The sequence below is a fragment of the Dietzia cinnamea NBRC 102147 genome, assembly GCF_001571065.1.
GTDB classification, from domain to species: Bacteria; Actinomycetota; Actinomycetes; order Mycobacteriales; family Mycobacteriaceae; genus Dietzia; species Dietzia cinnamea.
The window spans coordinates 1-54017 of sequence record NZ_BCSW01000001.1 but is presented as its reverse complement, the minus strand read 5'-3'; the positions used below and the strand labels follow the sequence as shown (position 1 = coordinate 54017).

At 69.9% G+C, this 54017-nt stretch carries 57 protein-coding genes and 1 pseudogene (1 of these 58 running past the window's edge); 21 read left to right on the top strand and 37 right to left on the bottom strand.

The annotated features are described in order from the left end of the window. On the bottom strand, positions 1–356 hold the beginning of the coding sequence (kstD, locus tag DCI01S_RS00290; protein ID WP_061227558.1) for a 3-oxosteroid 1-dehydrogenase. 1351 nt of this gene lie to the left of the window's left edge; the window shows 356 of its 1707 coding nt (coding positions 1–356); the start codon lies at positions 354–356; its stop codon lies off the left edge, out of view. Positions 357–416: 60 nt separating this feature from the next. On the opposite strand from kstD, the gene DCI01S_RS00285 reads away from it, so the two are divergent. Further along, positions 417–1202, top strand: a complete 786-nt coding sequence (locus tag DCI01S_RS00285) for a 2-keto-4-pentenoate hydratase (RefSeq protein ID WP_174521494.1) — start codon at positions 417–419, stop codon at positions 1200–1202. Here the strand turns inward: DCI01S_RS00285 and DCI01S_RS00280 are convergent. Further along, positions 1199–1960: an IclR family transcriptional regulator gene (locus DCI01S_RS00280; protein ID WP_061227429.1), complete on the bottom strand. Its 762-nt coding sequence runs from the start codon at positions 1958–1960 to the stop codon at positions 1199–1201. The genes DCI01S_RS00285 and DCI01S_RS00280 overlap by 4 nt on opposite strands. Before the next feature lie 123 nt (positions 1961–2083). On the opposite strand from DCI01S_RS00280, the gene DCI01S_RS00275 reads away from it, so the two are divergent. The 3 genes from DCI01S_RS00275 to dmpG all read left to right on the top strand — a co-directional run bounded on the left by DCI01S_RS00275 (position 2084) and on the right by dmpG (position 5675). Next, positions 2084–3604: an HNH endonuclease signature motif containing protein gene (locus DCI01S_RS00275; protein WP_061227557.1), complete on the top strand. Its 1521-nt coding sequence runs from the start codon at positions 2084–2086 to the stop codon at positions 3602–3604. An 83-nt stretch (positions 3605–3687) separates the two neighbouring features. Further along, positions 3688–4605, top strand: a complete 918-nt coding sequence (locus DCI01S_RS00270; RefSeq protein WP_061227428.1) for an acetaldehyde dehydrogenase (acetylating) — start codon at positions 3688–3690, stop codon at positions 4603–4605. Between the two features lie 5 nt (positions 4606–4610). Further along, on the top strand, positions 4611–5675 hold the full coding sequence (gene dmpG / locus DCI01S_RS00265) for a 4-hydroxy-2-oxovalerate aldolase (protein ID WP_061227427.1): 1065 nt from the start codon (positions 4611–4613) through the stop codon (positions 5673–5675). Between the two features lie 56 nt (positions 5676–5731). On the opposite strand, the gene DCI01S_RS00260 is transcribed toward dmpG, so the two are convergent. The 4 genes from DCI01S_RS00260 to DCI01S_RS00245 form a co-directional block, all read right to left on the bottom strand. Then, a complete protein-coding gene (locus tag DCI01S_RS00260; protein WP_061227426.1) occupies positions 5732–6151 on the bottom strand; it encodes an NADPH-dependent FMN reductase family protein in 420 nt (139 codons plus the stop codon). 24 nt (positions 6152–6175) lie between these two features. Continuing rightward, entirely contained in the window at positions 6176–7237 is a 1062-nt protein-coding gene (locus tag DCI01S_RS00255) for a ferredoxin--NADP reductase (RefSeq protein ID WP_061227425.1), read from the bottom strand. Positions 7238–7355: 118 nt separating this feature from the next. Further along, the gene (locus tag DCI01S_RS00250; RefSeq protein WP_061227424.1) at positions 7356–7751 is read right to left on the bottom strand and encodes a hypothetical protein; all 396 of its coding nucleotides are present in this window, start codon (positions 7749–7751) and stop codon (positions 7356–7358) included. Continuing rightward, a complete protein-coding gene (locus DCI01S_RS00245; protein WP_061227423.1) occupies positions 7751–8974 on the bottom strand; it encodes a 3-ketosteroid-9-alpha-monooxygenase, oxygenase component in 1224 nt (407 codons plus the stop codon). Before DCI01S_RS00245 ends, DCI01S_RS00250 begins: the two co-directional genes overlap by 1 nt. Before the next feature lie 190 nt (positions 8975–9164). Between DCI01S_RS00245 and hsaA the strand changes: the two genes are divergently transcribed. The 5 genes from hsaA (at position 9165) to DCI01S_RS00220 (ending at position 14325) form a co-directional block, all read left to right on the top strand. Then, complete coding sequence (hsaA, locus tag DCI01S_RS00240) at positions 9165–10340, top strand: 3-hydroxy-9,10-secoandrosta-1,3,5(10)-triene-9,17-dione monooxygenase oxygenase subunit (RefSeq protein ID WP_061227422.1); 1176 nt, start codon at positions 9165–9167, stop codon at positions 10338–10340. 33 nt (positions 10341–10373) lie between these two features. Then, positions 10374–11276: an iron-dependent extradiol dioxygenase HsaC gene (gene hsaC / locus DCI01S_RS00235; protein WP_061227421.1), complete on the top strand. Its 903-nt coding sequence runs from the start codon at positions 10374–10376 to the stop codon at positions 11274–11276. Between the two features lie 88 nt (positions 11277–11364). Then, positions 11365–11949 carry a 3-hydroxy-9,10-secoandrosta-1,3,5(10)-triene-9,17-dione monooxygenase reductase subunit gene (gene hsaB, locus DCI01S_RS00230; protein WP_061227420.1) on the top strand — a complete coding sequence of 195 codons (585 nt, stop codon included), beginning with the start codon at positions 11365–11367 and terminating at the stop codon, positions 11947–11949. Next, complete coding sequence (locus DCI01S_RS00225; RefSeq protein WP_061227419.1) at positions 11946–13130, top strand: hypothetical protein; 1185 nt, start codon at positions 11946–11948, stop codon at positions 13128–13130. The genes hsaB and DCI01S_RS00225 overlap by 4 nt, the downstream gene beginning before the upstream one ends. Before the next feature lie 13 nt (positions 13131–13143). Then, positions 13144–14325 carry a sulfotransferase family protein gene (locus DCI01S_RS00220; RefSeq protein WP_061227418.1) on the top strand — a complete coding sequence of 394 codons (1182 nt, stop codon included), beginning with the start codon at positions 13144–13146 and terminating at the stop codon, positions 14323–14325. A gap of 3 nt (positions 14326–14328) precedes the next feature. Here the strand turns inward: DCI01S_RS00220 and DCI01S_RS00215 are convergent, their stop codons facing one another. The 8 genes from DCI01S_RS00215 to DCI01S_RS00180 all read right to left on the bottom strand — a co-directional run bounded on the left by DCI01S_RS00215 (position 14329) and on the right by DCI01S_RS00180 (position 22396). After that, a complete protein-coding gene (locus tag DCI01S_RS00215; protein WP_061227417.1) occupies positions 14329–15150 on the bottom strand; it encodes an inositol monophosphatase family protein in 822 nt (273 codons plus the stop codon). 23 nt (positions 15151–15173) lie between these two features. Next, a complete protein-coding gene (locus tag DCI01S_RS00210; RefSeq protein ID WP_061227416.1) occupies positions 15174–16340 on the bottom strand; it encodes an acyl-CoA dehydrogenase family protein in 1167 nt (388 codons plus the stop codon). Beyond that, positions 16337–17362, bottom strand: a complete 1026-nt coding sequence (locus tag DCI01S_RS00205) for an acyl-CoA dehydrogenase family protein (protein ID WP_061227415.1) — start codon at positions 17360–17362, stop codon at positions 16337–16339. Before DCI01S_RS00205 ends, DCI01S_RS00210 begins: the two co-directional genes overlap by 4 nt. Before the next feature lie 19 nt (positions 17363–17381). After that, on the bottom strand, positions 17382–18551 hold the full coding sequence (locus tag DCI01S_RS00200) for an acyl-CoA dehydrogenase family protein (protein ID WP_061227414.1): 1170 nt from the start codon (positions 18549–18551) through the stop codon (positions 17382–17384). A gap of 4 nt (positions 18552–18555) precedes the next feature. Continuing rightward, entirely contained in the window at positions 18556–19506 is a 951-nt protein-coding gene (locus tag DCI01S_RS00195; protein ID WP_061227413.1) for an enoyl-CoA hydratase, read from the bottom strand. An 83-nt stretch (positions 19507–19589) separates the two neighbouring features. Beyond that, positions 19590–19862 carry a hypothetical protein gene (locus tag DCI01S_RS17775; protein ID WP_061227412.1) on the bottom strand — a complete coding sequence of 91 codons (273 nt, stop codon included), beginning with the start codon at positions 19860–19862 and terminating at the stop codon, positions 19590–19592. Further along, the gene (locus DCI01S_RS00185) at positions 19859–21502 is read right to left on the bottom strand and encodes an AMP-binding protein (protein WP_061227411.1); all 1644 of its coding nucleotides are present in this window, start codon (positions 21500–21502) and stop codon (positions 19859–19861) included. The genes DCI01S_RS17775 and DCI01S_RS00185 overlap by 4 nt, the downstream gene beginning before the upstream one ends. Positions 21503–21541: 39 nt before the next feature. Next, on the bottom strand, positions 21542–22396 hold the full coding sequence (locus tag DCI01S_RS00180) for a mycofactocin-coupled SDR family oxidoreductase (protein ID WP_061227410.1): 855 nt from the start codon (positions 22394–22396) through the stop codon (positions 21542–21544). A 78-nt stretch (positions 22397–22474) separates the two neighbouring features. Here DCI01S_RS00180 and DCI01S_RS00175 point away from each other — a divergent pair, with 78 nt between their 5' ends. The 4 genes from DCI01S_RS00175 (at position 22475) to DCI01S_RS00160 (ending at position 26451) form a co-directional block, all read left to right on the top strand. Beyond that, positions 22475–23722, top strand: a complete 1248-nt coding sequence (locus DCI01S_RS00175; protein WP_061227409.1) for an acyl-CoA dehydrogenase family protein — start codon at positions 22475–22477, stop codon at positions 23720–23722. Further along, entirely contained in the window at positions 23719–24525 is an 807-nt protein-coding gene (locus tag DCI01S_RS00170; RefSeq protein WP_061227408.1) for an SDR family oxidoreductase, read from the top strand. Before DCI01S_RS00175 ends, DCI01S_RS00170 begins: the two co-directional genes overlap by 4 nt. A gap of 147 nt (positions 24526–24672) precedes the next feature. Continuing rightward, a complete protein-coding gene (locus DCI01S_RS00165; RefSeq protein ID WP_061227407.1) occupies positions 24673–25254 on the top strand; it encodes a TetR/AcrR family transcriptional regulator in 582 nt (193 codons plus the stop codon). A gap of 27 nt (positions 25255–25281) precedes the next feature. Continuing rightward, positions 25282–26451: an acetyl-CoA C-acetyltransferase gene (locus DCI01S_RS00160; RefSeq protein ID WP_061227406.1), complete on the top strand. Its 1170-nt coding sequence runs from the start codon at positions 25282–25284 to the stop codon at positions 26449–26451. Positions 26452–26536: 85 nt separating this feature from the next. Here the strand turns inward: DCI01S_RS00160 and DCI01S_RS00155 are convergent, their stop codons facing one another. The 6 genes from DCI01S_RS00155 to DCI01S_RS00130 all read right to left on the bottom strand — a co-directional run bounded on the left by DCI01S_RS00155 (position 26537) and on the right by DCI01S_RS00130 (position 31613). Beyond that, entirely contained in the window at positions 26537–27094 is a 558-nt protein-coding gene (locus DCI01S_RS00155; protein WP_061227405.1) for a hypothetical protein, read from the bottom strand. 166 nt (positions 27095–27260) lie between these two features. Continuing rightward, complete coding sequence (locus DCI01S_RS00150) at positions 27261–27854, bottom strand: hypothetical protein (protein WP_061227404.1); 594 nt, start codon at positions 27852–27854, stop codon at positions 27261–27263. Between the two features lie 161 nt (positions 27855–28015). Next, on the bottom strand, positions 28016–29098 hold the full coding sequence (locus DCI01S_RS00145; protein WP_061227403.1) for an NAD(P)H-dependent flavin oxidoreductase: 1083 nt from the start codon (positions 29096–29098) through the stop codon (positions 28016–28018). Continuing rightward, positions 29095–29865, bottom strand: a complete 771-nt coding sequence (locus DCI01S_RS00140; RefSeq protein ID WP_061227402.1) for a CoA-transferase subunit beta — start codon at positions 29863–29865, stop codon at positions 29095–29097. The genes DCI01S_RS00145 and DCI01S_RS00140 overlap by 4 nt, the downstream gene beginning before the upstream one ends. Continuing rightward, positions 29865–30722 carry a CoA transferase subunit A gene (locus DCI01S_RS00135; protein WP_243699675.1) on the bottom strand — a complete coding sequence of 286 codons (858 nt, stop codon included), beginning with the start codon at positions 30720–30722 and terminating at the stop codon, positions 29865–29867. The genes DCI01S_RS00140 and DCI01S_RS00135 overlap by 1 nt, the downstream gene beginning before the upstream one ends. A 114-nt stretch (positions 30723–30836) precedes the next feature. Beyond that, on the bottom strand, positions 30837–31613 hold the full coding sequence (locus DCI01S_RS00130; protein ID WP_061227400.1) for an enoyl-CoA hydratase family protein: 777 nt from the start codon (positions 31611–31613) through the stop codon (positions 30837–30839). A 78-nt stretch (positions 31614–31691) separates the two neighbouring features. Here DCI01S_RS00130 and DCI01S_RS00125 point away from each other — a divergent pair, with 78 nt between their 5' ends. Both DCI01S_RS00125 and DCI01S_RS00120 read left to right on the top strand, forming a co-directional pair. Beyond that, on the top strand, positions 31692–32483 hold the full coding sequence (locus tag DCI01S_RS00125) for an SDR family oxidoreductase (RefSeq protein WP_061227399.1): 792 nt from the start codon (positions 31692–31694) through the stop codon (positions 32481–32483). A 42-nt stretch (positions 32484–32525) separates the two neighbouring features. Then, complete coding sequence (locus tag DCI01S_RS00120; RefSeq protein WP_061227398.1) at positions 32526–33443, top strand: SDR family oxidoreductase; 918 nt, start codon at positions 32526–32528, stop codon at positions 33441–33443. A 253-nt stretch (positions 33444–33696) separates the two neighbouring features. Here the strand turns inward: DCI01S_RS00120 and DCI01S_RS00115 are convergent, their stop codons facing one another. The 4 genes from DCI01S_RS00115 to DCI01S_RS00100 form a co-directional block, all read right to left on the bottom strand. After that, complete coding sequence (locus DCI01S_RS00115; RefSeq protein WP_061227397.1) at positions 33697–34587, bottom strand: hypothetical protein; 891 nt, start codon at positions 34585–34587, stop codon at positions 33697–33699. A 130-nt stretch (positions 34588–34717) separates the two neighbouring features. Further along, the gene (locus DCI01S_RS00110) at positions 34718–35239 is read right to left on the bottom strand and encodes a nitroreductase family deazaflavin-dependent oxidoreductase (protein WP_061227396.1); all 522 of its coding nucleotides are present in this window, start codon (positions 35237–35239) and stop codon (positions 34718–34720) included. Then, entirely contained in the window at positions 35236–35823 is a 588-nt protein-coding gene (locus tag DCI01S_RS00105) for a GNAT family N-acetyltransferase (RefSeq protein ID WP_061227395.1), read from the bottom strand. Before DCI01S_RS00105 ends, DCI01S_RS00110 begins: the two co-directional genes overlap by 4 nt. A 1-nt stretch (position 35824) precedes the next feature. Further along, positions 35825–36991 carry a steroid 3-ketoacyl-CoA thiolase gene (locus tag DCI01S_RS00100; RefSeq protein WP_061227394.1) on the bottom strand — a complete coding sequence of 389 codons (1167 nt, stop codon included), beginning with the start codon at positions 36989–36991 and terminating at the stop codon, positions 35825–35827. Between the two features lie 166 nt (positions 36992–37157). Here DCI01S_RS00100 and DCI01S_RS00095 point away from each other — a divergent pair, with 166 nt between their 5' ends. Next, the gene (locus tag DCI01S_RS00095) at positions 37158–38402 is read left to right on the top strand and encodes a cytochrome P450 (protein WP_061227393.1); all 1245 of its coding nucleotides are present in this window, start codon (positions 37158–37160) and stop codon (positions 38400–38402) included. A gap of 248 nt (positions 38403–38650) precedes the next feature. Here DCI01S_RS00095 and DCI01S_RS00090 read toward each other — a convergent pair whose 3' ends face one another. The 5 genes from DCI01S_RS00090 to DCI01S_RS00070 are packed head-to-tail and all read right to left on the bottom strand — an operon-like array spanning position 38651 to position 43369. Continuing rightward, complete coding sequence (locus tag DCI01S_RS00090; protein ID WP_061227392.1) at positions 38651–39556, bottom strand: TIGR03619 family F420-dependent LLM class oxidoreductase; 906 nt, start codon at positions 39554–39556, stop codon at positions 38651–38653. A 1-nt stretch (position 39557) separates the two neighbouring features. Continuing rightward, on the bottom strand, positions 39558–40076 hold the full coding sequence (locus DCI01S_RS00085) for a nuclear transport factor 2 family protein (RefSeq protein WP_061227391.1): 519 nt from the start codon (positions 40074–40076) through the stop codon (positions 39558–39560). Next, complete coding sequence (locus DCI01S_RS00080) at positions 40073–41257, bottom strand: thiolase family protein (protein WP_061227390.1); 1185 nt, start codon at positions 41255–41257, stop codon at positions 40073–40075. The genes DCI01S_RS00085 and DCI01S_RS00080 overlap by 4 nt, the downstream gene beginning before the upstream one ends. Beyond that, on the bottom strand, positions 41254–42321 hold the full coding sequence (locus DCI01S_RS00075; protein ID WP_061227389.1) for a thiolase family protein: 1068 nt from the start codon (positions 42319–42321) through the stop codon (positions 41254–41256). Before DCI01S_RS00075 ends, DCI01S_RS00080 begins: the two co-directional genes overlap by 4 nt. Before the next feature lie 10 nt (positions 42322–42331). Then, entirely contained in the window at positions 42332–43369 is a 1038-nt protein-coding gene (locus DCI01S_RS00070; protein WP_082767556.1) for a Zn-ribbon domain-containing OB-fold protein, read from the bottom strand. A 66-nt stretch (positions 43370–43435) separates the two neighbouring features. On the opposite strand from DCI01S_RS00070, the gene DCI01S_RS00065 reads away from it, so the two are divergent. From DCI01S_RS00065 to DCI01S_RS00055, 3 genes are all read left to right on the top strand, one after another. After that, positions 43436–44470 carry an LLM class F420-dependent oxidoreductase gene (locus tag DCI01S_RS00065; RefSeq protein ID WP_061227388.1) on the top strand — a complete coding sequence of 345 codons (1035 nt, stop codon included), beginning with the start codon at positions 43436–43438 and terminating at the stop codon, positions 44468–44470. Positions 44471–44592: 122 nt separating this feature from the next. After that, positions 44593–44853: a ribbon-helix-helix protein, CopG family gene (locus DCI01S_RS00060; RefSeq protein ID WP_061227387.1), complete on the top strand. Its 261-nt coding sequence runs from the start codon at positions 44593–44595 to the stop codon at positions 44851–44853. Next, positions 44835–45089: a BrnT family toxin gene (locus tag DCI01S_RS00055; RefSeq protein WP_061227386.1), complete on the top strand. Its 255-nt coding sequence runs from the start codon at positions 44835–44837 to the stop codon at positions 45087–45089. Before DCI01S_RS00060 ends, DCI01S_RS00055 begins: the two co-directional genes overlap by 19 nt. Before the next feature lie 9 nt (positions 45090–45098). Here DCI01S_RS00055 and DCI01S_RS00050 read toward each other — a convergent pair whose 3' ends face one another. The 3 genes from DCI01S_RS00050 to DCI01S_RS00040 all read right to left on the bottom strand — a co-directional run bounded on the left by DCI01S_RS00050 (position 45099) and on the right by DCI01S_RS00040 (position 46985). Then, a complete protein-coding gene (locus tag DCI01S_RS00050) occupies positions 45099–45383 on the bottom strand; it encodes a hypothetical protein (protein WP_156482519.1) in 285 nt (94 codons plus the stop codon). Beyond that, entirely contained in the window at positions 45380–46036 is a 657-nt protein-coding gene (locus DCI01S_RS00045; RefSeq protein WP_061227384.1) for a DUF1707 SHOCT-like domain-containing protein, read from the bottom strand. Before DCI01S_RS00045 ends, DCI01S_RS00050 begins: the two co-directional genes overlap by 4 nt. 70 nt (positions 46037–46106) lie before the next feature. Beyond that, complete coding sequence (locus DCI01S_RS00040) at positions 46107–46985, bottom strand: DUF1707 SHOCT-like domain-containing protein (protein ID WP_061227383.1); 879 nt, start codon at positions 46983–46985, stop codon at positions 46107–46109. Positions 46986–47091: 106 nt separating this feature from the next. Here DCI01S_RS00040 and DCI01S_RS00035 point away from each other — a divergent pair, with 106 nt between their 5' ends. After that, positions 47092–48687, top strand: coding sequence for an acyl-CoA synthetase (locus tag DCI01S_RS00035; RefSeq protein ID WP_174521493.1), 1596 nt, complete (start codon positions 47092–47094; stop codon positions 48685–48687). Positions 48688–48789: 102 nt separating this feature from the next. On the opposite strand, the gene DCI01S_RS00030 is transcribed toward DCI01S_RS00035, so the two are convergent. Then, positions 48790–49623 (bottom strand): hypothetical protein, encoded by an 834-nt coding sequence (locus DCI01S_RS00030; RefSeq protein WP_061227382.1) that lies wholly within the window; start codon positions 49621–49623, stop codon positions 48790–48792. Positions 49624–49797: 174 nt separating this feature from the next. On the opposite strand from DCI01S_RS00030, the gene DCI01S_RS00025 reads away from it, so the two are divergent. Then, positions 49798–51258 (top strand): aldehyde dehydrogenase family protein, encoded by a 1461-nt coding sequence (locus DCI01S_RS00025; RefSeq protein ID WP_061227381.1) that lies wholly within the window; start codon positions 49798–49800, stop codon positions 51256–51258. A gap of 6 nt (positions 51259–51264) precedes the next feature. Here DCI01S_RS00025 and DCI01S_RS00020 read toward each other — a convergent pair whose 3' ends face one another. The 4 genes and pseudogenes from DCI01S_RS00020 to DCI01S_RS18095 form a co-directional block, all read right to left on the bottom strand. Continuing rightward, positions 51265–51834: a sensor histidine kinase gene (locus tag DCI01S_RS00020; protein WP_167349524.1), complete on the bottom strand. Its 570-nt coding sequence runs from the start codon at positions 51832–51834 to the stop codon at positions 51265–51267. Further along, positions 51783–52808 carry a histidine kinase dimerization/phospho-acceptor domain-containing protein gene (locus DCI01S_RS00015; RefSeq protein ID WP_061227379.1) on the bottom strand — a complete coding sequence of 342 codons (1026 nt, stop codon included), beginning with the start codon at positions 52806–52808 and terminating at the stop codon, positions 51783–51785. Before DCI01S_RS00015 ends, DCI01S_RS00020 begins: the two co-directional genes overlap by 52 nt. Then, on the bottom strand, positions 52805–53491 hold the full coding sequence (locus DCI01S_RS17700; protein ID WP_368664629.1) for a glycosyltransferase family 2 protein: 687 nt from the start codon (positions 53489–53491) through the stop codon (positions 52805–52807). The genes DCI01S_RS00015 and DCI01S_RS17700 overlap by 4 nt, the downstream gene beginning before the upstream one ends. A 197-nt stretch (positions 53492–53688) precedes the next feature. Further along, positions 53689–53868, bottom strand: a pseudogene (locus DCI01S_RS18095) (glycosyltransferase family 2 protein); the annotation flags it as partial. Positions 53869–54017 lie beyond the last annotated feature (149 nt).

Here is a 54017-nt window from a genome sequence, read left to right as displayed (position 1 = left end):
TAGTCGGAGTAGTCCTTGACCCACTCCAACCGGAGCGGGGAGTTGGCGAGGACGAAGTCGAGGACCTCGGGCCCGCGGTCGACGTAGGTGTCGATCCGCTCGGCCGGGACGACGTCGCCGACGATCGAACGGAGGTAGGTCCGCGCGGCCTCGGGGGTGTCGAGGACACCGTCGCGCTGGAGCACCGAGTTGTTGGGGATCCACACGCCGCCGCCGGAGCGGGCGGTGGAGCCTCCGTAGTGCGGGGCCTTCTCCACGAGGACCACGCTGAGGCCCTTCTTTGCTGCCGCGAGGGCGGCCGTCATGCCTGCTCCACCGCTGCCGACGACGACGACGTCGAATTCCTGGTCTGCCATGTAGAACACGTTATAGAACTGATCGTCGTCACGCCAGACGCCCCAGGTAGCATGCCCGTCATGCTCACCGAGGAGACCCGCGCCACTCTGGCCCAGCGACTGTGGGACGCCGAGACCGACGTCTCGCCGATCGCCCCGCTGACCGACGACCATCCGGACATGAATGCTGACGACGCGTTCGAGATCCAACTCGTCAACATTCGCCGCAAGCTCGACGCCGGTGCAGTCGTCATCGGCCACAAGGTGGGTCTGGCGTCCAAGGCGATGCAGGAGATGATGGGCGTCGACGAGCCCGACTACGGTCACCTGCTCGACTCCATGGAGTATCCGGAGGGCGCGCCGATCGAGGCGGCGCGCTTCTGTTTCCCGCGCGTCGAGGTGGAGGTGGGCTTCATCTTGGGTGCTGACATCCCGCCGGAGGGGTGCTCGCAGGAGGAGGCCGCGGCGGCGATCGAGTGGGTCGTCCCGTCGATCGAGCTCATCGACTCCCGGATCCGCGACTGGAAGATCAAGCTGCCGGACACGATCGCGGACAACGCCTCGTCGTGCGGTTACGTCATCGGCCGGCAGCGCGTGCGTCTGGCGGACATCGACGTGGCCGCAATCGATGCGACGCTCTACAAGAACGGCGAGTTCCTCGCCTCGGGCCGCTCCGACGCGGTGTTGGGCAACCCGCTGAACTCGGTGGGATGGTTGGCCTCGACGGTCGCGAAATTCGGCGTCCGACTGCGCAAGGGCGACATCATCCTCCCGGGCACCGCCATTCGCGCGATGGACGCGACGCCGGGCGACACCTTCCGTGCGGAGTTCGCGGGCCTGGGCGACGTGACGATGGCGTTCCGCTAACGGTCCGAGCTCAGGGCGCGCCCGGCTGCCGCGGCCGCGCGGGTGACCAGCGGTTCGAGCCGGGCCAGGGCGTTCTCGTCCGCCGCGCTCGCGGACAGGGCAGCTACTGCCCGTGTGCCGCCGGCGCCCTCCTCGTCGTCGTCGAACACCGGCGCCGCCACGCAGTACAGCCCGGGGGTGAGCTCGGCGCGGTCCACCGCGCGCTTCTTCCGGCGGATCTCGCCGAGCTCCACCTCCAGCGCGTCGGGCGAGGTCAGTGTGGTCTCGGTCCACGCGATCATCGGCCACCGCGCGACGCGGCCGGCGGCATCCTCGTCGAACGCCAGCATCGCCTTTCCCACCCCCGTGCAGTACGCGGGTAGCCCGCCCCCGATCCGTGACGGTGACGGGATCGGGCGTGGGCCGTGCAGTTTGTTGAGATAGACCACCTCGTCCCCGTGCAGGGTGGCCAGGTGGACGGTCGCGCGCGTGGCCTCGAAGAGGTGCGCGAGGAACGGCGTGAGTGCCCGCCGAATCCGCTCATATTCAGGCGAGACGGGGATCGGGTCCAGTTCCTGGACCAGCGGCCCGAGCCGGTAGCGCTGGCCGATCCGCGTCACCGCGTCGTTGCGCTCGAGGGCGGTGAGCAATCGCAGCGCCGTGGACTTGGCCAGCCCCGTCTCCCGCGCTATCTCGCTCAGGGTCATCCCGGTGCCCGCCGCCGTCACACGCAGCACCTCGAAGGCGCGATCGACGGGGGAGGTGGGCGGCTCGGTCATGCGGTGAGTGTAGCGCGCGGGTCGGACACGCCGGGGTCGTTGAATCGAACTCTTGCGCTATTCCTGCGCGCCGATTAGGGTCGTATATACGTTCTACTGAGGCGGCGTGGGGGGGGGGTGAAGATGTCGGAAGCGAAGCCGTTGTTCGCCGTCTCCGATCCACTCGGCGCTGCCGACATGAAGGCGGTCAGTGACGCGGCGCGGGCGGCGACGCTGGCACAGAACCGGGCCGGTGCCACGCGGTTGGAGGCCGCGCACATGCTCGTCCAGCAGTTCTCCCGCGCGGCGGAGGCGGAGGCAGCCGACGCGGAGCGCCGCGAGGCGTCGCCGCGGCCGGCCTATGCGCGGCTCGCTCCGGAGTCGCGGGCCCGGGACCATCTGGCGGCGGCGTGTCAGCTCACGTGCTGGCACGCCGAGCGACTGGTCACGGCCGGAGTGCAGATCCACTCCCGGCTGTTGCGCCTGAGGTCCTCGGTCGACCGGGGGTTGGTGCCCGAGCAACTAGCCATCGATATCGCCTGCAAGTTGGCTGCAGTGCCCGACTCGATCCTCTCCGACGTGGAAGACGAGTTGATAGCCGGGCTCACCGGAGACCTGGGGGGCGGGGACCGGCCGAGCCGCACCGAGGTGGACTCGCGGATCGACGAGCTCGTCGGCCGGTTCGACCCCGCAGGGGCGGAGGAGGCGGAGGCCGAGGCTCTCGCTACCCGCATGGTGCGGTTTCGGACCGGCCGCAACGGTATGGCCGACCTCGTGGCGAAACTGCCCCCGGCGGAGGCTGAGTTGCTGCGCGGGCGCATCGAGGCCGAGGCCCGCGCCGCGTCGGCGGACGGCGTTCCCGGGACGCTGGACCAGCTTCGCGCAGACGCCCTCGCGTCGCTGGCTGTGTACCCGAACAACGGCGATTCGAGCTGCGCGAGTGGCGGTGACGCGGTCAGCGGTGAAGCCGCGGGCGAAGAAGCGATCGAGCTAGGCGATGTCCGAGCGGGCGCGGACCTGCCGCGGCCGTCGCTCGGTAACGCCGCGAACGCCGGGCAGGCGATCCGGATCAGCGTGATCGCCTCGGCCGCGCAGGGGCTCCCCAACCGGGTCGAGTTCGTCCACGGCGCGTACAGCAGCTACAACTGGCTCTGCCAGCAGCTCCTGGAGGGCGACGACGCCAGCGTGCGCTTCGAGCTGATCGACCCCGCGCCCGGCGCCGTCGACTCGCCGGACCACGCACTGCGATACCTGATCAGCCCGGCCATGGCGGAGCGGATCCGCCTCCGGGACGGTACGTGCCGGCACCCGGGGTGTTCGGTGCCGGCGAAGGACTGCGACGTGGATCATGTGATCGCGTTCAACAAGCGCGATCCGGAACTCGGTGGCCCGACCCTCGAATGGAACCTCGTGTGCCTCTGCCGCAAGCACCACCGCGAGAAGACGTTCGGTACCAACGCCTACCGTCCCGGCCCGCTCGGTGAGCTGATCATCCTCACAGAGACCGGTCACCGGCACCGCACCAGACCACGGGGCCCGTTGGCCCGCGCCCGCGACGGTATTCGGGAACGGGCGTGGGAGGACTACGCCGACCGGCTGATCTCCGCGGACGGGTACATCACCAACCCGCCGGGGACGGAGCGGTCCCGCGGGCGACCCGCCTAGCGAGCGCCACCGGACCAGGTCGTTGTGCCGTTGAGTGGCACAGCTGTTTGTGGCGTGCGTTCCCCGCGCGCGACACTGCTCTCATGACAGAGAAGGCCAAGCTCACAGCAGCGATCGTGGGGTCCGGCAACATCGGCACCGACCTGATGTACAAGCTCGAGCGCAGTGAGTACATCGAGCCCAAATGGATGATCGGCATCGACGCCGAATCCGAGGGTATGAAGCGCGCCGTCGAACACGGCCTCGTCTGCATGGCCGGCGGCGCTGACGAACTGCTCGCCTCCATCGAGGCCGGCGGCGAGAAGCCCGACCTCCTCTTCGAGGCCACCAGCGCATACGTGCACAAGGAGTACGCGCCCAAGTACGAGGCCGCCGGCATCGTCGCCATCGACCTGACGCCCGCGGCCGTCGGTCCCATGGTGATCCCACCCGCCAACCTCCGCGAGCACCTCGGCGCGCCCAACACCAACATGGTCACGTGCGGCGGCCAGGCCACCATCCCGATGGTCCACGCCGTCTCCTCGGTCGTCCCCGTCGACTACGCGGAGATCGTCGCCTCGGTGTCCAGTGCGTCCGCTGGCCCCGGCACCCGCGCCAACATCGACGAGTTCACGCAGACCACCAAGCTGGCCATCGAGAAGGTCGGCGGCGCCAAGCAGGGCAAGGCGATCATCATCCTCAACCCGGCCGAGCCGCCCATGATCATGCGCGACACGATCTTCTGCTCGATCCCTGAGGACGCCGACCACGACCTCATCACCACCGCCATCCGCAAGCGCGAGAAGGAGATCCAGGAATACGTGCCGGGCTACCGGCTGCTCCAGGAGCCGCAGTTCGACCCGCCCACCGAGATCACCGGCGGCATGGCCCGCGTGGCGATCTTCGCCGAGGTCGAAGGCGCGGGGGATTTCCTGCCGCCCTACGCCGGCAACCTCGACATCATGACCGCCGCCGCCGCGAAGGTCGGCGAAGAGATCGCCAAGAGCAAGCTCGGAGTGTGACAGACATGGACAAGACCAACCCCCACAACGCCGACGCACGGGCGTACAGCTCCGAGCTCGACATCCGCATCACCGACTCGTCGCTGCGGGACGGCTCCCACCACAAGCGGCACCAGTTCTCGGTCGAGGACGTCCGCAACGTCGTCGGCGCCCTCGACGGCGCGGGAGTCCCCGTCATCGAGGTCACCCACGGTGACGGGCTCGGCGGCGCGTCGTTCAACTACGGCTTCGCCAAGTCCTACGACCAGGATCTCATCAAGGCCGCGGCAGAGACCGCCAAGCAGGCCAAGATCGCGTTCCTCACGCTGCCCGGCCTGGGTATCAAGGACGACATTCTCGCCGCGCGCGACAACGGCGGCTCCATCTGCCGCGTCGCCACCCACTGCACCGAGGCCGACGTCTCGATCCAGCACTTCGGCTACGCACGCGAGCTCGGTCTGGAGACCGTCGGCTTCCTCATGATGAGCCACACCCAGCCGCCGGAGGCGCTCGCCAAGCAGGCGCGCATCATGACCGACGCCGGCTGCCAGTGCGTCTACATCGTCGACTCGGCCGGCGCGCTGGTAATGGACCAGGTCTCCGACCGTGTCTCCGCGCTCGTCGCGGAGCTCGGTGACGACGCCCAGGTGGGCTTCCACGGCCACGAGAATCTCGACATCGGCGTGGGCAACTCGATCATGGCCATCCGCGCGGGTGCGCAACAGATCGACGGTTCAACCCGCCGCTTCGGCGCGGGCGCGGGCAACACGCCTGTCGAGGCGCTCGTCGGGTGCTGCGACAAGCTCGACATCCGCACCGGCATCGACTTCTTCAAGATCGCCGACGCGGCCGAGGACGTCGTCCGTCCGCTCATGCCCACCGAGTGCGTCGTCGACCGCCAGGCCATGATGCTCGGCTACGCGGGCTGCTACTCGTCGTTCCTCAAGCACGCCGAGGGGCACGCGCAGCGCTACAACGTGCCCGCGTCGGAGATCCTGCTCCGCGCCGGCGAGCGTCGTCTGGTCGGCGGCCAGGAGGACCAGCTCATCGACATCGCGTTGGAGATCCAGAAGGAACTGGCGAACGCCTGATCCTCACCCCGCCCGCCGCAGTCGCGCACCCGGGGCGGGGCGGGGCGTCGTGGCTGTCACGGGTCGACCCTGACCCCGCCGAGTGCCCAGGTCACGACCGGCTCGAGGGTCGCCGCGTCGACCAGTTGGAGGCGGCGGGAGTGCAGTAGCAGCTGCGCGGCGGGAGCCTCGGGCGTCCTGCGGAGTTCGCGGCGCAGGGCGGCCAGGTCACCGCGCCCGGGGTCGTCGGCGGGGGAGAGTCCGACGACGACGAGGGCTGCGCGCCCGGGAGCGGAGCGGATCGCCCGGATGATCCGACGTCGCCCGAGGATGCGGGTCGCGTTGACAGGTGCGAGCACGATCAAGGGGTCGGCGTCGTGGGCGGTGGTCAGCGTCGACAGTTCGACGGCGGGCGTGCTGAGCTGCTCCGCTAGGGCGACGGCGTAGCGGCGCGTGGAACCGTACTTCGAGGTGAAGGCGACGAGCGGGGAGTTCACGCTCCCCAGTCTGTCACCGTGGACTTACTCGGAGTAGGAAACCTCGACGCGGTCGGTCTTGGGCAGGAGCTGACAGCTCAGGACGTAACCCTCCTCGACCTCCTCGGGGTCGAGGATCCCGTTGTGGATCATCTCGACCTCTCCGGACTTGAGGATGCAGGCGCACGCGGAGCACTCGCCCTTGCGGCAGGAGAACGGCGCCTTGATGCCCTTGGAGAGCAGGACGTCGAGGAGGGGGGTCTGACGTGGCCAGGGCACCTCGTGCACCTCGTCGTCGAGCTCGACGATCGCGGTGGCCGGGCCGGCCCCGTCCTCGCCGGGGGAGTCGTCGATGACGATCTCCGCGAACGGGTCTCCCTCGATGGAGGAGAACACCTCGGTGTGGATGAGGTGCATGTCGGCGCCGGAGCGGCGCAGGCCGTTCTTGACGGTCTCCATGAACGGCGCGGGGCCACAGATGTAGGAGTGGCGCTTGGCGGCGACCGGCTGGAGGAGGTTGCCGATCATCTCGGCGGTGGGGATGCCGGAGACGGACTCGAGCCAGTGGACGACCGTGAGGCGGTCGGGGTTCTTGCGCTGCAGGTCCTGCAGCTCGTCCTTGAAGATGACCGAATTCTCGTCGCGGTTGGCGTACACCATGACGATGTGGCCGGTGCCCTGCGCGAGCGCGGACTTGAGGATCGACATCACCGGGGTGATGCCGGATCCGGCGGCCAGGAGGATGAAGTCCTGGTCGAGGTTCTTGGGGGTGAAGATGCCGGACGGTGCGAGCACGTGCATGCTCATGCCGGCCGCGGCGTTGTCGCACAGCCAGTTGGAGCCGTAGCCGTCGATCGTGCGCTTGACGGTCACCTTGAGACGGGCGTCCTCGGTGGGGGAGCTCGACAGGGAGTAGCAGCGCGCGACGGAACCCGTCCGGTCGCTCGGGATCCGCAGGGTGAGGAACTGCCCCGGGGTGTACCTGAAGTCGTCTTCGCCGCCTGCGGGGATGTCGAAGACGATCGACTTGGCGTCGGCGGTCTCCTCGATCACGTCTGCGATCGTGAGTGCGCGGACGAAGGAGCCGAGCTGTGGGGTGTCGGTCATGGATGCGGAGCCTATCGCTTTGATACGCGGGGGACGGGGGTCGCAGGGCACTGTCGCAGACGGCGGCGACCTCCACCGAGCGCTTCCCACTCAGTGGAAGTCCTGTGCCGTTGCGGTGTCACTCGGGGACGAACAGCGGGTTGACCATGTGTTCGTCGTCGGCCGGGTCCACGCCCTCGGAGATGGTCAGCAGACCCTCCGCGTAGGCGTAGCGGATGCTCGCCAGCATCCGGGGGCAGGTGTCCTCACCCTCCGGCCGTTCGCCGCCCGCGCGCCAGTCGGTGAGTACGGGGCACGTGCGGTCGCTGCCCTCGGTCCACTGGATGGACGTGTGCTTCTCGCTGTTCTTGCGAACCGAGACGCACGCCCCGCAGCTACGGCACTCGACGGGTTGGAAGCCCGCTCGTGTGTAGGTCTCGCGGTCGAGGTCGGTGTACGAGTGGAGTCGCGCGGCGCGCGCCGGGTCGGTGTCGTCCCAGGTCGGCGCGCGCCGCGCGTCGTTCTTCTTGAACATCAGTTCTGCGACCGGGTGGCGCCCGCCTCGCCGGCGACCTCTGCCATGCCGGTGTACTGGGTCTGCTCGTCGGAGATCTCGGCCTCACCGGCCTCCTGCCTGCGCATGTTCTCGGCGACCTCCTTCTCCCAGTACTGGTTGGCGGCGGTGGTGTCGACCTCGAACTCGAAGCGCTCGGTCATCTCCGGCGTCACCTTGTCGCGGTCCACGTAGAACTGCTCGTACCAGCGGCGGAGCTGGTAGACGGGGCCGTCCTCCTCGCAGAGGAGCGGGTTGGCGATCTGGGACTTGCGCTGCCAGATGCGGACGTCCTGGAGGAAGCCCTCGCCGAAGAAGGTCGCGATCTTGGCGGCCATCTTCTCGGAGGTGGCGTCGTCGAAGCCCCGGGGCTTCTTGACCGACAGCCCGTACATCAGCACGAACGAGTTCTGGTCGATCGGGTAGTGGCAGTTGATGAGGATGGCCTCAGTTTCGAAGCCGCCGTACATCTGCTTGAGCGGGTTGATCATGTACGCCGGGCCGAAGTAGGAGGCCTCGGATTCGAGCAGCGTGTCCCCGTACTTTCCGCCGGACGGGTCGTGGTCGGGACGCCCCTTGGTGTTGAGGTACTGGGTCGCCTTCTGGCCCTCGAAGACGTTCTTGAAGTAGGTCGGGAAGGCGTAGTGGATGTAGTAGAAGTGCGCCATGTCGACCACGTTGTCGACGATCTCCATGCAGTTGGACCCCTCGATCACGAGGCGGTTCCACTGCCAGTCGGTCCACTCGCCGGTCTCGTACTCGGGGATCGCGGGGATGGCGTCCTCGGGCTGCGGCGGTTTGCCCTCGTGGTCGTGCCACACGAAGACCTGGCCGGACTGGACGTTGGTGATCCAGGAGCGGGTCTTGGCGCGCAGGGGCACGCGCTTGGCGTACGGGATGCCCTTGCACTTGCCGTCGCCGCCCCAGCGCCAGTCGTGGAAAGGGCAGGCGATGTTGCCGTCCTTGATGGAGCCGTCGGACAGGTCCCCACCCAGGTGGCGGCAGTAGGCGTCGAGGACGTTGATCTCGCCCTCGTCGTTCGCCCACACCACGAGCTTGGTGCCGAAGGCCTGGATGGAGTGGGGCTCGCCGTCGGTGAACTCCTTGGCGGTGCCGATGCAGTGCCATCCGCGCGCGTACCGATCCCGGACCTCGCCGGTATCGATTTCGCGGACGGCTCCGGGGGCCGAACCGGGTGCGGTCATGATGATCCTCCTGAGTGGCGCGAGCCGTATGAGAACAGGTTATAGAATGAGGTGGCGGGCCACAACCAGGGAGCGTTCGTGCTGGCACGGGGTGCCAGGGTGTTCCGCCTGCTAGGGGTTGCCTGGTGCAAAACTGTAACGTGTTCTAGCCTAGACCGCATCACTCCCACGCACTGCCAGAGAGGTACACATGAGCGAGTACGCCTCCCACGAGGTCATCGACCGCATCAAGGCCCTGCTGCCCGGTTTCGCCGAGCGCGCCCAGGAGACCGAGGACCTGCGCAAGGTCCACCCGCAGAACATCGCGGAGCTCGATGAGGCCGGCTTCTTCAGGCTCTGTCAGCCGGCCCAGTGGGGCGGCTACGAGGCGGACATGGAAACCTTCTACACCGCCGCCATGACGATCGCGACCGCGTGCCCGTCCACCGGTTGGTGCGCGAGCATCCTCGGCATTCACAACTGGCACCTGGCGCTGTTCCCGCAGCAGGCACAGGAGGACGTCTGGGGCGAGGACCCGACCGTGCGGATTTCGTCGTCGTACGCCCCGATGGGCGCGGCCAAGAAGACCGACGACGGGCTGGTGCTCAACGGCAAGTGGTCGTGGTCCTCGGGAAGTGACCACGCCGACTGGGTCTTCGTCGGCGGTCCGGTCCTCGACGAGAACGACAAGATCGTGGACTTCTGCACCTTCCTGGTCGAGAAGTCCCAGTACGAGATCGTCGACGTGTGGCACGTCGTCGGCCTCAAGGGCACCGGGTCCAACGACATCGTCGTCTCCGACGCGCTGATCCCCGAGCACCGTGTCCTGTCCTTCGGTCTCATGGCCGCCACCAAGGCGCCGGGGCTCGAGGTCAACACCAACCCGATCTACAAGATGCCGTGGGGCACCATCCATCCCACCACCATCTCCACGCCGATCGTCGGCATGGCGTTCGGTTGCTACGACGTCCACCGCTCACACCAGCAGGAACGGGTCCGCGCCGCGTTCGGGACCAAGGTCAAGGACGACCCGTTCGCGAAGGTCCGTCTGGCCGAGGCCGCCGGCGACATCGACGCCGCGTGGCTGCAGCTCATGCGCAACGTGCGTGAGGAGCAGGACCTCATAAGTGCCGGGGATTTCCCGGGCATGGACATCCGCACGCGCGCTCGCCGCGACCAGGTCCGCGCCACGCAACGCGCGATCGACGCGATCGGGCTGCTGTTCCAGAACTCCGGTGCCCGCGCGCTCGAGGTGAGCTCGCCGATCCAGCGGTTCTGGCGCGACGCCAACGCGGGTAGGGTCCACGCCGCCAACGAGGCGACGAAGGCGTACATCATGTATGGGCAGAACGAGTTCGGCGAGAAGGTCACCGACTCGATGGTCTGATCCGTCGTCGGCGGATCGAGAGGACTGGCATTTATGGCGATCAGCAGTTTCGGGTACGTCCGGGTCTTCGCCACGGACATGGACGCCTGGCGCGAGTACGGCACCAAGGTTCTGGGCTTCGTCGTGGGCTCGGGCGAGGACCCCGACGCCCTCTACTTCCGGATGGATGACCATCCGCACCGGTGGATCATCGTCCCCGGCGGGGAGGACGAGCTCTCCGCGGTCGGCTGGGAGTGCGCCAATGAGGGCGAGTTCGAGGACGTCAAGCGGCGCCTCGACGCGGCCGGGGTGCCGTGGGAGGATGCGCCGGCCGAGGTCAAGCGTGACCGCGAGGTGCGCGGGCTGATCACCTGCCAGGACCCGGCCGGGTTCACGCTGGAGATCTACCACACCATCGCGCTGCAGCACCGGCGCATCCCGACGCCGTACGGCCACGAGTTCGTGACCGGCGACCAGGGCGCGGGCCACATCGTGCTGTCCACGCCGGACGAGGCCGCCGCGCTCGAGTTCTACAGGGACGTGCTGGGCTTCTCCCTGCGCGACTCGATGAGCCTGCCGCCGGAGATCGTCGGCCGCCCGGCCGACGGCGAGCCGGCGTGGCTCCGGTTCCTCGGGTGCAACCCGCGCCACCACTCGCTCGCGTTCACGCCGTTTCCCAACCCGACCGGGATCATCCACCTCATGGTGGAGGTCGGTACGGCGGACGACGTCGGGCTGGCGCTCGACCGGGCCATGCGCAAGAAGATCCGGTTGTCGGCCTCGCTCGGGCGGCACGTCAACGACAAGATGCTGAGTTTCTACATGAAGACGCCCGGCGGCTTCGACTGCGAGTACGGCTGCGAGGGCCAGCAGGTGGAGGACGACGAGAAGTGGGTCGCCCGCGAGTCCACGGCCGTGAGCCTGTGGGGTCACGACTTCTCCGTCGGCCACAAGTAGTTGCCTAGGCTGGGCCCCGTACCCCCGCGGGGCCCGGCCGTCGACGCGCCCACCCCGACGATCTTCAGTCCAGGAAGGACCGACCCCCATGAGCAGCACCGACGAACGCCCGAAGGGGCAGTCCTTCAGCAGCCGTGAACTGCGTGACGCGCTGGGCCAGTTCTGTACGGGCATCACCGTCATCACCGCGGTCGAGGACGACAAGCCGGTGGGCTTCGCGTGCCAGTCGTTCTCGGCGTTGTCGCTGGAGCCGCCGCTCGTGCTGTTCTGCCCGATGAAGACGTCGGGGTCGTGGAAGGGCATCGAGAAGGCGGGCCGGTTCGCGGTGAACATTCTCTCCGAGGACCAGGAGGACGTCTCCTCGACGTTCGGCCGCCGCGGGGACGACAAGTTCGCCGAGATCGACTGGGGACCGAGCCCACTCGGTTCGCCGGTGATCAAGGGCGTCATGGCGTGGTTGGACTGCGAGATCGACCAGGTCCTCGACGGCGGGGACCACTGGATCGTGCTTGGTCGGGTCGACAACCTCGGCCCGACCAAGCGGGACATCCGCCCGCTGCTGTTCTACCGCGGCGCCTACCTCAGCATCGAGGAAGACGTCGTGGATCCGACGCCCGAGCAGGAGGAGTTGGCCAACTTCATCACCTCTGCCGACAGTTACACCTGGCTGTGAGCGGGGTGACCGGGCCGCTGGCGAAGGCGCTGGCGGATGCGGAGGAGGTCATCCGGTCGGCGCCGCACGTGCGCACCGACGAGGACGTGGCCGAGGGACTCGAGTACCTGCTCGGGACGATCCGCGGGGCGATAGAAACGGGCCAGCACCGCGGACGCACGCACCCGCAGTTGTTCGAGGCGACGGGCCCGTACACCAAGATGGGACTGGATAACCCGGACACGCTGTACTACTACGCCAACCTCGCCGACGGCGCGGAGTACGCCATCGAAGGCCGCCGCGGCACCACGGCGGACCTGTCGTTCCAGGTCATGGCGGGGACGTACTCGGCCGACGAGCGCGCCGCGTCGCACGCGGCGTTCGACGACCGTCGTCTTGAGATCGACGAGCGGGGACGGTATGGCTTCCGCCTGGGACCGGCGAGGTACGAAGACGACGAGGGCGACCCCGGCTACGTGGTGCTGCACCCTGGGTCGTCGATGATCGCCGTCCGCGAGGTGTTCTCCGACTGGAGCCGGGAGGAGGCCGGGTCGGCGATCATCCGCAGACTCGATACGGTCGGCACCGCGCCGGAACCCGTCTCGCTCGCGGGGCAGGAGAAGTTCTATGCCAAGCTCGCCGAGGCGCTCGTCGGGCGGCTGCAGACGTGGCTGGCCTTCCCCGGTTGGTTCTTCGGCGAGCAGCCGCGCAATACTCTCAACGTGCCCCGGCAGACCCCGGGAGGGCTCACCACCCAGTTCTCGTCCGCCGGGATCTTCGAGCTCGGCCCGGACGAGGCGATCGTCATCTCGGTGCCCGATGCCGGCGTGCCTTACCAGGGCTTCCAGCTGGGCAGTATGTGGTACGCCTCGCTGGAATACGTGCACCACCAGACGAGTCTCACCGCTGCCCAGGCGCAGGTCACCACCGACGGGCTCATCCACCTGGTGGTGTCCGAGCGCGATCCCGGGCTGGCGAACTGGGTCGAGACGCTTGGCCGCCGCGAGGGCATCATGCAGTTCCGGTGGCAGCGGACCGACGGTCCCATCGGCCCGGAGTTCGGCCCCACGATGAAGGTCATACCGTTCGAGCGGGTGCCCGACGAGGTCCCGTGCCACGACGAGTTGAGCGTGACCGGGGAGCAGTGGCGTGAGCGGATCGCCGCGCGTCAGCAGGCGTTCGCCCGGCGCGGATTGTCGTGAGAGGGGGACTGTCGTGAGCGATGAAGACCGGGTCCACGTCGGGACCGTCGACGATCTCCACGCCAGCGCCTCGCACACCGTGGGGCTCGAGGACTTCGGCGACGGCGAGGATCGCCACCGCGAGGCACTGGGCGTCCTGCTCGACTCCCTGCACTCGGACGCTGGGCTGACCCCTGCCGGGAGCAAGTATTGGCGCTCCGTGCTCAAGGGCGCGCTGACCGCGAGGCTCCTGTCGACGTCGGCCCTCGCGTCCGACCCCGCGGGAGCGGAGGTGACGATCGAGCGGCCCGTCGTCGTCACCGGGTTGCCCCGCACCGGTACCACGGCGTTGCACCGGCTCCTTGGCGCCGATCCGGCCAACCAGGGGCTCGAGCTCTGGTTGACCGAGGTCCCTCAGCCGCGGCCGCCGCGCGAGAAGTGGGAGGACGACCCCGCCTACGTCGGCCTGCGGGACCTGTACTCCGGATTCATGGCCGAGAACCCTGACTACGGCGGTGTGCACTACCTCTCCGCGGACGACCTCGAGGAGTGCTGGCAGCTGCTGCGGCAGTCGCTGACCTCGGTGTCGTACGAATGCCTGGCGCGGCTCGACGGCTACTCGCAGTGGCTGACCGGCGTCGACTGGGTGCCCGCGTACCACCGGCACAAGCGCAACCTGCAGCTCATCGGCGCCAACGACCCCGACCGGCGCTGGGTGCTCAAGAACCCGAGCCACCTGTTCGCGCTCGACGCGCTACTCGAGGTGTACCCCGACGCGGTGGTGGTGCAGACGCACCGCGACCCGCGTAAGTCGATGGCGTCGATGTGCTCGCTCGCGCACCGCACGGCCGCCGACTGGTCCACGCGGTTCACCCCGGAGTACATCGGCTCTTCGCAGCTGGACCTGTGGGCGCGTGGCGTCGAGACGTTCGCCGCCGCACGCGCCCGTCACGAGGCGGCCCCGGCGTCGGGGGCTACGTTCGTCGACGTCGACCACCACGAGTTGCTGGACGACCCCGCCGGCGTGGTCGAGCGCGTATACGCCGCGGCGGGCACGGAGCTGTCGGAGGACGTGCGCGCGGCCGTGGTCGCGGAGAACGAGCGCAGCCTCTCCGGGGACCGGGCACCCGCTCACCGCTACACCCTCGCCGACTACGGCTTGAGCGAGGAGCGGATCGCCGAGCGCTTCGCAGGATACCGTGGCCTCGACTCCTGACGCTCAGAGGTACTCGGCGACCGCCTCGATGACGCGGTCGGCGACCTCGCGGGTGCAGACGAGCAGATCGGGGTACTCGATCTGCTCGACGTTGTAGACCAGTTCGCTGCCGTCCAGGGCGCTGGCGTGAAGGCCGCGCTGCTGCACCACTCCGACGGTCGCGGCGGAGTCCCACTGGTGGTGACCGCTGGTGTGGATGTACGCGTCGCACTCGCCCTCGAGCACGGTGGCGGTCTTGCCGCCGCCGGACCCGAGGTGTACAAGGGACGCGTCGAGTTTGGCGGCGAGGTCCTCGGCGAACACGGGCGGCTCGGCCTCGGAGACGGCGATGCGCAGACGGGTGTCATCGCGGGGCGGCACGAGAGGCCCGGGCCGGGGGCCGCGGATGATCGACATCGGCTGGTACGTGGTGGCGCCGCGTCCGGTGAGGACCCTGCCGTAGGCGGGCATGGCGATCGCGCAGGCGGTGATCCCGCCGACGCCCTCGGGGCCGGACTCCCACAGCGCGACGTGCACGGCCCAGTCGGGGCGCCCCTCGGTCACGTAGGAGCGCATCCCGTCGAGGGGGTCGACGAACCACACCCGGTCGGCCTCCAGCCGGGCGCGGGAGTCGGGGTCCCACTCGCCATACACGAGGTCATCGGGCCGCGCGACCGCGAGGCGGTCGAGGATGACGGACCGGGCCTCGCCCTCGGCGAACTCGCCCAGATCTTCGGGCGCCACCCTGGAGACCCGGAGGTCGGTGAGCAGGCGTCCGGCCTGGGCCGCGAGGTCCTCGGCCGACCGCTGGTCATTGGTCCGTCCATGCGCGGGGAAGGGGGTCATGCGGCCGATTCTAGAGGCCCCGCCTACATGCCCGCCGCCACCTCGAGCGCGGAGAGGAGCTCGTGGGGCTGCCCGAGCAGCTGCGCCGTGCCGTGCGCCCGCTTGAAGTACAGGTGCGCGTCGTACTCCCAGGTGATGCCGACGCCACCGTGGAGCTGGATCGACTCCCCGGAGATCCACTGCAGTGCCTCCGAGCAGTAGACCTTGGCGGCGGCCGCCTCGATCTCCGCGGCGAAGGCGGCCTCGTCGGCGTCGGGTCCGTCGCCGAGGGCCTGGAACTGCGCCACCAGCGCGGCGGCGGAGTAGGACAGCGAGCGGGCGGTCTCGACTTTGACGTACATGTCGGCCATGCGGTGCTTGAGCGCCTGGAACGAGCCGATGACCCGGCCGAACTGCTTGCGCTCCTGCGTGTACTGCACGGTCGAGTCCAGCACGGCGCGCGCGGCGCCGACCTGCTCGGCGGAGATCGCCGCCCACGCCGCCGCGCGCAGGCGCGACAGGAAGCTCGGCCGGGTCGCGATCGCGGTCGCGCTGGCGCCGTCGAACTCCACGCGTGACAGGGTGCGGGTGGGGTCCATGACCGGTACGCGGGTGATGGTGACCCCGTCGGCGTCGGCGGGCAGCTCGAACAGCCCCACGGTGTCGCCCGCGACGGCCACGACCAGCAGCGTCGCGGCGGTGTCGGCGCCGAGCACGTGGTGGGCGGTGCCGGACAGCGTCGCGCTCGCCGCCTCGGGTCCCCCGTCCGCGCGGACGCCCGGTGTGGCCCAGCCGTCGCGGCCGGCCCAGCACAGCGCGGCCACCTCGCCGGCGGCGATGCCGGGCAGCAGGCGCGCGCACGCGGCCTCGTCGCCGGAGGCGAGCACGGCCTGGGCGGCGAGGACGGCGGAGCCGAGCATCGGCGACGGAGTGAGGCGGCGGCCCAGCTCCTCGCACACCAGGTGCGTCTCGACCCAGGTCGCCCCGGCGCCGTCGTAGTCCTCGGGCACGGACAGGGCGGCGGCACCGATCTGGTCGACCAGCGTCGACCACAGGGCGGGGTCGTACCCGTCGGCAGAGGCGAACGCCGCGCGGACCGCCGCGGAATCGGACTTCTTCTCCAGCAGCGCGGCCACCGACTGGCGCAGGGCGGCCTGCTCCTCGGTGTCCACGCCGGGGGAGGCGGTCGCCGGGGCGGCAGGGGCGCTCATCGGGCCGCCCCCGCGGCGTCGGCGGGGGCCGCGGAGCCCGCGCGCAGCGAGTCCAGGACCCGGCCGCGGTGGTAGCTCTGCGTGCCCCACGCGGTCTGCAGGGCGCGGGTCTTGGTCAGCCACAGGCCGAGGTCGTGCTCGAGCGTGTAGCCGATCGCGCCGTGGACCTGCAGGGCGGTGCGGGCGGACAGGTAGGCGGCGTCGGCCACGGCCACGCGGGCGGCGGAGACGTCGCGGACCGCGGCGCCGGGGTCGCCGGGGTTCTCGGCGATCGCCAGGGCTCCGGCCCACAGCAGCGGGCGGGCCATCTCCAGCGCGATCGCGACCTCGGCGAGCTGGTGCTTGAGCGCCTGGTACTCGCCGATGAGCTTGCCGTACTGCTTGCGCTGCTTGGCGTAGTCGACGCTCGTCGTGAGCATGGCCTGGCCGAGCCCCTGGAGCTGGGCCGCGGTGCCGAGGGCCCCGTGGTTGACGAGGTCCGTGGTGCTCACCGCCGCCGCGCGGGCCCCGGCGGTCGGCGTGGCCACCGTGCGGGCCCGGTCGACCGAGCGACGGGTCTCTCCGGCCTCGGCCGTGAACACCTCGTCGTCGGACACCGCCCACAGGTACTGCGCGACGTGGGGGTCCGGCGCGAACGGCGACACCCCGGGCGCGGCGACGGACGCGAGCGCGCCGCCGGCGATCTCGCCGGCCACGTCCCCGGCGTCGGAGTCGCCACCGAGCGCGGCGGCGATGCGCGGCGCGACCATGACGGTCTCCACGACGGGGCCCGGCACCGCGTGGCGGCCCAGGACCTCGAGCGCGACCACGGCCTCCACCGCGGTGGCCCCGGCACCGCCGGCGGCCTCGTCGACGAGCAGGGCGGCGGCGCCCGTCTCGGCGACGCGTCCCCACACGGCGGTGCCGGGGGCGGTGTCGCCGTCAGCCCAGGCGCGGATCACCGCGGGCATGTCGGACTTGGCCAGCAGGGAGTCGATGCTGCCGGCGAAGTCGATGATCTCGGGATCGAGTGCGAACTGCATGATGTGTGAAACCGCCTTCTCAGCCGCGCGGGAGGCCGAGGAGTCGCTCGGCGATGATGTTCTTCTGGACCTCGTTGGTGCCCGCGTAGATGGGGCCGGCGAGGGCGAACAGGTAGCCGTCCATCCACTGCTCGCCGGCGAGCTCGCCGGCGGTGCCGAGGACGTCCAGGGCGGTCTCGTGGGTCGCGATGTCCCAGTCCGACCAGAAGACCTTGTTGATCGAGGACTCGAAGCCCAGGTTGGCGCCGCCCGTGAGCTTGGTGACGGTGTTCCACGTGCTCAGCTCGTAGGCGCGGGAGCCGATCCACGCGTCGACCACGCGGTCGGCCAGGGCGCCGCGGGTCCGGTCGTCGAGGTCGCCCTCGCGGGAGTCCCACAGCTCGAGCAGGCGGTCGGTGGTGGCGAGGAAGCGTCCCGGGGAGCGCAGGGACAGGCCGCGCTCGTTGTTCGCGGTGGACATGGCAACCTTCCAGCCCTGGTTGACCTCGCCGATCACGCCGGAGGAGGCGGGGTCCGCCGGGTCGTCGGGCACGAAGACGTCCTCGAGGAACAGCTCGGCGAAGCCGGGCAGCCCGTCGAGCTGATCGATCGGGCGCACGGTGACACCCTCGGCCCGCAGGTCGAACATGAAGTAGGTCAGGCCCTTGTGGCGCGGCTCGTCCGGATCGGTGCGGAACAGCCCGAAGCCCTTGTCCGCGAACGAGGCGCGGGTCGACCACACCTTCTGCCCGTTGAGGACCCAGCCGCCGTCGACCTTCTTCGCGGTCGAGCGCAGCGAGGCCAGGTCGGACCCGGCCTCGGGCTCGGACCACGCCTGCGCCCAGATGTCGTCGGCCCGGGCCATGCGCGGCATGATGTGCGCGAGCTGCTCGGGGGAGGCGTGGTCGAACAGGGTCGGGGCCAGCAGGAAGATGCCGTTCTGGCTCACCCGCAGCGGCGCGCCGGCGCGGAAGTACTCCTCCTCGAAGACGACCCAGTTGACCAGGCCGCAGTCGCGCCCGCCGAACTCCTCGGGCCACGACACGACCGACATGCGGGCGTCGGCCATCGTCCGCTCCCACTCGCGGTGGGCCTCGAAGCCCTCGCGGGTGTCCATGTGCGGCAGCGGCTCGGACGGCACGTTCTCGGCCAGCCACTGCCGGACCTCGAGGCGGAACTCCTGCGTCGAGGCGTCGAGATCCAGATCCACGGTGTCAGCCTTCCTTCTTCTCGCCGGACGGCGCGGGGCCGCCCGTCGAACCGGTGTTGGCGCTGTCGCGCATGGAGCGGGCGTCCATCCCGCCCAGGGACGCGGAGAACGAGTCGGTGTCGTCAGGCTCGGCGTTGGCGGAGTGCGCGAACATGTGCCAGCCGAACGCCGTGTCCAGCGAGGTCTGCAGCCCCATCTGGTCCTCGTTCGCATTGATGACCTTCTTGGCGAGCGTCAGCCCGAACGCCGGCATGGCCTTGATCTCCTCGGCGATCGAGTCGACCTTGGCCTGCAGCTCGTCGCGGGGCACGACGTGGTTGAGCATCCCCCACTCGAGCGCCTCGGCCGCGCCGAACCTGCGACCGGTGTAGAGGATCTCCTTCGCGCGGCGCGGGCCCAGCACGAAGGCGTGGGCGAAGTACTCGACGCCCGGGATGCCCATCTTCACGACGGGGTCGGAGAAGAACGCGTCGTCGGCGGCCACGATGAAGTCGCAGACCCACGCGAGCATGAGCCCGCCGGCGATGCAGGCGCCGTGCACCTGGGCGATCATCGGCTTGGGGATCTCCCGCCAGCGGCGGCACATCTGGACGTAGACCTCGGTCTCACGCGCCAGGCGCCGGTCGCCGCCGCCGCGGGTGGTGTGGTCCCACCAGATCGCGGCGCGGTTGGGGTACTCGACGTGGTGATCGCGCTCGGGCGTGCCGATGTCGTGGCCGGCCGAGAAGTGCTTGCCGGCCGCGCGCAGGACGATCACCTTGACCGAGTCGTCCTCCACGGCCTTGATGAACGCGTTGTCCAGCGAGTACGTCATCACCGAGTTCTGCGCGTTGCGGAAGTCGGGGCGGTTGAGCGTGACGTACGCGGTGCCGTCGGAGACCTCGTAGGCCACCGGCTGCGTGTCCGGCCCGAGGTCGTCGACCCCGAGGACCGGAGGGATGGGTGCATCGGTCATGACCTGCAACTCTCCTTGCCTAGCAAGTGCTTGGTTGGTACTGTACCGGACGTGGCCCCGCGGCCCGGTTCAGACAGTCCCGATCAGACGCCGTATCCGCCGTCCACGTCGAGCTTCTGGCCCGAGATGAACCCCGCGCACCCCGAAGCGTCCCTCCTCTGCGGCGAGTCCGCGCACGAGTTGCTCGACCGCGCCGCCAGCTCGGCGGCCAGGTCGGCCGGTTCGGTCGAGCGGTACCCGAGCACCACCGGCGCGTCGGGGAACTCGGCGGCCAGGCGGCGGGCGACGGCCGCGCCGATCCCGCCCGACGCCCCGGTGACCACCACGGCGCCGCGCCGGCCCACCGGGGCGCTCATCGCAGCTCGGTCTTGAGGACCTTGCCCGACGCGTTTCGCGGGAGTGACTCGACGAACTCCACCGTCCGCGGCCGCTTGAAGTTGGCAAGGTGCTCTCTACAGAAGTCCAGCACGTCCTGCTCGGTGAGGGTCGAGCCCTCGCGACGGACGATGAACGCCTTGCCGACCTCGCCCATCCGGTCGTCCGGCACGCCGATCACGGCCGACTCCACCACGCCGTCCAGGCGGGCGAGGGTCTGCTCGATCTCCGCCGGATAGACGTTGAAGCCGCCATTGATGTACATGTCCTTGAGCCGGTCGGTGATGCGCAGGTTGCCGTCGGCGTCGATCTCGCCCACGTCGCCGGTGTGCAGCCACCCGTCCGGGTCGATGGTCTTGGCGGTGTTCTCCGGGTCGTCGAGGTAGCCCTGCATGACCATCTCGCCGCGGGTCAGGATCTCGCCGTGCTCGCCGATGCGGATCTCCATGCCGGGGTAGGCGCGGCCACACGTGGTGGAGACCGTGACATCGTCGTCGCCGGTCCGGGTGGTGGTGATGAAGCCCATCGTCTCGGTCTGTCCGTACGCGGTGATAACCGTCTCCAGGCCCAGGTCGGACTGCATCCGCTCGATGAGCGCCACCGGCACGACCGACGCGCCGGTCACCGCCACGCGGAGCGACGACAGGTCGTAGTCGCCGCGGGCCGGGTCGTCGAGCAGGGTCTGGAAGATCGTCGGCGCACCGGTGAGGATCGTGATCTTCTCGTCTCGGATCAGCCGCATGGTCTCGGTGGTCGAGTAGACCGACAGCGGGACGATGGTCACCCCGAACAGGACGCACGCCAGGAAGCCCGCCTTGTAGCCGAAGCTGTGGAAGAACGGGTTGGCGATGAGGTAGCCGTCCCGGTCCGTCAGCCCGTTGTTTGAGCCCCACGCGCGCGAGCCCGCGACGGTCTGGCGGTGCAGGGCCACGACACCCTTGCTCTTACCGGTGGTGCCGGAGGTGAACAGGATGTCGGCGACGTCGTCGCCCGTCACCGCGTCCGCGCGGGCGTCGGCCCGGGCGAGCAGGTCGTCGGTGGCCAGCGCGCGGAGGTCGTCGAAGTCGAGGACGTCGACGCCCCCGGCGGCGCCCGCGCCCGCGCGGACCGTATCGCCGGCGTCGAGGGGGATGCGGACGATCGTGCGCAGCGAGGTGGCCCCCGCGAGCGGGCCGGCGGTGGCCCCGGTGGCCCCGGTGGCCCCGGTGGCCCCGGTGGCGTCGGTGGCCCCGGCGGCGTCGACGAGGTCGACGATCCGCTCGGTGCCGAGGAACGTCCCCGCGACCACGGCCGCCACCGCGTGGGTGCGCTGGATGATCTCCAGCGTCTCGCTCCCGGTGTAGCGCGTGTTCGCAGGGACGACGGTGCCTCCCGCGAACTGCACGCCCAGCGCCGCGACCACCCAGTGGCGGGTGTTGGGCGCCCAGATCACCACGCGGTCACCGGGGGCGAGCCCGCGCAAGACGAGGCCGGCGGCGAACCGGCGGACCTCGTCGAGCAGGTGGGCCCACGTCCAGCGGGTGTCCTGGCCGGGCTGCACGTCGACGATCGCCTCGCGCTCCGGCCACGACCGGGCCGCGCGACGCAGGGCGGCGGGGGTGGTCTCCACGGTGGTGCTCATGGCCCGCACCCTACCAAGCAAGTGCTTGGTTTGGCGGCGTCAGTACTTGAGCGCTCCCCGGTCGACCGTGAGCTGGACACCGGAGATCGACCGCGAACCGTCGCCGGCGAGGTAGGAGACCACCTCGGAGACCTCCTCGGGCGGCATGAAGTCGGCGAGCGTGCTCGCGCCGTCCACGCGGGCGTTCTTCAGGGGCATCGGCGAGAAGCTGTGGAGGAACGACGGGAAGCGGCCGAAGAGGTCGGCCATGCCCTCGGGATCGATCATCGGCGTGTCCACCGAGTAGGGGTGGATCGAGTTGACGCGGATGCCGAACTCGCCCACCTCGAGTGCGAGGGCGTTGGTCAACGCCACCAGGCCGGCCTTCGAGGCCGAGTAGTGCCCGTTCCCGGGCGTCGCCTTGAGGCCCGCGGACGAGCTGACGATGATGATCGACCCGCCGTTTCCCGCCTCGATCATCGCCGGCACCGCGGCACGGATCGTCCGCCACGTGCCGCTGAGGTTGACGCCGATGACCGTGTCCCAGTCGTCCTCCGGCATCTCCCACAGTCGCCCCCAGCTGAGCACGGCGGCGTTGGCGACCAGGATGTCCAACCGTCCGAAGGTGGAGATCGTGCGGGCGACGAGATCCTGCAGCGCGCCCAGGTCGCGGATGTCGAGGACCGCCGAGATCGCGCGCCGGCCGGTCTCCTCCACGAGGCGGACGGTCTCGGCCAGGTCGTCCGGCGTGGGTGCGGGATAGGTGGCGGACCCGGACACCGGCGCGCAGACGTCGACGACGACGAGGTCCGCGCCCTCCGAGGCGAGGCGGACCGCATGGGCCCGACCCTGGGCGCGCGCGGCGCCGGTGATGAAGGCGACCTTGCCGGACAGGGGCTGAGACGGGGAGTTCATGGGCGTCATCCAAACCGATCCCGGCGTGGGCGGAGGGCGGTTCCGGCAAACCAAGCAAGTGCTTGGTAGTGTGGGCGTATGACCGAGAGTTCGGCACCCGAGAAGTGCACGCCCGCGTCGGAGATGACCGACGACGAGTTCGCGGCGGAGTTCCGCACCTGGTTGGATGCCAACCTCGTCGGCGAGTTCGCCGAGATCAAGGGCGTCGGCGGCCCCGGCAGCGAACACGAGTTCTTCCCGCAACGCCTCGCCTGGGAGCGGCACATGGCGGCGGCGGGGTGGACCTGCGTCGGCTGGCCGGTCGAGCACGGCGGGCGCGGTGCGTCGCTGAGCCAGCAGGTGCGGTTCCACGAGGAGTACGCCAAGGCGGACGCCCCGGCGCGGGTGTCCCACCTCGGTGAGACGCTCCTCGGCCCGACCCTGATCGCCCACGGGACCCGGGAGCAGAAGGACCGATTCCTGCCGCGGATCATCGACGTCACCGAACTGTGGGCGCAGGGCTATTCGGAACCGGGCGCAGGATCCGACCTGGCCAACGTCGCCACCACCGCCCGGCTGGGCGAGGACGGCAAGTGGCACCTGCACGGTCAGAAAGTGTGGACCTCGCTCGCCCACCTGAGCCAGTGGGCGTTCGTCGTGGCCCGTACCGAGGAGGGGACGAGCCGCCACAAGGGCCTGAGCTTCCTGCTCGTCCCGCTCGACCAGCCCGGCGTGGAGATCCGTCCCATCCAGCAGCTCACCGGGACCTCCGAGTTCAACGAGGTCTTCTTCGACGACGCCGTCACCGATGCGGAGATGATCGTGGGGGAGCGCGGCGAGGGCTGGAAGGTGGCCATGACCCTGCTCGAGTTCGAGCGTGGCGTGTCCACGCTCGGCCAGCAGGTCGGCTTCGCCCGCGAACTCGAGCAGATCACCGCCATGGCGCGCGCCAACGGCAGCGCCGAGGTGCCCGCCGTGCGCGAGCGCATCACCCGCGCGTGGATCGGCCTCAAGGTGATCCGCGCCCACGCGCTGCGCACGCTCGCCGAGCGCGACTCCTCCGGCGGCAACGCCTCCGCGGCCAAGCTGCTCTGGGCCAACTGGCACCGCGACCTGGGAGAACTCGCGATGGAGGTCCAGGGCGCCGAGTCGCTCACCGGGCCCACCCATACCTCCGAGGGCGTCCCCAACGACCTCCGCGACCCGGAGAACCTCGAGCTCGCCCAGTGGCAGCGACTCTTCCTGTTCACCCGCTCCGACACCATCTACGGCGGATCCAACGAGATCCAGCGCAACATCATCTCCGAGCGCGTGCTCGGACTACCCCGAGAGGCCAGGCCGTCATGACCCAACACAAGTCCCCCCTCGCAGCGGTCCCCGAGGAGACCCCGGGCCACGGGCTGCTCAAGGGCAAGAAGGTCATCGTGACGGCCGCCGCCGGCACCGGCATCGGCTTCTCCGCGGCCCGTCGAGCCGCGCTCGAGGGCGCCGACGTCCTGGTCTCCGACTTCCACGAGCGGCGCATGAACGAGGCCCGCGACGCGCTCGCCGCGGAGTTCCCCGAGAAGCAGTTCGAGGCGATCACCTGCAACGTGCAGTCCACCTCCGATGTCGACGCGCTGATCTCCGGCGCCGCCGAGAAGCTCGGCCGCATCGACGTGCTCATCAACAACGCCGGACTGGGTGGCGAGACCGAGCTGGTCGACATGACCGACGAGGATTGGGACCGCGTCCTCGACATCACGCTCAACGGCACATTCCGCGCCACCCGCGCCGCGCTGCGCTACTTCCGCGACGCCCCGCACAACGGTGTGATCGTCAACAACGCCTCCGTCCTGGGCTGGCGCGCCCAGCGCGCCCAGGCCCACTACGCGGCCGCGAAGGCCGGTGTCATGGCCCTGACGCGGTGCTCGGCCATCGAGGGCGCGGACTTCGGAGTGCGTATCAACGCGATCGCCCCGTCCATCGCGCGCCACAAGTTCCTCGAGAAGTCCGCCTCGGCCGAGCTGCTCGACGAACTCGCCGCCAAGGAGGCCTTCGGCCGCGCCGCCGACGTGTGGGAGGTCGCCGCCACCATCGCGATGCTCGCCAGCGACTACACCACCTACCTCACCGGTGAGGTCGTCTCCATCTCCTCGCAGCGCGCCTGACGCCGCTTCCACTAACCAGCCGGATTGCTGGATGAATGTTATCCACACCATGAGCGACAGGGCTCTGGCGTCCCAGGGCGTCTCGATCGCACGAGATGCGGAGGGCACGCCGTTACCTAGCAAGTGCTTGGTTGGTAGTGTGGGCGCATGAGCAGTACGACCAGGCGTGAGGAACTCCTGTCCATCGCGGCGGAACTCTTCGCAGAACGCGGCCTGCGCGCGACCACCGTCCGCGACATCGCCGACGCCGCGGGCATCCTCTCGGGAAGTCTGTACCACCACTTCGCCTCCAAGGAGGCGATCGTCGACGAGATCCTGCGTGGCTTCCTCGACGCGCTCTTCGGCGAGTACCGAAGGATCGTCGGCTCCGGGCTCGGCCCGCGCGCGACCCTGGAAGCGCTGGTCCGCGCGTCGTTCGAGGCCATCCACCGCGACCGCAACGAGGTGGCCATCTACCAGGACGAGCTCAAGCACCTCCGCGGCAACCCGCGATTCGACTACCTGCGCGAGCGCAACACCGAGTTCCGCGAGATGTGGACCGACGTGCTGAGGCGGGGGATGGAGTCCGGGGATTTCCGGGGCGACCTCGACGTGCGCCTGACTTACCGCTTCCTCCGCGACACCGTGTGGGTCGCCGTCCGCTGGTACCGGCCAGACGACGACAACGACCACGCGGCGATCGCCGACCAGTACCTCAACATCGTTCTCGACGGCCTCACCGTCGGCTGACCTTTCTCACCCACCCCGAGGAGATCCATGACCAGCGTGACCGGCCGTGAGGCCTACGTGATCGACGCCGTCCGCACCCCCGTCGGCAAGCGCGCCGGAAGCCTGTCGGGGCAGCACCCGGCCGACCTCGGCGCGCACGTGATCCGGTCCGTCGTCGAGCGCACCGGGATCGACCCGGAGGTCGTCGACGACGTCATCTTCGGCTGCGTCGACACCATCGGCCCCCAGGCCGGAAACATCGCCCGCTCCGCGTGGCTCGCCGCCGGGATGCCGCTCGGCGTGCCGGGCACCACCGTCGACCGCCAGTGCGGCTCGAGCCAGCAGGCCATCCACTTCGGCGCCCAGGCCATCTGGTCCGGCACCCAGGACGTCATCCTGTTCGGTGGCGTGCAGAACATGAGCGCCCTGCCCATCTCCTCGGCCATGCTCGCCGGCCGCGAGTTCGGCTTCGACGACCCGTTCACCGGCTCCACCGGCTGGGTCGAGCGCTTCGGCTCCCAGGAGATCTCCCAGTTCAACGGCGCGCAGATGATGGCCGACAAGTGGGGCATCTCGCGCGAGGAGATGGAGAAGTGGGCCCTCCAGTCGCACGAGCGCGCTCGTGCCGCGATCGCCGCCGGCCGCTTCGCGAACGAGTACGTGCCGATGGCAGGCCTCGAGGCCGACGAGACCACCCGGGAGACCACCCTCGAGAAGATGGCCTCCCTGCCGGTGCTGGCCGAGGGTGGTTCGCTCACCGCCGCCGTCGCCTCCCAGATCTGTGACGGCGCCTCCGCCGGCCTGTTGGCCTCCGCCGAGGCCGTCGAGAAGTACGGGCTCAAGCCCCGCGCCCGCATCCATCACCTCACCGTTCGCGGCGACGACCCGGTGATGATGCTCTCCGCGCCGATCCCCGCCACCAAGTGGGCGCTGGAGAAGACCGGCCTGTCGATCGACGACATCGACGTCGTGGAGATCAACGAGGCGTTCGCCCCCGTCGTCCTCGCCTGGATCAAGGAGACGGGCGCCGACCCGGCCCGCGTCAACCCCAACGGCGGCGGCATCGCCCTGGGCCACCCGCTCGGCGCCACGGGAGCCAAGCTGTTCGCCACGATGCTCAACGAACTCGAGCGCAGCGGCGGCCGCTACGGCCTGCAGACCATGTGCGAGGGCGGCGGCACCGCCAACGTCACGATCATCGAGCGACTGGACGCCTGACAGCGCCACTGACATGGAGAAGGGCCCCGCACCACCCGGTGCGGGGCCCTTCTCTCTGCGCCGGCGAGGCCGGGCATGCGGTGCGTCAGGAGCCGAGGCCGTTGAGGGAGCCGGTGGTGCCGCCGCCCTGGACGGGAGCGGGGGTGATTCCGGTGCTGCCACCAGCGCTACCGGCGAACGCGTCCAGCGGACCGCCGACCACGGCGGGGAACAGGTGCGGCTCGGCCGGGCCGTTGTTGCTCAGGCAGATCACCGCGAGCGCGTAGACGTTGGACGGCACGTTCTCGGCGACCAGCCGGCCCGGCTGACCGGGCAGCGTCATGGGGAGGGTGAAGATGCCGGGCACGCCCGGGCCGCGCAGCGCGACCACGTCGCCGCGGTTGCCGAGCGTCCGGATGATGGCCATGAGATCGCCGCCCCCGGCGATGGCCGCGCCGGCCACGTCAGCACCCGCGGCGGGCGGGACGAGCATGCCGAGGCACGTCTGGCCCGGCAGCGGCTGCGTGATGTCGACGACGACCTGGTTGCCGAACACGTGCGGAACCGGGACCGCGGCGTTCGCGGCACCGGCGCCGGCGACGGTGAGGCCGGCGGCCATGCCGACGGCGGCGAATCCTGCGGCGATCTTCTTTGCGAGGGACATGGGCAGTCCTACGTGAGGTAAAGGATGGTCGGTGGTGCTCATCACACCTGTCGCTCAGGTTGCGCTCAGTGTTACACAGGCGCAGGCCGTCCGCCCGGTGAACGACGATGCCCGGCCGGGGCGGACCCGGCCGGGCAGCGTGGGACGCGATTTAGCGCGATTGAGGTCAGTTCTCGGTCTCGCCCTGTGCAGAAGAGAGAGTGCCCAGGTCGAGTGCGCCTTCAGTGTCTCCTCCGCCGAGGACGGACGAGAGGGTGTCGAGGCCAGCACCCTCGCCGGAGCTCATCGCGCCCAGGCTGCCGAGAGCTGCGTCAAGCGGGTTGCCGACCACGACGAGCGGGGTGATGGACGGCTCGCCGGGCACGCAGTAGGTAACGGCGGAGTAGACGCCGGACTCGACCGTGGCCGAGACGGTCACGTCGCCGAGAGTGACATTGGCGATGGGTGAATTCAGCGGGCTGCGAAGGAACGTGGCGACGGTGTCGCCACTCAGAAGCTCGGTGATTGCACCGAGGTCGAGGGTCGAGATGGCGGCGAGCTTGCTGGCGAAGGTTGCGGCTTCAGCTGTGGGTGCGACGGCGGCGACGCAGGTAGCGACATCTCCGAGACCGTCATTCTCGAAGGTGATGGAAATCGTGTTGCCCTCGACGACAGGGCTCGATGCGGTGGCGGCCGACGCCGCGCCGGCACCGGCGACGGTCAGGGCGGCGGTGGCGCCGAGGACGGCGGCCGCGCGGACGGCGGTACGAACAGAAGTCATGGGTCCTCCGGGAGGGGTGGGGGATATGAGCCCGCGCGTGCGGGGACGTTTCTCAGGATATGCCAAGACTCCCCTCATGTTCCGGGTACGCACCAAATACGACGAACCCGCCGACCCAGAGGGCCGTGCGGGTGCGTCGGTGGCGACGGTCGAGCGGGCCGTCAACCCAGGGCGCGGAGCGCCGCGAGACGCTCGTGTGCCTGCGTCATGATCCGCTGGATCAGCTCGTCGCAGCTCGGCAGGTCGTCGATCATGCCGACGACCTGCCCGGATGCGAGCACACCGGCATCGGTGTTGCCCTCGACCAGGCCGGCCTTGAGCAGCATGGGCGTGTTGGCGGCCATGACGATCTGCTGCCAGGTGCGGTCGGTGGCCTTCTTCATGTTGAGGCCGTCCCTGGCGAGCTGCTGCCACTTCATGCCCGTCATGGACTTGAACTTATTAGCGTTCTGCACCGCCGCGGTCAGCCCCTTGAGGGGGCTTCCGGACTCCAGCGCGTTGACCAGGCCCGTCCGCAGGACGCGGTGCGGCATGCCATCGACGCGGGTGGAGACGACCGTGTCCTGCAGACCCCGCTCGAGGTATTGCTTCTTCACCGCGTCCGGCACCTGCGAATCGCTGGTGAGGAGGAACCGTGTTCCCATCGCGACGCCGGCGGCGCCGTAGGACAGCGCCGCGACCAGGCCGCGTCCGTCGAAGAACCCGCCGCCGGCCACGACGGGGATCGAGGTGTTCCCCGCGCCGCCGAGCGCGTCGATGACGCTGGGGAGCAGGAGGGTGGTGGCGACCTGGCCGGTGTGTCCGCCGCCCTCACCGCCCTGGACGATAACCGCGTCGGCGCCCCAGGAGGCGACCTTGACGGCGTGCTTAGCGGCACCGATGGAGGGGACGACGACGAGGCCGTTCTCCTTGAGCCTGGCGATCAGCTCCGGCTTGGGCGCGAGGGCGAACGACGCGACCTTCACCCCGTGGCGGATCAGCAGCTCGCACCGCTCGGCGGCGTCCTCGGCGTCCGCCCGGAGGTTGACGCCGAAGGGCTTGCCGGTGAGCTTCTTCGTCCGCACGATGGCGTCCTCGAGCTCGGCGTAGGTCATCGTGGCCGAGGCGATGATGCCCAGACCGCCGGCGTTGGCGGTCGCGGCGGTCAATTCGGGTCCGGAGACCCAGCCCATGCCCGTCTGGACTATGGGGTATTGGACGCCGACGAGCTCGGTGAACGCGGTCGTGATGGTGGGAGCGCTCACGCGGCTGACACCTCACGGTCGCGGAACCCGCGGGGGTCCAGCACCTCACGAATGATGCGCAGCTCCTCGGCCGAGGGATCGCGGGTGACCGCTGCGTCGGCGAGGCCCTCGATAACGAAACCGGTGCTCTCGGCGACCTCGTCGGCGGTCACGCCCGGGTGCAGGCTCAGCGCGCGCATGCTGTGGTCGGTGCCGCCGAAGTCGAACACGCCGAGGTTGGAGACCACGCGGTGGAGATGGTGGTAGCGGAACGCCGGGTCGCCCTCCGTGTAGCGGTCGTAGCCGATGCCGCAGACCACGTCGACCTTCTCGGTGAACACGCGCGAGGAGTGCTTGCCGACCCAGTAGCTGGTGGCGTGGTTGATCGTGTTGCCGGGGGCCCCGCGCAGGCCGAACATCTGGCGGGTCGGCTTCTGCACGTCGTCACCGAAGGCGGATAGGTTCTGGTTGCCGAACCGGTCGATCTGGTTGGCGCCCATCACGACGTGGCGGGTGCCGGCCTGCAGGACGTCGAAGACGCGGGGGAACGGGATGTAGCCCTCGAAGTCGATGGTCTTGCCCAGCGGCGGGGTCTGACCGAGGAAGCGGTACTCGCCATCGGTGATGAGCAGGTCGGGCTCGGTGGTGAGCCGGGCCAGACGCGCGCCGATGGTGGCCATCGGGGTCATGGGGGAGGCGAAGATCTCGCCGGCACCGGCGAAGATCTCCGCGCACGCGACAGCGCAGTACTCGGCCCTCGTGGCGGACTGGGCGGTGACGTCGGACATCACTTGGCTCCCTTCTCGGCGGCCTTCTCGGCAGCGGCCTTCTCCGCGAACGCGGTGACGGCCTTCTGATAGTCCTCCTCGGTCCCGGACAGGAACTCGTCGACGAACGCCTTCCACGAGTCCTCGTCCTTCGCGGACGCGGCGTAGTGCTTCTGGAACGCCTCGTCGCGGGCGTAGCCACCGGCGAAGGTGAAGTGGGCGCCATTCGGTGCCTCTGAGATGGTGTCGACGAACATGCGGCTGATCAGCATGCGCTGCGGTCCGACCTCGTTCATGAGAGCGTCGGCGGAGTCGACGATCTCATCGGCCTCGAGCAGGACGGTGTCGGCGGCCATGGCGTACAGGTCGTCGAAGTAGCCGTCCGCGCCGGTGAACGCGGCGTTGCCGTGCTTGTCGGCCTTGTCGAGGTGGATCAGGGCCGCGTCCATGCGCAGGGCCGGCATCGCGACCAGCGTCTCGGTCTTGCCGTCCACCGGGTAGGGCGAGTCGACGGTCTTGAGCTCGTCGCCCCAGAAGCGGAAGACGTCGGAACCCAGACCGGCGCGCGTGGGCAGGAACGGCAGGCGCTGCGCGGCGGCGGTGAGCCCGGCGCGGACCATGCCTTCGTCCATCTCGCGGGCGATGATCGCGCCCTCGGTGCGGCGGCGCGCGAACCACGGGTCGTAGAACGGGGCCGAGTCCAGGGTGACGAAACCGTAGTAGGCCTTGGAGACCTTGCCGGCCGAGCACAGCAGGCCCAGGTCCGGGCCGCCGTAGGTGATCACGGTCAGGTCCGCGAGGTCCTCGCGGCGCAGGATCGCGCGCACCAGGGCCATCGGCTTACGCCGCGAGCCCCAGCCGCCGATGCCGATGGTCATGCCGCTCTCCAGGCGCGCCACCGCATCGTCCAGACTCGTGCGCTTGTCGCGCGGGGTGGGGGTCGTGGTCACTTCTTCTCGCCCGTCCTTCCGGCCGTCTCGTCAGCCTTGTTGTCACGCATGCTTGTTGTCACGCTTGTCCAGGTTCTTTCCGGTGGCGACGAACTCGTCGCGGTGCTCGTCGGACACGCCCGCGAGGTTGAGTTCGAACGTGAAGCCCTGCTCCATGCGGTACGACGACTTCACGTCGACCGGATCGATGTGATTGATGGCCTCCTTGGCCGCCCGGATCACGCGGGTGTCCTTGGCGGCGATCGCCTCCGCCAGCTCGCGGGCCGCCGCGTCGAGGCGGTCACGGGGGACCACCTCGTACACGGTTCCCCAGTTGTGGAGCTGCTGCGCGGTGACGTTGCGGGAGGTGAAGTACAGGGTGCGCATCATGTGCGGCGGGACCATGCGCGCCAGGTGCGTGGCCGCGCCGAGCGCGCCGCGGTCCACCTCCGGCAGGCCGAACACCGCGTCGTCCGAGGCGACGATGCAGTCCGCGTTGCCGACGAGCCCGATGCCGCCGCCCACGCAGAAGCCGTTCACCGCGGCGATCACCGGGACCGCGCACTCGTAGACGGAGTTGAAGGCCACGTAGCAGCCGCGGTTGGCGGCCAGCAGGTGGTCGAAGCCCTCGAAGTCCTGCATCTCCTTGATATCCACGCCGGCGTTGAAGCCGCGGCCCTCGGCCCGCAGGATCACGACGTGGACCGCGGGGTCGTTGCCGGCGGCGAGGATCTGCTCGCCGAGTTCGAACCAGCCCGCGGACGGGATGGCGTTGACGGGGGGATAGTCGACGGTGACGGTCGCGATGCCGTCAGCCCCCTTGTCGACCGTGATGCCCATGGTGCTCCCTTCGCACGCTACCGCCCGCCCGAGGCTGCCCGGTGACTAACCAAACGCTTGCTTGGTAGGCTAGCACGCATGACGAACATCGATCTTGGCCTGGCGGGGAAGGTAGTCCTCGTCACCGGAGGGGTCCGGGGCGTCGGAGCCGGAATCAGCCGTGTGTTCTCCGATGCCGGCGCCGTCGTCGTCACCTGCGCGCGGCGACCCGCGGACGAGGGCTCCGACGTCGCGGACCTCGAGTTCCACTCCGCCGACCTCCGGGACCCAGAGGCGGTGCGGGCGATGATCGACGCGATCGTCGACAAGCACGGCCGGCTCGACGTGGTGGTCAACAACGCCGGCGGCGCCCCGTTCGCGCTGGCCGCCGACGCCAGCGCGAACTTCCACTCCAAGATCGTGGCCCTCAACCTGCTGTCCGCGCTCACCGTCTCGCAGAAAGCCCACCGGGCCATGACCGCCGACCGCCCCGGCGGCCCGACCGGCGGCGCGATCGTCAACATCTCCTCGGTCTCCGGCCACCGGCCGTCGCCCGGCACCGCCTCCTACGGCGCGGCCAAGGCCGGCATCGACTCGCTCACCGGGTCACTGGCCGTCGAATGGGCCCCGCTCGTGCGCGTGAACTCCGTCGTCGTCGGACCCGTGAAGACCGAGCTCGCCGAAATGCACTACGGCGACGCCGAGGGGGTGGCCGCCGTCGACGCCACCATCCCCATGGGGCGCATGGCCGAGCCGGTCGACGTGGGCCGCGCCGCCGCGTTCCTCGCCTCGCCCCTGGCCGCGTATATCACCGGCGCCGAACTGCTGGTCCACGGCGGCGGCGAGAAGCCCGCGTTCCTGGCGGCCTCCACCGCCGCGAACAAGCACTGACCCACAGCACCCGCACCGCCCACCTCAACAAAGGAGACATCAATGGGAATCTGCGACGGACGCGTCGTCATCGTCACCGGCGCCGGCCGCGGAATCGGCCGTGAGCACGCGCTGGCCTTCGCCGCCGAGGGGGCGAAGGTCGTCGTGAACGACCTCGGCGCCGGCCTGGACGGGTCGAACGTCGGCGAGTCCCCGGCGGAGCAGGTCGTGGCGGAGATCAAGGCCGCCGGCGGCGACGCCGTCGTCAACGGCAACGACATCTCCTCGTGGGAGGGTGCCCGCGACCTCGTCCAGCAGGCTATCGACACCTTCGGTGGCCTCGATGTGCTGGTCAACAACGCCGGCTTCCTGCGCGACAAGATGCTCGTCGGTATGAACGAGAGCGACTGGGACAACGTCATCAACGTGCACCTCAAGGGCCACTACGCGCCGCTACGTCACGCCGCCGAGTACTGGCGCGCGGAGTCCAAGGCCAGCCGTGCGCGCCAGGCGCGGGTCATCAACACGTCGTCCGGCGCCGGCCTTTTCGGCTCGGTGGGCCAGGGCAACTACGCGACCGCCAAGGCCGGCATCGCGCTGCTGACCATCCAGACCGCGGCCGAGATGAAGGGCTACGGCGTCACCGCCAACGCGATCGCCCCGTCCGCCCGCACCCGCATGACCACCTCCGCCGGTGAGGCCATGGCCGCGCAGATGGCCGCCCCCGAGGACGGCTCGTTCGACGTGATGGACGCCGCCAACATCTCGCCGCTCGTGGTGTGGCTGGGTTCGGAGGAGTCCGGCGATGTCTCCGGCCGCGTCTTCGAGGTCGAGGGCGGCAAGGTCACCGTTTGCGACGGCTGGCAGCGCGCCGCCTCCGAGGACAAGGGCGCCAAGTGGGATCCGGCCGAGCTCGGCTCCGTGGTCCCGCGTCTGCTGTCCGAGTCGCCGGCCCCGGTCCCCGTCTACGGCGTCCGCTGACCTGACGCCGGGTCCTGCGCACCCCCGCGCCCGGCCCGCGCGGTTGCAAGACATCGCCGTCCTCCTGCAAGACAGATTGGTCGAGAATCCGGTCTGGAATCGCATCCGAAGTCGTGCAGGGCGTGACGGTTATCTTTCAACCGAGGTTCGGGTGTCGAGAGCACACCGTGAGCGAACAAGAGGGAGCCCCGCACCTAAAGGGGTGCAGGGCTCCTCTGATCAGAAGGCGTGTGGCGGCCGAGGCCGGATCAGATCAGGGGCGCGGGCAGTTCTGTGCGTCGACCGAGCCGAGGCCGGCGAGCTGATCGATCTGCGCCTGCGGCAGGTCGCACAGCGGGAAGCCCGGCAGCGGCGGAAGCTGGACGTTGGCGCCTGCGGCGGCACCGACGGCTGCGCCGCCGAGGGCGGCAGCGCCGCCCAGCGACAGGATCGGCAGCAGGCCGCCGACGCTCGCCTCGACACTGCTGACAGTCTCGAGGGAGGACATCGCACCGTCCCTCGAGCCGAGGTTGGTCGAGGCGGTGCTCATGTCGAAGGCGTTCTCGATCGAGCCGGTGAGCGACGTGAGCGAACCGTTGACCTCGGTGAGGTCGCCGAAGGAGCCGGTGAGGACATCGGCGCTGCCGCCGGTCGAGCCGCCGTTGCCGGTCAGCGAGCCGAGCAGCCCGGTGTCCGGATCGGACAGCGAGTCGGAGAGGTTGCCGATCGAGCCCGCGATGTTCTCGGTGACATCGCCCGCGACGACCGAGCCGATGACCGGCTCGAGCGACCCGCCGCTGTCGATCGAACCGCCCAGGGGACCGGTGATGTCGCCGGCAGATCCGTTGGTCAGCGAGCCGGAGACGCCCGTACCGATGTTCTCGGCCGAGCCACCGATGCCCTCGGTGGAGCCGTCCGGGAAGTTGGCGGACAGCGGCGGGAGCGCAGCCGAACCGCCGAGCGGGTTGAACCCGGCGGAGCTGGGGAACGCCGCAGATCCAAAGAGCGGGTCCGAGCTGAGCGTGGGCAGGTCGGACGAGCCGCTGAGTGGGTTGAGGTTTCCCGAACCGCCGGCCAGATCGCCGCCGGAGCCGGCCGCGGTGCCGGCGGAGCCGGTGATCGCGCTGACCAGACCGCCGATGGGCGTGGATCCTCTCAGCTCCATGGGCCCCGTTGTGGCCGTAGTCACGTAAGAATCCTCTGAGTATGAAGATTTGTCAATGGCGTGCACTCGTTAGGCGACCTCATCGTGTCCGCGGCGATGACGCATGGCTGACGTGCACCAAGTTGGCGAATCAACCACTCCGGCCGGCGCGCGACCTCTCCGCGGGCTCGCAGATCACCACCGGAATCACGCGGCTCGTGTTTGCCTGATACTCAGCAAAATCCGCGTAACGCTCGACGAGCCGCGGCCACAACTCGGCCCGCTCGCCCGGGGTGGCCTCCCTCGCCGTCATCGACCTGACCCGGCGGCCCACCTGCACGGTGACGGACGGGTCCGCCAGGATGTTGCGATACCACTGCGGATGCGAGGGCAGCCCGCCCTGCGAGGCGACCAACAGGACGCGGTCTCCGTCCGGGATGTGCAGCAACGGGACCGTGCGTGGTTCGCCGGATTTGCGCCCCGTCGTCGTCAGCAAACACACCGGGACCGGCGCCCGCTGCGCCGATCCCACCCGCCAGGTCCCGCCGATCCGACCGCCCGTGCGCTGGTACAGCCACGTGTTGGCCCGCGACATCACCTTGATCACGCCGACGACCCACGGCGCGCCACGCCGTGGGTCGTCGGTGCCGGTCTCGGGCTGCTGATCCGTCACTTGCCGCCGGCCATGGGTGCACGGACGATTACGTGCTTGCCGGGGAAGAACGCCGCGAGCTCACGGCGGCTCTCCTTGAGCGCCAGCAGGCCGTATCCCTTCTTCCGCTCCTCCGGGTGGATCCAGATCGCAACGTCAACATCGCCGTCGTTGACCTGCTCGCCGAACACGAGGCCCACCTGGGTGCCCCGCGCGCCGTCGACGGCGACGAACCACATCGCCGACTCGGCGTCGATCCGTTTCAGCCCCTCGCGGCGCTCCTGCTCCGTGCGGCTCTCGTCCCACGTGCCGCCCGTCGCCGACGAGGCGTCGGTCGAGCGCGCCTTGTACAGCGCACTGTGCTCGTCCGAGTCGCGGAACGGGTGCAGGGCGAAGCTCGACGGACTCGAGGTGTCCGGTTGCTCGGTGGCGCCGCCGACGAACGACTCGAGCGGGGCGCGCAGAACCTCGCGCGCCTCGTCCGTCGAGACCGCCAGGAGGTGGGATACGGCCTTGACCGCGTCGTCCGTGCCGGAGGCGGACGAGATGGCGGCAAAGATCTCCTGCCGACGTCCTGCGGCCGCCTCGATGACGTTGCTGCTCATGTCAAATCCTCTCGATGATGCTCGCCGAGGCCTGGGCGCCGCCCGCGCACATGGTGATGAGGGCGCGTTCGCCGTCCGTGCGCTCGAGCTCGTGCAGGGCGGTGGTGATGAGCCGCGACCCGGTGCTGCCGACGGGGTGGCCGATCGCGATGGCCCCTCCGTTGACGTTGATCTTGTCCATGTCGGGCCCGTGCACCTGCGCCCAGCTTAGGAGCACGGAGGCGAACGCCTCGTTGCATTCGAAGAGATCGAAGTCGGAGATCGACATGCCCGAGCGGTCGAGGACGCGCTGCGTGGCCTGGACCGGGCCGTCGAGGTGGTATTCGGGCTCGCCGCCGACCAGTGCCTGGTGGACGATGCGCGCGCGGGGCTCGAGGCCGTGCGCCTTGGCGACGTCCTCGTCCATGAGCAGGACCGCCGCCGAGCCGTCGGACACCTGGCTCGAGGTGCCGGCGGTGTGCAGGCCGCCCTCGAGGACCGGCGTGAGGCCGGCGAGCGCCTCGGCGGTGGTCTCCCGCAGGCCCTGATCGCGGGTGACGGTCACCGTCTCGCCGGTGTAGGTGCCGTCCTTGAGGCGCTCGGGGGCCTCGACGGCGAAGGTTTCGCGATCGAACCGGCCTTCGTCCCACGCGCGCTGCGCATTGGCCTGCGACCGGACGCCCAGCTCCTCGAGATCGGCTCGGCTCAGGCCGCGACGCTTGGCGATCCGGTCGGCGGCCGTGAACTGGTCGGGCAGATCCACCGTCCAGTCGTCGGGGCGGGGCATGCCGTTCTCGCCGTTGCCGACGGCCGCGCGGAGCGCGATCCAGCTCATCGACTCGACGCCGCAGGCGATGCCGACGTCCACGGCACCCGCGTGGATGAGGTTGGCGACGAAGTGGTTGGCCTGCTGCGCGGACGAGCACTGACAGTCGATGGTCGTGCACGCGGTCTGCCAGGGCAGGCCGGAGGCGAGCCAGGCGCCGCGGGTGACGTTGTTGCCCTGTGCGCCGGCCTGGGTCACGCAGCCGCCGACGACCTGCTCGACCAGGGTGGCGTCGATGCCTGCGCGGCGGACGACCTCTTTCTGGGAGGCGCCCAGCAGGTGCGCGGGGTGGAGGCCCGACAGCGCGCCGCGTGCCTTGCCGATCGGGGTGCGTACGGCCTCGACGATGACGGGATTTCCCATGGTTTTCCTTCCGGGAATCCGGCCGGAGGTAGGCCTGGCCGGAGCTGAACGTGTTCTAGTATGGTGTGTGGAACGTGTTCTAGATTACAGCCCGGGCGAGGGGTTCGCAGTATCCGGGTTGTGGGAGCGAACACCTGACGCAAACCGACGCGGCCAAGGAGTGCCAGTGCAGCCAGTCACCATTCCCGAGGGGTTCGACTTCACCGACCCGGAGCTCTACCAGAAGCGACTTCCGCATCCGGAGTGGATGCACCTGCGGCAGACCGAGCCGATCTGGTGGTGCGCCAACGAGCCGGGCGCGGACGGGTACGACGACGACGGCTACTGGGTCGTCACCAAGCACGCAGACGTCAAGGAGATCTCCCGGCGCACCAACGAGGTGTTCTCCACCTGGGAGAACACTGCGATCCCGCGCTTCGCGCCCGGGACCGAGCGCGAGATCGTCGAGATGACGCGCTTCCTGTTCATCAACCAGGACGGCGACGAGCACAAGAAGTACCGCCGCATCATCTCCAAGGGGTTCACCCCGCGGAACATCGCGAAGATGCGTGAGAACCTCGCCGAGAAGGCGCGGAACATCGTGGAGACCGCCGCTGCCAAGGGCGGGGGAGATTTCATCACCGAGGTGGCCTCCGAACTCCCGCTGCAGGCCATCGCCGAACTCATCGGTATCCCGCAGGAGGACCGCCACCAGATTTTCGAGTGGTCCAACAAGATGACCAGCTACGACATCCCGGAACTGGCGGACGAGTCCAACGCCGCCAACGCCGAGATCCTCGGCTACGCCATGGAGCTGGCCGCCAAGCGCGAGGTCGACCCGCGGGACGACCTGGTGACCAAGTTGGTCCAGGCCGACGTTGACGGCGAGAAGCTCTCCGCGGACGAGTTCGGCTGGTTCGTGGTGCTGCTCGCGGTGGCCGGCAACGAGACCACCCGTAACGCCACGACCCACGGGATGATCGCGTTCCTGGACAACCCGGACCAGTGGGCGCTGTTCAAGGCCGAGCGCCCGGACACCACCTACGACGAGATCCTCCGCTGGGCCTCGCCGATCTCGTCGTTCCAGCGCACCGCCACCGAGGATGTCGAGATCGGCGGCGTGACCATGAAGAAGGGCGACCGTGCCGCGATCATGTACGGCTCGGCGAACTTCGACGAGGACGTCTTCGAGGATCCGTTCACCTTCAACATCCTGCGCGACCCGAATCCGCACCTGACGTTCGGCGGTAACGGCCCGCACTACTGCATCGGCGCCAACCTGGCGAAGCTGCAGATCGAGCTGATCTTCAACGCGATCGCCGACCACATGCCCGACATCACCTCGATGGGCGACGCGACCCGCCTGCGTTCGGGCTGGCTCAACGCCATCCAGGACTGGAAGGTCGACTTCAAGTGCCCGGTCATTCACTGAGCTGACACCGCACCCACGGCCGCGCACCCTGCGGTGGCCGAGCAGCCCCGGTCTCGTCTGCTGTCGCAGGCCGGGCCGGGGCTGACGTGTTTCCGGGGTCGCCCTCGCACGGGGGAGACGCTCCCGCGGGAGGTGGGGAGGCGTACGCGGCGAGGGAGGCGCCCCGAGCGGGACCGGCTGTCCTAGCTCGGGCGGTACCAGGACATCGCTGCGCACGTGCCCGCCTGATCGGCACCGCAGGCCGGGTGTCAGCCGGTGAGGCCGTACTTCTCGCCGAAGCGGTGGAGCGAATCGATCTTCTGCTGGGCCGTGGCGTCGTAGCCGAGTCCCTCGATCATCCACGGCAACACGATGATGTCCGTGACCCCGGCCTCGGCCAGCTCGGTGAAACCACGGGTGCCGAACCTGTCCAGGCAGACCACCTGGATGGCGAAGGGCTTGCCGTCGCCGCGGTCGGCGAGCGAGCGGCCGCTGGCCTCGAGCAACTCGCGCAGGCGCGTGACGGTGGCCGCGATCTCGTCGAACTTCATCATCGCGCTGGTCCAGCCCTGGCCGATCCGTGCCGCACGTTTGAGGGCTATCTCGGTGTGTCCACCCACGTAGAACGGCACCTGCTCGGACGGGGCCGGGGTGAAGATGAGCTCATCGAAGTCGAAGTGGTCGCCGTGGAACTCCATCCACTCGCCCTTCAGTCCCTCGCGCATGATCATCAGCGACTCGTCGACCCGTTTGCCGCGACCTTTGAACGGGGCGCCGCACCATTCGAACTCGTTGGGGTCCCACCCGATCCCCACGCCCAGGTCGAGCCGGCTGCCGGTCATCAGTGCGACGGAGGCGACCTGCCGGGTCAACAGCAGCGGGTTCCGCGGCCCGACCTTGAGCACCTGCGGGGAGAACCGGATGGTCGAGGTGGCCCCGCCCATCGCGGCGGAGGCGATCAGTGGCTCGACCCACTCGGTATTCTCATCCCACATGCGCGAGCCGTCCGGCGTGTACGGGTACTCCTTGTCCTGACGACGCGGATGGAACAGGGAATCCGGCAGGACGACCCGGTCGAATCCGGCGGCCTCGGCGCCGCGGGCGATCGAGATGTACTGGTCGACGGGGGAGAATGAGACCGGGACGGAGAATTCGACGTCCACTACACGTGCCATTTCAGTTGTCCTTCCGGAGTGCGCCGGCGATGGCGGCTTTGTCGTCGTCGGTGAGCGGCCGCAGGCCCGAGGTCAGCGCGACCTCCTGTTCCCAGAAGGCGCGGAGGGAGACCAGGCGGCCGTCGGAGTCGACGCGGTAGTCCACGGCGATGTCGATGTCCATGATGTTCTCGCCCATATGCGTGCGCATGGTGCCGGTGCACAGTAGTTCGTCGCCGGCGGCGATCCCGCGGTCGAAGCGGAACTCGATGTGGTCCGGGGTGGCCACGGCCTTTTCCCAGAACTCCAAAAGCCGCTCGGTACCGCGGTGGCCGACGCCCTCGGCGTCGAACATCGACGGACCGACAGGGTCCTCGATGCAGCCCTCGGGCGCCCAGCCGGCGATCCAGGCGTCACGGTCACCGGCGTTGGTCGCGGCCCACGATCGGCGGGCGGCGGCGTAGGCCGGACTCGCCAGAGCGGCCGCGCTCAACTCGAGCGGTCGGTACTGGCCGGACTCGTCCAGGTAGGGGTTGTTCATCGCTTACGATCCGTTCCCACGACCCACATCGAGAAGTACTGTGAACCCCCGCCGTAGGCGTGCCCGAGGGCCTTCCGGGCGCCGGGGATCTGGTGCTCGTCGGCGCGATTCATCACCTGGCGGGCAGCCTCGGCGAACCGCAGCATGCCCGAGGCTCCGATCGGGTTGGAGCACAGGACGCCGCCGGACGGGTTGACCGGCAGCGAGCCGTCGCGCGCAGTGACGCCGGACTCGGTCATGCGCCAGCCCTCGCCCGGTTCCGCGAACCCGAGACTCTCCAGCCACATCGGCTCGAACCAGGAGAACGGGACGTAGATCTCGGCGGCGTCGATCTCCTCGGCCGGGTTGGTGATCCCGGCCTCGGCCCACAGCGCGGCCGCGGCATCGCGGCTGGCCTGCGGGTTGGCGTAGTCGCGCCCGGCGAAGGTGCCCGGCTCGGTGCGCAGGGCGGTGGCGTGGATCCAGGCGACCTGGCGGCCGGCGGACTCCACGGCCTCGGCGGCCTCGGCGTCGCCGATCACGATCGCGCACGCGCCGTCGGAGGACGGGCAGGTCTCGTCGAAGCGGATCGGGTCCCACAGCATTTGGCCCTCGAGCACCGTGTCGACGGTGATGTCGGGCTGCTTGAGGTGCGCGTAGGGGTTGATGGAGCCGTTGAGCCGGTCCTTGACCGCGACCATGGCGCCCACGTGCTCTGGGGCGCCGTTGCCCCGGATGTAGGAGCGCACGTGCGGGGCGAAGTAACCGCCGGCGCCGGCGCCGACCGGCGCGGTGAACGGCACGGGCAGCGAAAGGGCCCACATGGCGTTGGACTCGGACTGCTTTTCCCACGCCACGGCCAGCACGCGCCGATACCGCCCCGACTGGACGTGGGAGGCGGCCACGATCGCGGTGGATCCGCCGACGGAGCCGGCGGTGTGCACCCGCAGGAGCGGCTTGCCCACGGCGCCCAGGGCATCGGCCATCATCAACTCGGGCATCATGACCCCCTCGAACAGGTCGGGGGCCTTGCCCACGATCACCGCGTCGATGTCGTCCCAGCCCACACCGGCGTCGGCCATGGCGGCGTCGATGGCCTCGCGGCAGAGGCCGGCCATGGAGACGTCGGTGCGGCGCGAGACGTGGTGGGTCTGACCGGTGCCGAGCACGGCGGCGGGCAGGCCGGAGCTGTGGGCGCTCATTCGGTGCGTCCTTCCAGGAGGCAGATGAGGTTCTGCTGCAGCAGATGGCCGCTGGTCGCGTGGGCCAGGGCGCGCTCGGTGCCTCCGGACCAGATGGCCTCGGCGGCGTAGCCGATGCGCTCGAGCCCCGCGGAGAACAGCGGGTCGGCGACCAGCGAGCCGCCCGACGGGGTCACCACGACGTCGCTGGGCAGGTCCAGCGCCGCGCGGAGGAGCAGTTCCTGGTGCGTGTACTGGGTGTGCAGCTCGGCGACGCCGACGCCGCCGAGGTCAGGACGATCCGACGACGACGACGAGCCACTCGCCCGGACCGCGGCAGCACGGGCCGAGGGCGAATCCGTGAGATCGCGCGCCCCGAACTCGGCGGAGTCGGCGATGTGCTCGATCCCCGAGATGTAGGCCGGGTCGGCGACCAGTTCGCGGGCGCGGTCGCCGGCGGCGAGGATGATCGCGGCGGCGCCGTCGGTGACGGGCGGGCAGTCGTGGCGGCGCAGCGGGTCGGCGATGTACGGCTCGTCCAGGAGTTCGGTGGCGTCCCGGCCGTGTGCGCGGGCGGCGACGGCGGCCATCTCGGCCTCCGACCAGCGCCCGGCGTCGATGCCGGACCGGGCCTGCAGCGCGGCCACGTGATGGCGGCCCGGCCACAGCGGGGCCACGGTGTAGGGGTCGAGTTGCAGTGCGAGCGCGGTGTCGAGGTCCGCGCTGGCGGAGGCCTTTCCGAAGCCGTAGACCAGTGCGGTGTCGGCGTGGCCGGCGGCGATCTTGAGGTACGCCTCGAACAGTGCCCAGGCGGCGTCCATCTCCACGTGCGACTCGGAGATCGGCGGCACGGCGCCGATCGAGTCGACGGCGGAGATGAAGGAGAAGGCGCGGCCGGCCAGGTAGTCCGACGAGCCCGAGCACCAGAACTCGATGTCGGTGCGGTCGAGGCCGGTCTGCCGGTAGCACTCGGCGAAGACGGGGGCGAGCATCTCGACACCGTTGGTCGTGCCGAACGTGGACTCGGAATGGCGGGCGTGGGCGAAACCGATGACGGCCACGTCCCGGGGAGCAGTCTGGGTCACGAGGTGTCCTCTACAGGTGTGTGGCGACGGTGGCGGGATCGGTGTCGGGCTCACCGCTGGGCTCGAAGTGCGTGATGGCCTTCATGGACGCGGGCCGCTCGGACTCCGGCGCCCACACCGCGCGCACGCGCATCCCGATCCGCATCTCCGAGGCCTCGCAGCCCAGGACGAGGTGCTGGACGGGAACGTCGGAGCCGTCGAGCAGGATGTAGGCCGTGACGTACGGGGGCTTGATCTCTTGCCCCGCGAACGGCACGTTGACGATGCCGAACGTGGTGACGGTGCCGACGTCGGCGACCTCGAGGTACTCGCCCATGGCCACCCCGTCGGACGGGCAGTAGTCGCGCGGCGGGACGTAGACCTCGGGGCCGTTGGAGCGGCGGCGCCCCAGCATCCGGCCCTGCACGATGGCGCGTAGGAACTCGCTCTCCGCGGGCGCGGCCGTGTGGGTCACCGACAGGCCGATGGGGGTGACGATCCCGGTGACGGGCTCGCCGTCAGTGGGCGGGGCGTCGGTGTCGGTGTGGTCGTCGTCGTGCCCTTCGGGGACCACGCACGCGATGTCGTGGACGTCGCCACGTCGCTCGGCCGACCACCGCACGCGCACGCGCATCCCGGTGCTGACGGCCTCGGGGCCGTCAGCTGCCAGGGCCAGGAGCATGGCGGTGTCCGCGCCGTCGAACCGCACGAGCGCCCAGGCGAACGGCGTGTCGAGCGGGTTGAACTCGGTGGGGTCGGGAACCCAGGTCCAGGCCACGACGACGCCGCCGACCCCGTCGCCCGAGCCGACCTCCACTGTCTCGGTGAGCGGCGCGCGCGTATGCGGGTCGAACTCGACCGGCGGGACGTGCACGGTGCCTTGGGAGTCGCGGGTGCCCACGATGCGGCGGTCGCGGAGGCCGGTGAAGAACGCTCCCAGCACGGGGCCGGTCGACCTGGTGTAGTTGAAGGACGGCGTCAGCGAGGCGGACAGCACGGGCTGGTCCGGCGAGGTGATATCGACAACGATCTCTCTGGACGTCACACCCGTAAGTAGAACACGTTCCATCGAGTTCCGGGCGGCTTTTCGTGGTGTGCGTCACGCGGATCCGGCGGCGTGGGTCACACTGTGTCCATGAAATTCGCCTTGCAGCTGGGGTACTGGGGCGCGCAGCCGCCCGCCGACCACGCGGAGCTCGTCGTGGCCGCCGACCGGGCGGGGTTCGACACCGTCTTTACGGCCGAGGCGTGGGGGTCGGACGCGTTCACGCCGCTGGCCTGGTACGGCTCCATGACGGAGAACATCCGCCTGTCGACGGCCGTCGTGCAGCTCTCGGCGCGCACGCCCACGGCCACCGCGATGAGCACCCTGACGCTCGACCACCTGTCCGGCGGCCGCTTCTGCCTGGGCCTGGGCGTCTCGGGGCCGCAGGTGGTGGAGGGCTGGTACGGCCAGCCGTTCGCCAGGCCGCTCGCGCGGACGCGGGAGTACATCGACATCATCCGCAAGGTCCTGCGGCGTGAGGAACCCGTGACCTCGGACGGCCCGGCCTACACGCTGCCGTACGCCGGAGGCGACGCCTCCGGTCTGGGCAAGCCGCTCAAGTCGATCGTCCACCCGCTGCGCGAGGACGTGCCCATCTGGCTGGGTGCCGAGGGCCCCAAGAACGTGGCGCTGGCCGCGGAGATCGCCGACGGCTGGCTGGGCTTCCTCGCCTCCCCGCGCACGGCGTCGGAGTTCAACGCCTGGCTCGACGAGGGCTTCGCCCGCCCGGGCGCGCGCCGCACCCGCGAGGACTTCGAGGTGGCGTTCCTCTGCCAGTTCCACATCACCGACGATCGCCGCGCGGTGCTCGACGCCTACAAGCCGTTCACCGCCCTGTACGCCGGCGGCATGGGCGCGGAGGAGAAGAACTTCCACGCCGAGGCGTTCCGCCGCATGGGCTTCGCGGACGAGGTCGAGGAGATCACCCGCCTGTTCCGCGCCGGCCGCAAGGACGAGGCCGCCGCCGCGGTGCCGGACGAGATGGTGGAGGCCACGGCGATCATCGGTGACGAGGCGTCGGTGCGCGAACAGATCGCCGAGTGGGAGGCCGCCGGCATCACGATGCTCGTCGTGACCTGTCGGTCGGTCGAGGAGATCGAGAAGCTCGCCACGCTCCTCGACTGAGGGGCTTCGGCGGGGCCCCCGGCGCGGCGGCGCGCTGACCTGGGGTGCCCTGGAAGGGGCGTCTAGGGCACGGCACGTGCGCGGGGGTGACCGCCGAGGACATTCGTATTACACTAGTCGCCATGGAGCGGAAGATCGAGGGTCGCGATGTGACCGAGAGCCAGATCGACAAGTGGGTCGACGAGGCGGAAAAGGGATATGACCCGGAATGGCTCCGCCCGCGAATGGGCAGGCCGGTTCGCGCGGGTGGCACGTCCAAGGTCGTCCCCGTCCGTTTGACGGACGCTGAGCTCGAAGCCGTGATGGCACGTGCGGAGCGCGAGCACCTCAACCGGTCCGACGCGATCCGCAGGGCACTCGCGGAGTGGGCCTCGGCCTCGTGATCCTTCGGCGGTCGGCGTTCAAGCATGGCCTGACCGAAGGGGAGATTCGCACCGCATTCGATTCTCCGCTGTTGACCGGTCCACTCGACGATGACCATCCACAACGCATTCTTGCCCTGGGGTTCGACACTGTGGGTCGGGTGCTCGAGATCGTCGCGTTGCGGTATGACGATGGTTCTATCGAGATCATCCACGCAATGAAGGCTCGGAAGGCTTACCTGGATCTTCTCGACTGAGGAGGCCGTCTACGGGGCGTGGATGCTCTTGGGTTCGCCGGTGTGGTCCACGAGTAGGTAGCCGCTCAGGTGGACGTCGTTGCTCACGTACACCCGGTACTGGGGCAGGCCCTGCTCGTCGGCGTCGATGATGACGTACGTGCTGGTGGGGTCGGGGATCCCGAGGGTCTCGGGGGCGCCGCGGACCACGGAGGCGACGAGGGCCGGGTCGATGTCGGCGATCCGGAACGTCGGGTCGGGCAGGGGTGAGGCGGGCGAGTCGTCGCGGTCGTCCCAGCCCCTGCGGTAGGTCATGCGGAACTCGCGGCTGGGGTGCTCCGCGTCGGGCCAGGTGAGGACCGCGTACTCGGGGTACACCACGAGGTCGGTGGCCACCTCGGAGCCGGCGGCGTCGGGTGCGGTGTCGCGGATGCGGGTGAGGCCCTCCGCCGAGAGCGCCGAGGGGGTGTCGAAGACGCGGGCCTCGCCGTCGTCGCCCCCGGCCCCTCGTCCCCCGCGGGCGCGGGCCGGGCGATCACGGACTCGCCGGGGTCGTCGATCGGCCGCGTGTCGTCGCTCAGCGGCGCCAGCGCGAGGAACAGGCCCAGCGCCCCGGCGAGGACCACGGCGGCCACGCCGACGCTCTTGCGGGTGGACCACTGCGTCGGCACCTCGATGTCGCGGATCTGCTCGGCGGAGAGGGGGGTGGTGCGGTGGGGTGACGACGACGAGGTGTTCGTCCGACGGGCGGGCGTGCGGCCGGCGGGGAGGCGGACCTTGCCCTGGAGGTCGGCCACCAGCGGGCGGAGGTCGTCGAGGTGGCGGGCGGCGGTGGCCGCGCGGACGCGTTCGTAGTGTTCCACGTGGTCGAGATGCCCGGAGTCGTGGGCCGTGTCGAGGGCGTCGAGCACGGCGGCGCGATCGGCGTCCGTGGCCCGGAGGGGCGTCGGACCAGAAGTGGTGGCCATGGCCCCGAGGATAGCCGCGGGTGAGAATTCCGTTACCCTCGCGCGGGCCCGGCCGGGTCCGGTGGCGGGATCAGTTCGGGGCGTCCACGCGCAGGACGTCGCCGTCGTGGTCGTAGCGGACCGTGCCCAGGCGTTCGCCGGCGTGCACGGCGACGGTGAACTCGGGCTCGCCCAACACGTCGGCGAACACCGAGACGTGACTGACCGGGGCGCCCTCGCGGCCCAGCTCGGCGGGCGCGGACTCGAGTGCGTCCATGACCGTGGTGGCGTCGATCCCGTCGAGCCGGAAGGTCGCCGACTCGGTGCGCGAGTGGAAGGAGGGCTCCTGCCACTCGCCCCCGCTGAACTGGTGCGACAGGCGCTTGCCGGGCTCGGTGGGGTCCTCGTACATCAGGGTCGCGCGGTCGCCGTGGACGGTGAGCACGTCGATCGGGACGTCGCCGAACTCCTCGCGGGCGGAGGCGAGCATCCGCTCCAGGCCCTCGTCGGTGTGGAGCGGGCCCGGCTCGGCGGGGGCGGAGATCGACGGGAGGTCCGGGCCCGGGGTGTCACCGGGAGGGGAGGCGACCACCGCGACGCCCACCACGACGAGGGCGGCGGCGACGCCCGCCACGACCGGCCACTGACGCCGGCGCGTGTCGCCCGCGGGCTTCTCGCCCCCGTGCTTCTCGAGCCCGGCGGCGTCCCCGGCGCGGGCCGGGCGGCCGCTCTCGTCGGGCAGGTCGGTGGTGACGCCCTGCAGGTCGGCCACGAGGGGGCGCAGCTCGTCCACGTAGGTGGTGCGGTGGACGGCGCGGGTGCGCTCGAGGTGCTCGAAGCGGTCGAGTTGGCCGTCGGTCATGGCGGCGTCGAGGGCCTTCCACACCGAGTCGCGCTGGGCGTCGGTCGCGCGGAGTCGGCGGCGCGGCGACTGGTGAGAGCGCGAGGGGCGTTGGGGATTCGGGCTCATGACGACGAGGATAATCCCGCCTCCGGCGCCCGGCGTGTGGCCGTCGTGTGCCGTGCTGGGCCGAAGTTCCGACATCGTGGCGATAACACGTTCTAGTGTGGAGGGCATGACTGCGCCCGCCCCGTCCGTTCCCGCCGACGCCGGCATCCTCGACCCCCGCACCGGGGAGCACGTGACCAGCGTCTACCGCATCGCCGAGGCCGAGCCCCACCGCACCGCCGTCATCGAGGCCTCGGGCCGCCAGGTCATTTTCGGCGAGCTGGCCGACGCCGCACACGGCTACGCGCGCGGCCTGCAGGCGCTGGGCCTGACGGCCGGCGACGGCATCGTGCTGCTGGCGCCCAACGGGATCGGCTTCCTCGAGGTGTACTTTGCCGCCCTGGAGATCGGCCTGTACGTGGCGCCGGCCAACTGGCACCTCACCGGGCCGGAGGTGGCGTACATCCTGGAGAACTCGGGCTCGACGGTGTTCGTGGCCGACGAGCGGTTCGCCGACGTGGCCTCCGCCGCCGCGAGCGAGGCCGGGCTCGACCCCGCGCGCTGCTACGCGATCGGCGACGTCCCGGGCTTCCGGCCGCTGGCCGAGCTCACCGCGCGCGCCGAGGGGTCCGACCCGCTGCCGCGGGACCGCACGCTCGGCGCGCCGATGCTCTACACCAGTGGCACCACCGGCCGCCCCAAGGGCGTGCGCCGCCCGCTCACCGGGGCGAGCCCGGACCAGGTGACGGTGCCCAACTACTACTTCTTCGCCGGCTTCGGCATCGAGGGTCCGGACAACGTCCACATCTGCGGCTCGCCGCTGTACCACACGGCCGTGCTCAACTTTGTGGCCATCTCGCTCAACCTGGGCCAGGCCGTGGTGCTCATGGACAAGTGGACGCCGGAGGAGATGCTGCGGCTCATTGACGCGCACGGGGTGACGCAGTCGCACATGGTGCCCACGCAGTTCTCGCGGCTGCTCGAGCTGCCGGAGGACGTGCGGGCGACGTACGACGTGTCGAGCCTGCGGACGATCGTCCACGGCGCCGCGCCGTGCCCCCAGCACGTCAAGCAGGCGATGCTCGACTGGTGGGGCCCGGTGCTCACCGAGTACTACGCCGGCACCGAGGGCGGCGGCTGCACCATCACCGGCGAGGAGTGGTTGCGCAAGCCGGGATCGGTGGGGCGGCCGTGGCGTACCACCACCCTCAAGATCCTCGACGACGACGGCAACGAGCTGCCCACCGGGGACATCGGCAACGTGTACCTCCAGATGCACGGCTCGCGGTTCGAGTACCACCAGGACGCCGAGAAGACCGCCAAGACCTACGTGGGCGAGCTGTTCACGATGGGCGACATCGGGTACGTCGATGAGGACGGCTACCTGTTCCTCTGCGACCGCAAGAACGACATGATCATCTCCGGCGGCGTGAACATCTACCCGGCCGAGATCGAGGCGGAGATGACCCGCCACGACGCGGTCCGCGACGCCGCCGTGTTCGGCATCCCGCACGCCGACTGGGGCGAGGAGGTCAAGGCCGTCATCGAGCTGGCGGAGGGCTACACCGAGTCCGACGAGCTCACGGCGCAGATCCTCTCCGACCTGAGCGCCCGGCTGGCCAAGTACAAGATGCCGCGCTCGATCGACGTGGTGGACGAGCTGCCGCGGCAGGCCAACGGCAAGCTGGTCAAGCGGACGCTCAAGGACCCGTACTGGGCGTAGCCGGGGACCTGGACCGGCCCTGAGAACGACCGCACCCCCTGCCGATCGGCAGGGGGTGCGATGTTCGGTGTCAGCGCTGTGCTGCGCTCGGGTGCGGCGGGATCAGCTGCCGAGGTCGGTGAGCGAACCGGCGAGCGAGCCGAGCGGGGTGCCGGCGATCGAGCCCTGCACCGGGGTGCAGGTGCCGCTGCCGACCGGGTAGGTGCCGGTCAGGGTGGCGGTGCCGGTCATCGATTTGGTCTCGGCGGCGACGGGGCCGCTGACCTGGACGCCGACGCCCGTCTTGGCGTCGAGATCGCCGAGCTCGTAGGTGAGCGTGTAGCCCTCCTCCGCCGAGCCGGTGACGACGGGCTCAGGGAGCTTGACGTCCCAGGTGTAGTCCGGCATGCCGAAGGCGTCCTCGCGCGTCTCGAAGAAATTCGTTTCTCCGCCGTTCGGCGCCTGGGTGAAGGTGTTCGGCTCGAACGTCAGGGTGAGGACCGCGTCATTGATCGGCACCTGGGTGGCGACCGGCGTACGCCAGTGGAAGGTGTTGCCGTTGATCCAGTGCTGGAGCTGCAGCTCGCCGGGGCTGTCGAAGCCGGAGCTCAGCTCGGAGACGAAGCCGCCATTCGCGGGGCTGTTGACCGGCTTGCCGTCGCGGTCGAGGTAGAGGTCGCCCTCGCCGACCGTGCGGGCGTTGATCGCCTCGGCGACCCAGTTGACGTCGCAGCCGACCGAGCGGTCGCCGTCGACGGTACCCAGGTTGGTGCCGAGAGCGGGGCCGTCGTCCTCGGGCGCGCCGATGGAGCCGAGCGAGCCGGCCGGGATGCTGGAGCCGGCCGCGGTCGAGGCGGCCTGGGCCTCGAGCATGAACTCGGCTGACTGGGCGTTGGCGAGGGGAGTGGACGCCAGGGCGGCGACCGCGAACGCGGCGAGAGTGACGCGAGTGCGCATGGATTCTCTTCCTTACGTGTGGAGGGATGTGACATGGGCGATGTAAGCACGTCTCCAAGCGATTGGCTACCCGATAAGAGTTTTGTGAAAATATTCATCTACTTAGAATCTTCTGTAACGTCCCGTGCTTCCAGCCGGCTCGCACATGGCGAGAACACGTTCTACCCTGGGGGCATGGCCACGACCCCCACCGCCCGCGACCTCACGCTCGCGCAGATCCTCGAGCGGCAGCAGCAGTCCTTCCTCGCCGACCCGCAGCCCGGCGCCAAGATCCGCCGCGACCGCATCAGCCGGCTCAAGAAGCTCGTCCTGGACAACGCCGCCGAGCTCACCGAGGCCATGCGCGAGGACTACGGCTCCCGCCCCGAGACGCTCTCCACGCTCTCCGACATCGCCTCCTCGATCCCGGACCTGGACCACCAGCGCGGCCACGTCCGCAAGTGGATGAGGCCCACCCGGCCTTCGCGCGCCCTGGACCGCCTGGGCTTCACGCAGCAGATCCGGCACGACCCCAAGGGCGTCGTGGGGATCATCGGCCCCTGGAACTTCCCGCTCTACCTCACGATTGTCCCCGCGGGCTCCGCGCTGGCCGCCGGCAACCGGGTGATGATCCGCCCGAGCTCGGTCACCGCGCACACCACGGAGGTGCTCTGCAGCCGGGCGCCGGAATACTTCGCCGTCGACGAGCTGGCCTTTGCCGGCCCCGAACACGGCCGCGGATCCGACTTCTCCCGCCTCCCGTACGACCACCTGTTCTTTACCGGCTCGCCCGGCGTCGGCAAGTCCATCGCCCGGGACGCCGCCGAGAACCTCACCCCGGTGACCCTCGAGCTCGGCGGCAAGAACCCGGTGGTCGTGGACGCCTCCGCCGGCCTCGAGCGGGCAGCGCGCAACATCGCCTCCGCCCGCCTGGTCAACGGTGGTCAGGTCTGCATGTGCCCGGACTACGTGTTCGTGCACGACGACCAGTACGACGCGTTCTGCGAGACCGTGTTGGACCAGTGGCGTCGCACCCTGCCGGCGATCGTCGGTAACCCGGACTACACCGCCACGGTCAACACCTCGAACTACGAGCGGATCGTCGGGCTGGTGGACGACGCCGTGGCCAAGGGCGCGACCAAGCGGGAAGCCGCACCGACGGGGGAGCGGCTGCCGGACGCGCTCACCCGGAAGATCGCGCCCACCCTGCTCACCGGCGTCACCCCGGAGATGGACATCGACTCCGACGAGGTGTTCGGCCCCGTCCTCACCGTCTTCGGCTACCAGAGCGTCGAGGAGCCCATCCGGTACATCAACGACCGGCCCAGCCCGCTCGTCCTGTACTGGTACGGAGAGAAGAACGAGCGGTTCGAGACGGTGGCCGACCGCACCCGTTCCGGCAACATCTACGGCAACGACTTCGGCATCGGCATGGTCTCCTCCGCCATCCCCTTCGGCGGCGTAGGCAACTCCGGCATGGGCTCGTACCACGGCCGCTACGGCTTCCGGACCTTCACGCACGAGCGGGCGGTGGCGCTGCACTCGTTCGACTACTCCGCTGCCGACTTCATGGTGCCGCCGTTCGGCCCGGACAAGAAGAAGCAGGCGTCGATGTACTTCGGCGCGATGAAACTGCGGACGCGGCTGGGGTTGTAGCCCGGCTCAGGTGGTGGGCGACCCGGCGCCGGCGCTCCACAGGGGGACCGCCAGCCGGAACGTGGTGCCCTCGCCCTCCACCGAGTCGAAGTCGAGGCCGCCGCCGTGCGCGTCGGCGATCGCCTGCACGATGTTCACCCCCAGGCCGGTCCCGGGGATCGAGCGGTGCTGGGCGGTGCTCGACCGGAAGAACCGGGTGCCGAGGTGTTCCTGTTCGGCCTCGGGGATGCCGATGCCCGTGTCGGCGACCGTGACGGTGGCGACGTGCTCGTCGACGGTCAGGCCGACGGTGACCGATCCACCTCCGAGCGTGAACTTTATCGCGTTGCTGACGAGGTTGGTCACGGCCCGCTCCAGCTGGAGGGCGTCACCGATGACCTCGGCCGGCTCGACCTGTTCGACCAGCGCCAGGCCCGCGCGGACGGCCGCGGGCTGCAGCGACTCGGTCACGTTCCTCACCACCTCGCCGAGGTCCAGCCGCTCGTGGGCGATATCGAGGTTCTGTGCCTCGATGCGGCTGAGGATCAGCAGGTCCTCGATGAGACCGCGCAAGCGGTCGGCATTACGTTGGACCACCCGACCAGGCGATGTTGCGCGCTCGTCAGCTCCCCGCCGTCGCCGTCGCAGAGCATCTCCGTGTAGCCCACGATCGACGCGAGCGGAGTGCGCAGCTCGTGACTGACCGTGGAGACGAATGCGTCTTTCTGCCGGTCCAGCTCCTCGAGCCTGCTGAGCTGCTCCTCGCGCCCGGCCTCATAGTCGTCCCGCGTGTCGAGCAGGGTGTTGAAGGCCTCGGCCAGCGCGCGTACCTCGGCCGGCCCGTGGTCGGTGCGCGCCCGGGTGCCCCGGCCGCCAACCGTGTCGAGTCGGGCCACGGCGGCCATCTCCTCGATGGGGTCGACGATCTCCTCGGCGGTCCGACGGGTCCCGCGGACGATCGCGAGGGCGGCGGCGAGGGTCATCGCTAAGGCCGCTGCCGAGCCGCCGACCAGCACCCGGGTCCGTAGGCCGCGCATCCGGACGCGCTCGTCACTGGCGAGGGTGTGGATCGAGTCCGCTGCCGCGATCATCTCGGAGAAGTCGGCCAGCGCGCTGACGGATTGCGCGCGGCCGGTCGGATCGTCGGCGGCCGAGTACCCCTCCTCCATCCCCACGATCGAGTCGGCGTACGACCACCAGCTCGCGGACGAGGCGGTCAGCCTTGCCAGGGCGGGGGTGAACTCGGCGTCGTCGCCGATAAGCCGGTCCAACTCGGCGAGCGTCTCGTCGGAGTCGGTTTTGAGCGCCCGCAGTCGGTCCTCCGCCCCCGTTACGTCGTAGACGCGATCGATCCGCAGGTCGGACTGGGCCCACCGCATCGCGATCACCAGGTGGCTCGTGGCGTCGACGACCGGCGTGTAGACGGTGCTGGTGCGCTGCGAGAGCTTGTACTGGAGGAGCAGCATCAGCGGCCCCAGCAGCGCCACCACCACGACGAGGATCAGCATCCGGCGGCTCTTGTCGCGCAGGATCCGCGAGACCTCGGGCGCCTGCTTCTCGCGCGGGCTCATGACACGTTCTCGGTGGTGAATCCGCGTCGCGTCATGACGCCCCAGTTCTGCTCGGTCCCGCGGAGTGCCTGCCACCAGCCGCGCAGTCGCCACACCACGTGGAGCTGGCGGTAGCCGATGTTCTCCAGGGCGGCCGAGCTGATGAGCGAGAGCAGACTCCCGAAGCGGTAGTAGCGCGAGAAGTACACCTCGTCGACGGCGGCGGCCGCCAGCGCCACGACGATCGCGTATCCGTAGGCGACCGCCAGGAACAGCCAGAACGTGGTGGGGTTGACCAGGTCGAGCGCGAATCCGAGGACCATGAGAACCAGGCCGACGGCCTCGATGAGTGGGGCGAACAGTTCGAAGGCCCAGTAGTAGGGCACGGCCAGGACCCCGGCCCGCCCGTAGCGGGGGTTGCCGAACATGACGCGGTGTTTGACGAGGGTCTCCCACAGTCCCCGGTGCCAGCGGGCGCGCTGCTTACGTAGGACCGGCAGCGTCTCCGGCACCTCGGTCCAGCACACCGGCTCGGGCACGAATGTGACGCTGTACTCCTGGTCGCGCTCCCGCAGCAGGCGGTGGATGCGCATGACCAGTTCGAAGTCTTCTCCGATGGAATCGGGGTCGAGGCCGCCGACCTCCACCAGCAGATCGCGACGGAAGCCCCGGAGATGAGGATGAGGGCGCGGAGCTTGGACCATCCGGAGCGGCCGAGGAAAAACGATCGCAGGTACTCGAGCGCCTGGATCTGGGCGAGCACGTTGCGGGACATCCGGACGTCGATGATCTGTCCGGAGCGGATGGTGCACCCGTTGACGACCCGGACGACGCCGCCGGTAGCGGCGGTGCGGAGCGGGTCGTCGGCGAAGGGTTCGGTGACGACGAGCAGGGCGTCGGGGTCGAGCAGGGAGTCACCGTCGACGCAGATGATGAGGTCCTCGACGGAGGCGTTGATGCCGACGTTGATCGAGTCGGAGCGGCCGGAGTTGGCTTTGTCGATGACCGTGAGGCGGGTGTAGCCGTCGCGGGGGACGTAGATGCCGCGGGGGGTCTGGCGGGTGGGGATCTCGTAGGGCACCTCGCGGTTGGCGCGGACCAGGTCGAACGCCTCGATGAGGACGCGGAAGGTGTTGTCGGACGACCCGTCGTTGACGACGATGACCTCGTGGCGGTGATATCGGAGGCCGAGGAGGGACCTGGCGGCCTCGACGACGCCGGCCAGCCTAG

What these genes read in the sequence shown, in the direction of transcription:
- DCI01S_RS00285 (WP_174521494.1), top strand. Translation starts at nt 417, where the DNA reads ATGCTCACCGAGGAGACCCGCGCCACTCTGGCCCAGCGACTGTGGGAC.
- DCI01S_RS00280 (WP_061227429.1), bottom strand. Translation starts at nt 1,960, where the DNA reads ATGACCGAGCCGCCCACCTCCCCCGTCGATCGCGCCTTCGAGGTGCTG.
- DCI01S_RS00275 (WP_061227557.1), top strand. Translation starts at nt 2,084, where the DNA reads ATGTCGGAAGCGAAGCCGTTGTTCGCCGTCTCCGATCCACTCGGCGCT.
- DCI01S_RS00270 (WP_061227428.1), top strand. Translation starts at nt 3,688, where the DNA reads ATGACAGAGAAGGCCAAGCTCACAGCAGCGATCGTGGGGTCCGGCAAC.
- dmpG (WP_061227427.1), top strand. Translation starts at nt 4,611, where the DNA reads ATGGACAAGACCAACCCCCACAACGCCGACGCACGGGCGTACAGCTCC.
- DCI01S_RS00255 (WP_061227425.1), bottom strand. Translation starts at nt 7,237, where the DNA reads ATGACCGACACCCCACAGCTCGGCTCCTTCGTCCGCGCACTCACGATC.
- DCI01S_RS00250 (WP_061227424.1), bottom strand. Translation starts at nt 7,751, where the DNA reads ATGTTCAAGAAGAACGACGCGCGGCGCGCGCCGACCTGGGACGACACC.
- DCI01S_RS00245 (WP_061227423.1), bottom strand. Translation starts at nt 8,974, where the DNA reads ATGACCGCACCCGGTTCGGCCCCCGGAGCCGTCCGCGAAATCGATACC.
- hsaA (WP_061227422.1), top strand. Translation starts at nt 9,165, where the DNA reads ATGAGCGAGTACGCCTCCCACGAGGTCATCGACCGCATCAAGGCCCTG.
- hsaC (WP_061227421.1), top strand. Translation starts at nt 10,374, where the DNA reads ATGGCGATCAGCAGTTTCGGGTACGTCCGGGTCTTCGCCACGGACATG.
- hsaB (WP_061227420.1), top strand. Translation starts at nt 11,365, where the DNA reads ATGAGCAGCACCGACGAACGCCCGAAGGGGCAGTCCTTCAGCAGCCGT.
- DCI01S_RS00215 (WP_061227417.1), bottom strand. Translation starts at nt 15,150, where the DNA reads ATGACCCCCTTCCCCGCGCATGGACGGACCAATGACCAGCGGTCGGCC.
- DCI01S_RS00210 (WP_061227416.1), bottom strand. Translation starts at nt 16,340, where the DNA reads ATGAGCGCCCCTGCCGCCCCGGCGACCGCCTCCCCCGGCGTGGACACC.
- DCI01S_RS00205 (WP_061227415.1), bottom strand. Translation starts at nt 17,362, where the DNA reads ATGCAGTTCGCACTCGATCCCGAGATCATCGACTTCGCCGGCAGCATC.
- DCI01S_RS00195 (WP_061227413.1), bottom strand. Translation starts at nt 19,506, where the DNA reads ATGACCGATGCACCCATCCCTCCGGTCCTCGGGGTCGACGACCTCGGG.
- DCI01S_RS17775 (WP_061227412.1), bottom strand. Translation starts at nt 19,862, where the DNA reads ATGAGCGCCCCGGTGGGCCGGCGCGGCGCCGTGGTGGTCACCGGGGCG.
- DCI01S_RS00185 (WP_061227411.1), bottom strand. Translation starts at nt 21,502, where the DNA reads ATGAGCACCACCGTGGAGACCACCCCCGCCGCCCTGCGTCGCGCGGCC.
- DCI01S_RS00180 (WP_061227410.1), bottom strand. Translation starts at nt 22,396, where the DNA reads ATGAACTCCCCGTCTCAGCCCCTGTCCGGCAAGGTCGCCTTCATCACC.
- DCI01S_RS00175 (WP_061227409.1), top strand. Translation starts at nt 22,475, where the DNA reads ATGACCGAGAGTTCGGCACCCGAGAAGTGCACGCCCGCGTCGGAGATG.
- DCI01S_RS00170 (WP_061227408.1), top strand. Translation starts at nt 23,719, where the DNA reads ATGACCCAACACAAGTCCCCCCTCGCAGCGGTCCCCGAGGAGACCCCG.
- DCI01S_RS00165 (WP_061227407.1), top strand. Translation starts at nt 24,673, where the DNA reads ATGAGCAGTACGACCAGGCGTGAGGAACTCCTGTCCATCGCGGCGGAA.
- DCI01S_RS00160 (WP_061227406.1), top strand. Translation starts at nt 25,282, where the DNA reads ATGACCAGCGTGACCGGCCGTGAGGCCTACGTGATCGACGCCGTCCGC.
- DCI01S_RS00155 (WP_061227405.1), bottom strand. Translation starts at nt 27,094, where the DNA reads ATGTCCCTCGCAAAGAAGATCGCCGCAGGATTCGCCGCCGTCGGCATG.
- DCI01S_RS00150 (WP_061227404.1), bottom strand. Translation starts at nt 27,854, where the DNA reads ATGACTTCTGTTCGTACCGCCGTCCGCGCGGCCGCCGTCCTCGGCGCC.
- DCI01S_RS00140 (WP_061227402.1), bottom strand. Translation starts at nt 29,865, where the DNA reads ATGTCCGACGTCACCGCCCAGTCCGCCACGAGGGCCGAGTACTGCGCT.
- DCI01S_RS00135 (WP_243699675.1), bottom strand. Translation starts at nt 30,722, where the DNA reads ATGACCATCGGCATCGGCGGCTGGGGCTCGCGGCGTAAGCCGATGGCC.
- DCI01S_RS00130 (WP_061227400.1), bottom strand. Translation starts at nt 31,613, where the DNA reads ATGGGCATCACGGTCGACAAGGGGGCTGACGGCATCGCGACCGTCACC.
- DCI01S_RS00125 (WP_061227399.1), top strand. Translation starts at nt 31,692, where the DNA reads ATGACGAACATCGATCTTGGCCTGGCGGGGAAGGTAGTCCTCGTCACC.
- DCI01S_RS00120 (WP_061227398.1), top strand. Translation starts at nt 32,526, where the DNA reads ATGGGAATCTGCGACGGACGCGTCGTCATCGTCACCGGCGCCGGCCGC.
- DCI01S_RS00115 (WP_061227397.1), bottom strand. Translation starts at nt 34,587, where the DNA reads ATGGAGCTGAGAGGATCCACGCCCATCGGCGGTCTGGTCAGCGCGATC.
- DCI01S_RS00105 (WP_061227395.1), bottom strand. Translation starts at nt 35,823, where the DNA reads ATGAGCAGCAACGTCATCGAGGCGGCCGCAGGACGTCGGCAGGAGATC.
- DCI01S_RS00100 (WP_061227394.1), bottom strand. Translation starts at nt 36,991, where the DNA reads ATGGGAAATCCCGTCATCGTCGAGGCCGTACGCACCCCGATCGGCAAG.
- DCI01S_RS00090 (WP_061227392.1), bottom strand. Translation starts at nt 39,556, where the DNA reads ATGGCACGTGTAGTGGACGTCGAATTCTCCGTCCCGGTCTCATTCTCC.
- DCI01S_RS00085 (WP_061227391.1), bottom strand. Translation starts at nt 40,076, where the DNA reads ATGAACAACCCCTACCTGGACGAGTCCGGCCAGTACCGACCGCTCGAG.
- DCI01S_RS00080 (WP_061227390.1), bottom strand. Translation starts at nt 41,257, where the DNA reads ATGAGCGCCCACAGCTCCGGCCTGCCCGCCGCCGTGCTCGGCACCGGT.
- DCI01S_RS00070 (WP_082767556.1), bottom strand. Translation starts at nt 43,369, where the DNA reads ATGGAACGTGTTCTACTTACGGGTGTGACGTCCAGAGAGATCGTTGTC.
- DCI01S_RS00065 (WP_061227388.1), top strand. Translation starts at nt 43,436, where the DNA reads ATGAAATTCGCCTTGCAGCTGGGGTACTGGGGCGCGCAGCCGCCCGCC.
- DCI01S_RS00060 (WP_061227387.1), top strand. Translation starts at nt 44,593, where the DNA reads ATGGAGCGGAAGATCGAGGGTCGCGATGTGACCGAGAGCCAGATCGAC.
- DCI01S_RS00050 (WP_156482519.1), bottom strand. Translation starts at nt 45,383, where the DNA reads ATGACCTACCGCAGGGGCTGGGACGACCGCGACGACTCGCCCGCCTCA.
- DCI01S_RS00045 (WP_061227384.1), bottom strand. Translation starts at nt 46,036, where the DNA reads ATGGCCACCACTTCTGGTCCGACGCCCCTCCGGGCCACGGACGCCGAT.
- DCI01S_RS00040 (WP_061227383.1), bottom strand. Translation starts at nt 46,985, where the DNA reads ATGAGCCCGAATCCCCAACGCCCCTCGCGCTCTCACCAGTCGCCGCGC.
- DCI01S_RS00035 (WP_174521493.1), top strand. Translation starts at nt 47,092, where the DNA reads ATGACTGCGCCCGCCCCGTCCGTTCCCGCCGACGCCGGCATCCTCGAC.
- DCI01S_RS00030 (WP_061227382.1), bottom strand. Translation starts at nt 49,623, where the DNA reads ATGCGCACTCGCGTCACTCTCGCCGCGTTCGCGGTCGCCGCCCTGGCG.
- DCI01S_RS00025 (WP_061227381.1), top strand. Translation starts at nt 49,798, where the DNA reads ATGGCCACGACCCCCACCGCCCGCGACCTCACGCTCGCGCAGATCCTC.
- DCI01S_RS00015 (WP_061227379.1), bottom strand. Translation starts at nt 52,808, where the DNA reads ATGAGCCCGCGCGAGAAGCAGGCGCCCGAGGTCTCGCGGATCCTGCGC.
- DCI01S_RS17700 (WP_368664629.1), bottom strand. Translation starts at nt 53,491, where the DNA reads ATGGTCCAAGCTCCGCGCCCTCATCCTCATCTCCGGGGCTTCCGTCGC.